The sequence below is a fragment of the Chryseobacterium sp. C2(2020) genome, from assembly GCF_014218915.1.
GTDB classification, from domain to species: Bacteria; Bacteroidota; Bacteroidia; order Flavobacteriales; family Weeksellaceae; genus Chryseobacterium; species Chryseobacterium mucoviscidosis.
This window is the reverse complement of sequence record NZ_JACLCT010000038.1, coordinates 1-42,283: the sequence shown is the minus strand read 5'-3', so window position 1 is coordinate 42,283 and position 42,283 is coordinate 1. Positions and strand designations below refer to the sequence as shown.

Annotated in this window: 21 protein-coding genes and 1 pseudogene; 12 read left to right on the top strand and 10 right to left on the bottom strand. The window is 37.5% G+C overall.

What is annotated here, in order from left to right; translation table 11 throughout:
* Positions 1-453 precede the first annotated feature (453 nt).
* Complete coding sequence (locus H6W52_RS21365) at positions 454-582, top strand: multidrug transporter (RefSeq protein ID WP_116100067.1); 129 nt, start codon at positions 454-456, stop codon at positions 580-582.
* Here H6W52_RS21365 and H6W52_RS17565 read toward each other — a convergent pair.
* Complete coding sequence (locus H6W52_RS17565) at positions 563-841, bottom strand: hypothetical protein (protein ID WP_116100068.1); 279 nt, start codon at positions 839-841, stop codon at positions 563-565. The two genes, H6W52_RS21365 and H6W52_RS17565, sit on opposite strands and share 20 nt — an antisense overlap.
* Before the next feature lie 492 nt (positions 842-1,333).
* On the opposite strand from H6W52_RS17565, the gene H6W52_RS17560 reads away from it, so the two are divergent.
* Positions 1,334-2,338 (top strand): glycosyltransferase, encoded by a 1,005-nt coding sequence (locus H6W52_RS17560; RefSeq protein WP_116099345.1) that lies wholly within the window; start codon positions 1,334-1,336, stop codon positions 2,336-2,338.
* A 377-nt stretch (positions 2,339-2,715) separates the two neighbouring features.
* Here the strand turns inward: H6W52_RS17560 and H6W52_RS17555 are convergent, their stop codons facing one another.
* Positions 2,716-3,942, bottom strand: a complete 1,227-nt coding sequence (locus H6W52_RS17555; RefSeq protein WP_116099344.1) for an aminotransferase class I/II-fold pyridoxal phosphate-dependent enzyme — start codon at positions 3,940-3,942, stop codon at positions 2,716-2,718.
* 154 nt (positions 3,943-4,096) lie between these two features.
* Between H6W52_RS17555 and H6W52_RS17550 the strand changes: the two genes are divergently transcribed.
* Positions 4,097-4,555 (top strand): Lrp/AsnC family transcriptional regulator, encoded by a 459-nt coding sequence (locus H6W52_RS17550; protein ID WP_116099343.1) that lies wholly within the window; start codon positions 4,097-4,099, stop codon positions 4,553-4,555.
* A gap of 168 nt (positions 4,556-4,723) precedes the next feature.
* Here H6W52_RS17550 and H6W52_RS17545 read toward each other — a convergent pair whose 3' ends face one another.
* The 3 genes from H6W52_RS17545 to H6W52_RS17535 all read right to left on the bottom strand — a co-directional run bounded on the left by H6W52_RS17545 (position 4,724) and on the right by H6W52_RS17535 (position 10,184).
* Complete coding sequence (locus H6W52_RS17545) at positions 4,724-5,755, bottom strand: bestrophin family protein (protein ID WP_116099342.1); 1,032 nt, start codon at positions 5,753-5,755, stop codon at positions 4,724-4,726.
* Positions 5,756-5,922: 167 nt separating this feature from the next.
* On the bottom strand, positions 5,923-7,995 hold the full coding sequence (locus H6W52_RS17540; RefSeq protein ID WP_116099341.1) for a thiamine pyrophosphate-dependent enzyme: 2,073 nt from the start codon (positions 7,993-7,995) through the stop codon (positions 5,923-5,925).
* Between the two features lie 83 nt (positions 7,996-8,078).
* Positions 8,079-10,184 (bottom strand): S8 family peptidase, encoded by a 2,106-nt coding sequence (locus H6W52_RS17535; protein ID WP_116099340.1) that lies wholly within the window; start codon positions 10,182-10,184, stop codon positions 8,079-8,081.
* 257 nt (positions 10,185-10,441) lie between these two features.
* On the opposite strand from H6W52_RS17535, the gene dnaE reads away from it, so the two are divergent.
* From dnaE to H6W52_RS17505, 6 genes and pseudogenes are all read left to right on the top strand, one after another.
* Positions 10,442-15,121 (top strand): DNA polymerase III subunit alpha, encoded by a 4,680-nt coding sequence (gene dnaE / locus H6W52_RS17530; protein ID WP_116099339.1) that lies wholly within the window; start codon positions 10,442-10,444, stop codon positions 15,119-15,121.
* 264 nt (positions 15,122-15,385) lie between these two features.
* Positions 15,386-19,042: a GEVED domain-containing protein gene (locus tag H6W52_RS17525; protein WP_116099338.1), complete on the top strand. Its 3,657-nt coding sequence runs from the start codon at positions 15,386-15,388 to the stop codon at positions 19,040-19,042.
* Positions 19,043-19,259: 217 nt separating this feature from the next.
* Positions 19,260-19,843 (top strand): annotated as a pseudogene (locus tag H6W52_RS21360) (DUF6261 family protein); the annotation flags it as partial.
* 711 nt (positions 19,844-20,554) lie between these two features.
* Positions 20,555-25,678, top strand: coding sequence for a T9SS type A sorting domain-containing protein (locus tag H6W52_RS17515; RefSeq protein WP_116099336.1), 5,124 nt, complete (start codon positions 20,555-20,557; stop codon positions 25,676-25,678).
* A 320-nt stretch (positions 25,679-25,998) separates the two neighbouring features.
* Positions 25,999-29,517 carry a fibronectin type III domain-containing protein gene (locus H6W52_RS17510; protein WP_116099335.1) on the top strand — a complete coding sequence of 1,173 codons (3,519 nt, stop codon included), beginning with the start codon at positions 25,999-26,001 and terminating at the stop codon, positions 29,515-29,517.
* Between the two features lie 139 nt (positions 29,518-29,656).
* Positions 29,657-31,627 (top strand): T9SS type A sorting domain-containing protein, encoded by a 1,971-nt coding sequence (locus H6W52_RS17505; RefSeq protein ID WP_116099334.1) that lies wholly within the window; start codon positions 29,657-29,659, stop codon positions 31,625-31,627.
* Positions 31,628-31,693: 66 nt separating this feature from the next.
* On the opposite strand, the gene H6W52_RS17500 is transcribed toward H6W52_RS17505, so the two are convergent.
* Both H6W52_RS17500 and H6W52_RS17495 read right to left on the bottom strand, forming a co-directional pair.
* Positions 31,694-31,849: a hypothetical protein gene (locus H6W52_RS17500; protein WP_157967268.1), complete on the bottom strand. Its 156-nt coding sequence runs from the start codon at positions 31,847-31,849 to the stop codon at positions 31,694-31,696.
* Between the two features lie 40 nt (positions 31,850-31,889).
* Positions 31,890-32,717, bottom strand: a complete 828-nt coding sequence (locus tag H6W52_RS17495; RefSeq protein ID WP_116099333.1) for an ion transporter — start codon at positions 32,715-32,717, stop codon at positions 31,890-31,892.
* Positions 32,718-32,780: 63 nt separating this feature from the next.
* Here H6W52_RS17495 and H6W52_RS17490 point away from each other — a divergent pair, with 63 nt between their 5' ends.
* Together H6W52_RS17490 and H6W52_RS17485 are read left to right on the top strand one after the other, a co-directional pair.
* Positions 32,781-33,878: a Nif3-like dinuclear metal center hexameric protein gene (locus H6W52_RS17490; protein ID WP_116099332.1), complete on the top strand. Its 1,098-nt coding sequence runs from the start codon at positions 32,781-32,783 to the stop codon at positions 33,876-33,878.
* 3 nt (positions 33,879-33,881) lie between these two features.
* On the top strand, positions 33,882-34,658 hold the full coding sequence (locus H6W52_RS17485; protein WP_116099331.1) for a zinc ribbon domain-containing protein: 777 nt from the start codon (positions 33,882-33,884) through the stop codon (positions 34,656-34,658).
* Between the two features lie 483 nt (positions 34,659-35,141).
* On the opposite strand, the gene H6W52_RS17480 is transcribed toward H6W52_RS17485, so the two are convergent.
* Positions 35,142-36,920, bottom strand: a complete 1,779-nt coding sequence (locus tag H6W52_RS17480) for an AMP-dependent synthetase/ligase (RefSeq protein WP_116099330.1) — start codon at positions 36,918-36,920, stop codon at positions 35,142-35,144.
* A gap of 242 nt (positions 36,921-37,162) precedes the next feature.
* On the opposite strand from H6W52_RS17480, the gene H6W52_RS17475 reads away from it, so the two are divergent.
* Positions 37,163-38,302 carry an acyl-CoA dehydrogenase family protein gene (locus tag H6W52_RS17475; RefSeq protein WP_116099329.1) on the top strand — a complete coding sequence of 380 codons (1,140 nt, stop codon included), beginning with the start codon at positions 37,163-37,165 and terminating at the stop codon, positions 38,300-38,302.
* 267 nt (positions 38,303-38,569) lie between these two features.
* On the opposite strand, the gene H6W52_RS17470 is transcribed toward H6W52_RS17475, so the two are convergent.
* Both H6W52_RS17470 and H6W52_RS17465 read right to left on the bottom strand, forming a co-directional pair.
* On the bottom strand, positions 38,570-39,520 hold the full coding sequence (locus H6W52_RS17470; protein WP_116099328.1) for a DUF4349 domain-containing protein: 951 nt from the start codon (positions 39,518-39,520) through the stop codon (positions 38,570-38,572).
* A gap of 341 nt (positions 39,521-39,861) precedes the next feature.
* Entirely contained in the window at positions 39,862-41,457 is a 1,596-nt protein-coding gene (locus H6W52_RS17465; RefSeq protein WP_076392518.1) for a peptide chain release factor 3, read from the bottom strand.
* Positions 41,458-42,283 lie beyond the last annotated feature (826 nt).

Sequence of the window (42,283 nt, the reverse complement as noted above, 5' to 3'; positions counted from 1 at the left end):
AAGAGTTTAACAATCAAAACAAAATTTATCAAAATGTAGCTTAACTTATACTGGAATTTTTATTTGCATATCCAAATAATACATCTTATATCAATATTCATCTTTCAAATGGAAGTGTAATAGAAACTATGGATGTATGGAAGAACTTTACAGATGTAACTTTACAACAATATATTAAGTATCTTTCTGAGAAGAAGTAAGTACACAATTGCATTTTGAATGGTTCTTTATTCTTTTTAAAATATATTTAACTTCTGAATAAGTTCTATTTTCAATCAATTTGAGAATTGAGGTTATTATAATTTCTTTTTCTTCAAATTGTTTATTTAATTTTTCGGAATGTATCATAATTAAAATTTTAAATTATTAATAAAAAAAGACCTACTAATTTAATAGTTGGTCTTTTTTGTTTTGTTTATAATTTGTATATTAGTGATTACTAAATTAATAGCTATGGCACCATATAGAGATGCAGGAACAGGACAGTATGTTTCCGAAGAGTATGCAAAGAAAAATCCTAAAACAACAGTTAAGGAAACAGATAAAAAATCAACTCCTACACCTAAGAAGAAAAAGAAGTAAGTTCTAATTTCTTTTTTAAACATCCTTTCGGAATTCTGTGTAGTCCCGAATATTGATCTGCTGATAAGTTAAGTTCATTCAACTGATTTGCTAATACTATAAATGAATCTGTTTCTTTTATAATAAATCCTGTTTGTTTAACAATAAAACTTTCGTCAGTTAATATTCCAGTCATTTCGTCTTCTGTATGCCATTTATCAGGCACAGAATATGAATCTTCCCATTCTATATATACGAGTGGATATTTTTTTGTTTCCATAATTTTAATAAAAAAGACCAACTACAAAAGTGACCTTTATTTTTTATGTTAGTGTAAACTAACGTATAATTACCTTATTAATAAAGAAAAGTTCAGAAAAAGCGAAGAGATATAATCCTATTGAACTCAGTATTTATTGATATGTAAATTTTATAATTAGATATTTCACAAAATCAGGTAGAAGTATGATAATAAAACCTTTCATTATTCGGAAGGTTTTTTATTTTTGTTAAAATTAAATACTATGTCTTGGAATGCTTTTGATTTTATAGAACTTATTTTAGATCTTTTACAGTGGATATTTTCTTTAGGATCGGATAGAAAAAAAGATGAATAAAGACTTATTTGAATCTGTCGGAAATTTCAGGGAATTATTTAATCAAATTAAAGAGTTTGTAATTCAAAATTATTTCATTGTGCATTCCGTTTAATTATAGCAAAACAAATTTGCTCATTCCTTCCTGAATAAGTAATTTTGAAAAATTTTCAGATTTGAAGCCTACCATTTCCATTATCGTTGCTATTTTTAACCGTAAAGACGAACTTTTTGAACTCCTGAATTCTCTTACTGCACAGACAGACAAAGAGTTTGAGATTATTATCGTGGATGATGGCTCATTAATCGATTTAAAACCAACGATTGCAAAATTCGAAAGTTTTTTAACCATTAAATATTTCCGGAAAGATAATTCAGGACCCGGTTTATCGAGAAATTACGGGGCAAGAAGAGCCGAAAACGAATGGCTTGTTTTTGTAGACAGCGATGTTATTGTAGAGAACGATTACATCAAAAACATCAAAAAAGATATTCTTGAAATTCCGTGTGATGCTTTTGGCGGAGCAGATAAGGCGCATAAAGGTTTTAATCTGATGCAGAAAGCCATTTCCTATTCCATGACTTCTGTTTTTACGACCGGAGGAATCAGAGGAAGTAAAAAAGCCGTTTCAAAATTTCAGCCCAGAAGCTTTAATATGGGGGTGAAAAAAGAGGTTTTCGAAAAAGTCGGAGGTTTTTCAGAAATGAGAATAGGAGAGGACCCGGATCTTTCCATGACGCTTTGGGAAAATGGTTTTACAACTGCTTTTTTCGATGATATCGCAGTCTATCACAAACGAAGGGTAGATTTCGGAAAATTTTCGAAACAGGTCTATCAGTTTGGCTGTGCAAGACCTATTCTTAACCAAAGACACCCGAATTATGTGAAAATTTCGTTCGCATTTCCTACCTTATTTATGTTGGGCTACATCATGGGCTTTGTAGAATATTTCATTTTGGGAAAAGGTGTTATTCTTGCATTTTATGGGTTATATACTTTTATGGTTCTTTTCCACGCTTTGTGGGTGACAAAAAATATAAGCATTGCCGGAATGGCGGTTATTTCCACCTACATTCAGATGTTTTCCTACGGTTATGGCTTCTTAAAATCGTGGATTTTGCTGAATATTTTCAGGATGAAACCCGAAGATGCCTTCCCGAAACATTTTCATAAAGTTTGATTTTACCACTAAAATTTTTAATGAATTACTTTTTAGCGTAAATTTTTTGACGCAAAGATTTTTTAGCAAAGCTTTAATTTTAGTCAGCAAACGCAAATAAATTTGCTACGCAAAGCTTGAAACATACGCTTCATCAAATCAACTTGTTGATTCTTCCTTGCTCCCTTAAATAATGGGTATTTAAAATTAAACTTTGCGTTAAAAAACTATGATTTTCGATTACAGTAAGTATTGCTTTTTAGGTGCGGAACTTATCTAAAAAAAATATATTTTGTTAGCTTTTAAAATGCTGCAAAATAGCATACAAAATATCTTCTATAACATTTGCGGTTAAAAAAACAAAAGCTGTCGAATCAACAACAGCTTTTTTACAATAATTAGGATATGGAGATGGTTTCATGGCTGAGAACGCCTGTTTTGAGCATGCATTCTCTCATCTTTTCATACGTTCGTTCGATGTCGTGATCCAGACCTATTGAGAATCTGATCAGTCCATCGGAAATTCCCATCGCAGCACGTTCTTCCTCCGGAATTTCAGAAGAAGTGGAGCTTCCTGAACATGAGAATAAAGTTTTATAAAAGCCTAAACTTACCGCAAGATAACCCAGATTTTCCTGCTGCATCAGTTCCATCAGTTCATTGGCTTTTTCTGTGGTTCCCGCGTCTAAAGTCAGCAAACCGCCGAATCCGTACTCTTCGTGCATCATCGTTTTCATCAGTTCGTGGTTTTTATGAGATTTTAATCCGGGATAAGAGACACGCAGTCCGTCTTCTTCAAATCTTTGTGCAAGGTACATTGCATTGTAACTGTGTTGTTTCATTCTGATGTGAAGCGTTCTGAGATTTTTAAGAATACTTGCAGAACGAAGACTGTCCATCGTAGGCCCCAATAACATACAAGCTCCGTTATTTACGTTTTTCGTATCGTTAATGAACTCCTGAGTTCCACAGTACACTCCGCCAACGGTATCGCTGCTTCCGTTGATAAATTTCGTTAAAGAATGGATCACGATATCTGCGCCCAAAAGCTTTGGCGAAATAGAAAGCGGAGAAAACGTATTGTCTACAATCAGTTTCAGATTATGTCTTTTACAGATTTCAGAGAGTTTTCTAAGGTCTGCAACTTCCAGAAGCGGATTGCTTACACTTTCACAGTAGATGATTTTTGTGTTCTCGGTAATTGAGTTTTCAACAGATTCAAAATTATTGATGTCTACGAAAGTCGTCTGAATATTAAATGGCGGAAGGAAATTTTTCATAAAAGCATACGTTCCGCCGTAAATTGTTCTGCTCGAAATAATATGATCTCCGCTTTTGCAGACCTGCATCAGAACCGAAGTAATCGCTCCCATTCCCGATGCGGTAACGTTTGCCGCTTCTGTATTTTCTAGTTTTGCCAAAGCCTGTGCAAGATACAGATTCATCGGAGAAGAATGTCTTGAATACAAATAGCATCCTTCTGCATTTCCTTCGAAAGTATCGAACATCGTTTTCGCAGAAAGAAAAGTATAAGTAGAACTGTCGGAAATCGATGGGTTTACTCCGCCAAATTCACCAAAATATTGCAAATCCTGTATTTCGTTGGCTGCATTAAAGTCGTTCATATCGTTTAAGTTTTTATGCTATAAATATGAATAACCTCCTGAACTATTACAACAGAAATTTAAATTATTAGAATTTAAATCTAGTAAAATGCTAATCAATAGAAAAAAAGTTTATTATATTTGATTGTAATAAACTTTTGACTAAAATTTATCTATGAATTTTGATGATACCGATAAAAAACTGCTTCTTTTTTTGCAGGAAGACGCCAAACAAACCACCAAAGAACTGTCTCACAAGTTAGGTTTGTCTGTTACTGCTGTTTACGAACGTATTCGGAAACTCGAAAATACAGGAGTGATTTCAAAATATGTTGCGATTCTGGACAGGAACAAAATCCACCGAAATTTCATTGTGCTTTGCCATATCAAACTCGCTCAGCACAAAAAAGAATACGTTCTGCAGTTCGAAAAAGAAGTGATGAATTTAGAAGAGGTCACAGAATGCTTCCATGTAAGTGGTGATTACGATTATATCTTAAAAATCGGGGTAAAAGATATGGAAGACTATCGTAATTTTATGCTTACAAAACTTACCACACTGCAGCATATTGCAAGTACACACAGCTCTTTCATGATCTCTGAGGTAAAAAATACAACGGCAATTGTTTTATAGAGAAAAAAGTCTTTTTCAGGAGCTTTTTCCCGCTTTCCGCACTCGCTATTTTCGTGATCTAAGGTTGCGGCGGCGAAGCCGCCGCAACCCCAAATCCCTGAAAATGAGCTCAGACAAAGCTGCAATCGGGGCTAAACTGCGGTCTTAATTTCAATTGAAGGCAATCAATTAAACCAAAACCCCATTCTTAGAAGCAATAGGATCAGGCAAATCCGTTTCTCCCGTCATTTGCAGAAGATCAATCTCAATCGTCCGGCAGATCGAAAGCATCGGAATATCAAACATCAGACCTTCAAAAGGATTTTCAGAATAATCTCCAACCAGCTCCATAATAATATAAATCCAGCCAATCGTAATACAGAACGGAATTGAGACCCATATTCCCCAGTCTCCCAATTTGGCAAATTCACTCACCAAACCTAACGGAAGAAGCATAATGAAAATAATATTAAAAATAAAAGCAGTACTTGCAAACTGTCTTGGCAAAGGAAACTTTTTTATTCTTTCCGCCTGTCCCTGCAATGTATAGAATTCATTAAGGCAATCCTGCAATTGCTTTTGGTTGAAATCAGAAATCGCACTCATATTTTTAAGCTCATTTACATCTTTCGACTGTTGAGCGATAAGGTAAGTCGCAAAATTTTTATACTGCGACTGCAATTCAGTTTCCTCTTCGGATAAATATTTATTCAGGAAAATTGGCGTTCTTCCGTAATCCGGAAAACCTGCTTTTATCAGTCGGTTACGCTTATGGTCTACATTTTTAAGCTGGTCTTCTTCCACTTTAATATGTTCCCATTCAGTAGGAATCAGGAGTTGTTCCCTTAACTGATACAGCCATGCAATATGACGGAAAACAATCTTTTTTCTTCGGTCTTCCAGATCAGACTTTTCCGCTTCTTCATTGGAAGTATGAAAAGCATATACCATCGATCCGAGCATTCTGCTGAAATTAACGATTCCGCCCCAAATTTTTCGGGCTTCCCACAATCTGTCGTAAGCTTGGTTGTTTTTAAAACCAACTAAAAACGCTTCCGCAGTACCAATCAATGCTACCGGAACCCAGGGAATAATCATCCAGTCCCAATGGAAAAAGTGAAAAAGCACAGCAATTAAAGTGCACCAGATTGAAATCAGAATCACATGAAATCCTGATAGATTGAGAACCTGTCTGTAATTGACATATTTTGTTGTAATCATATTTGTGCAATCTAATTTAAAGTCAGCAAAAGACTAAGCAAAACAGATACCATATTTTTGAAACAGAATTTCAAAAACCTTTTGCTAACAGTACATAAATATAAGAAATTAAGACACAAAAAAACCTCTAAAAAAATTAGAGGCTTACATTTTTATTTTAAACTGAATTAATATTTCAGCATGTCTTCAATTTTATTGGAAAGCTTTTCCGCATTCGGAAGCATTTCCTTTTCAAGCACCAAATTAATTGGAACCGCAGGAACATCCAGAGAACCCATCGTTTCTACCGGTGCATCAAGATATTTAAAGCAGTTTTTCGAAATTCTGTGAGCAAAAGCTTCCGCAAAAGAATTGTTTAATTGTTCTTCCGTTAAAACAATACATTTTCCATGCGCTTTTACTCTCTCAAAAACCAGTTCTTCATCCAGAGGAATTAGGGTTCTTAAATCGATAACCTCAACTCTTCCATTGAAGTTTTTCGCAGCTTCTTTTGCCCAGTAAACGCCCATTCCGTAAGTAACAATTAATAAAGTTCTGCCTTTTTCGGTTTCTTCCTTATCAGCTTCAATAATTACTTTTCCTTTTCCGAAAGGTAAAATATAATCTTCCGCAGGTTCAATGGTTTTTGCATCCTCCGTTCCCGGAACCTTGCTCCAGTACAACCCTTTATGTTCAAGCATCACCACAGGATTAGGATCGTAATAGGCAGCTTTTAATAAACCTTTGAAATCTGCCGCGTTGCTCGGATAAGCGATTTTAATCCCTTTGATGTTCGCTAAAATACTTTCAACACTTCCGCTGTGATAAGGACCGCCGCCGCCGTAAGCTCCGATCGGAACACGAATGATATTGCTTACAGGGAATTTCCCCTGACTTAAATAACTCGATTTTGAAATCTCTGTAATTAACTGATTGATTCCCGGATAAATATAATCAGCAAACTGAACTTCAACAATCGGTTTTAATCCTACTGCGCTCATTCCCGCTGTAGAACCAATGATATAAGCTTCCTGAATCGCGGTATTGAAAACCCTTTTGCTTCCGAATTTTTTTCCTAACGTTACTGTCTCACGGAAAACCCCTCCGATTCTTTCCCCAACATCCTGTCCGTATAACAAAGCTTCCGGATGTTTCCACATCAATTCCTGAATGGCATGAATCGCAGCATCTACCATTACAATTTTTTCTCCGCCTTCAGGTTCTCTGGTTCCAACTTCTTCCGTAATAGGAGTTGGCACGAAAACATGATTCATTACACTTTCAGGCTTCGGATCTTCTGCATTTTTAGCCTTTTCAAAAGCTTCTTCAGCTTCAAGACGGGCTTTTTTCGTAATCTGTTTTAATAATTCTTCATCAACTCCGGATTCAATCAAATGATTTCTTAGAATATTTCCCGGATCCTTCGCTCTGTGTTTGGTTAAATCTTCCTCGTCTCTGTAAAACTCTCTTCGTACTCCGGATGTGTGGTGACCGATGAGAACTGTTTTTGCGCAAACCACCAAAGGTTTTCTTTCTGTTCTTACAAAATCCACCGCTTTTTTCATTACTTCAAAGCTTTCAACGAAATCTGTTCCGTCCACTCTCATTCTGCTTAAGCCCGTAAAACCGGCTACAAAATCATAGGCATCGCACGTTCTTGCTTCCTCCTTGGTTACGGAAATTCCCCATTCATTATCCTGAACAAGGAAAATAATCGGCAACTGATGTAAAGCAGCAAACTGTAAAGCCTCACTTACTTCACCTTCCGTTACAGAATTATCTCCCAGACTGCAAACCACCACAGGATTGTTTTCAAAATCCTGCAATTCAAAATCCTGAATATATTTAATTCCCTGCGCAACTCCTGTTGTAGGAATGGTCTGCATTCCTGTAGCGGAACTCTGATGAATAATTTTCGGTTTATTTTCGTCCCTGCTTGAAGGGTGTGAGTAGTAGGATCTTCCTCCGGAAAAAGGATCATCAGCTTTTGCCAGCAATTGAAGCATCAACTGATAAGGTTCAAAACCAATTCCTAAAAGTATGCTTTCGTCACGGTAATATGGGGAAACCCAGTCTTCTTTTTTTAACTGATAAGCCGTTGCCAACTGAATGGCTTCATGCCCTCTTGATGTACTATGAACATATTTACAGACATTTCTGTTTTCTTCATAAATATCTGCCATTGCTTTGGCAAGCATCATGTGGTTATAAGCCTTGAGTAATATATCTTGAGAAACCTTTTCGTGAAGTGTATTTTCCATAGAAAGCAAAGATAAACAAAAAAACAAAACACTAACAAGCGTTAGTGTTTTGAAGATTTTTTATTATTGAAATAACATCGTGGTTATTCTTTAATTACTTTTTTAGAAACAGTATCCTTGTCTGTTTTAACCTCAATGATATATATTCCTTTGGTGTAAGAAGTCAGATCAATGCTTTCTTCCTCATTTTTAATGGTTCCACTCTTAAGTTTTTTCCCGGAAAGATCGTATACATTATATGTTGATCTCTTAGGAGACTTTATTACTTTTACATAATCTTTTGTAAGAGTCGGAGCTATTATTATTCCATTATCTTTTATAATATCGCTTGTTGATAATGAGGACTGTGTTTGTCCTGTTACCATGATGGAATAGTTCTGTGGAGCCGCAACTCCCGAATCATTAACTAATGTTCCTTTATTTGTAATCTCAATTTTGTAGCTTCTGCCAGAAATAGGATTGTCTATTACAACCTGCTCAACATTATCAACAGTATTATCTGCTTTTGTTGCAGGGGTCAAAGGACTGTTAGCATCAAGTTTCCACGGATAATACACCGTATTGGTAGTAAGATCTATAATTCTCAGATCAAGATCGTTAATTAGTTTAGATGTTCTGTTATTGAAAACATCAGATACAAATTGGTAATTAGGAGTATATTTAGGGTCGATCCAGCTGATGGTAACCTTTAAGGGTTCGCTTCCGGTTGCAGTAAGTGTTTTACTATTTTTAACTCCGCTGTTCAGCGTTTCATCTGCAAAGAAAACAGTATTGTTAGATTTGCCTACCAATAATTCCGCTCCTTTTTTAGCATTAATAAAGCCCCATCCGAACCATGGATCAGGTCCGATATTTCCGGCCTCAGATGCAGAATGAATGGTAAGTACTTTTGCTGAAGCCGCGTTTAGTAAAGCGTTATTGAATAATTGTTTATATATCTGAGTCCATAGTCCGATAATTCCCGTTACAATAGGGGCGGAAAATGATGTGCCGCTTCCTGCTGCCCATGTGTTACTACCGGTTGCGGATGTGGCTGCATATAAAACATCTGTTCCAACTGTGGAGATGTCCGGTTTTATTCCGCCGTCATCTCTTGGACCAGCACTGCTATAGTCGGAATGTACAACATCAGTTGCGCTTGTGTATCGGAAATTATTGGTACTAATTATATCTGTAGCACCTACTACAATAATATTTTTTGCCAAAGATCCTGTTCCTATGCAATCATATCCTTGAGAACAATTGTTAGGCGGGATTGTATCACTGGAACTGAATGCTAATGGACCGCTTGAGGAGGAATAATATTTTGGAATGGCTGAGGAAGCACTACCTGGTCCCATATTAAAATAGTTCCCCGAGGATTTTACAATTATAAGAGAAGGGTTATTGTTTACCAGCATATCATAATTATAATCATTGGTATTATAAGTACCCTGAAGATCATAGAATGTATTTCCTGCTTTAGAACCATTGTAAACATAAGAACTGATATTGCCATTATTATCGTAATTTTCTGTCCATCCTGAATTTACCCCATATGAGTGGTTAGAAATGTTAGGTTGAGAAACCAATATTTTTTGAAAAACATTGCTTGTTGAAGTATCACCGGGTAAAGTGGTTGTACTAAACATATAGCTATCCATTGTTGAATTTACAGCAACTCCCTTAGTATTCCCTACAGCAACACCTCCGCTGGACAAATTAACACTTTTCCCGCCGATGAAACTTCCTACGCCTGTAGAATGGTCAGAATAGCTTTGTGTGTTGGCCTCTTTATTGGTAATTCTTCCTGTTGCATTATTGAAAGCTGTATGAGATTCGTATATTCTTCCGCCGTCAAATACTGTATACTTTATATTTTCTCCGTTAAAAGCACCAGTAAGGCCAGCAACTCCTCCAGACAAATTCAACTGGTCGGAATTGGAATTCATTAATTGTCTTGTATCCTGTTCCTGCAAAAAAAAAGGAATATCAAAGTTAAATCCTCCAAGATGGGATTTTAAAGAATCAATTTTTTCCTTCGTTTTCGCGTCAGGATTTTTCCCATATACCCTTTCAGCATAGGCATCGAACTTTTTTTCGTTCTCAACTTTTTGCTGTTCAAATTCTCTTTTTAAATTGTCATTGTTTTTTTGCGCATACGTTGAAAGATAAAGCAACGTACTAATCAAGATTAGATTTCTCTTCATGCCACTTAATGATTACAAATAATTAGTTGACAAATATATGTAAAACTCATTAAGTCACATAATTAATTGATAATATTTTGTATGATTATGTATAATTTTAATGAATCTTAAAATTATATAATAAATATGTTTTTTTTCTTTTTAAATGTAAATAGCCTGAAAATACAAACTCTCTTAAAATGGCTCTAAAACACACACTCCTTCAAAAAAATAAAGTAACTTTACATTCTCTTTTTAATAAAAGCTAGAAAAATTACATGTATTTAGTTTTTGACACAGAAACCACAGGTTTACCGAAGAATTTCAACGCTCCGCTTTCAGATTCAGATAACTGGCCAAGAATGGTGCAGATTGCGTGGCAGTTGCATGATGATGACGGAACATTAATTGAAAATCAGGATTATATTATAAAACCGGAAGGGTATGATATTCCCTTCAACGCCGCGAGAATTCACGGGATTACAACAAAAATCGCCAATGAGGAAGGTCGTGATCTCGAAGAAATTTTAAATGAATTTTCTAAAGTTTTAGAAAAAGTAAGAGTGGTCTCCGGACACAATGTGGAATTCGATTACAACATTGTGGGAGCCGAATTTTACCGTAAAAATATTAAAGACAACCTTCAGGAAAAGCCAAAAGCCGATACCATGATTCTGGGAACAGATTTCTGTCAGTTGGGAGGCGGAAAAGGAGGAAGATACAAAGCTCCGAAGTTGGAAGAGCTTTACGAAAAATTATACGGTCATAAATTTGATGAAGCCCACAACGCAGCAGCCGACGTAAATGCCACGGCGCAGGTTTTCTTCGAAATGATGAGAATCGGGGTGATTCCTGCGGAAGTTTTAAAAGTTTCCGAAGACCAGCTTGCGTATTTTAAAACGCTGTATCCTGATCCGATAAAACCTTTCAACATTGTTATCAGAAGGCAGGTTGCGGATTTTCACAACAAGAAAAAACAGCAGGATATCGGAAGTATTGAAGAGATTGATCTCGGAAAATATTTCAACTTCGATAACCACAGTGTTTTCTCAACTTTAACAGCTACTACAAGCATCAACGATTTAATTAAAAAAGCGAGTGATGATAACTTTCCCGCCGTCGGAATGGTGGATCTGGGAAATATGATGGGTGCTTTTAAATTTGTTACGGCGGTAGAAGGCGCCAATGGCGACCGTGCGAAAAAGCATAAAGAATATCTGGCTAAAAAACAGGAAGCGGAAGAAAAAGGTGAAGAATTTAATGAACAGGAGCCGGTTTCACAGCCTTTGATTCCTGTGGTGGGCTGTGAATTTTATATTTCAGACCGTTACGAGCAGAAGCAGTTTACCAAAGATGATCCCGACCGAAGAACGCAGGTTGTTTTATTGGCAAAGGATTTTAACGGCTATAAAAATTTAGCCAAACTATCCAGTATCGGATTTCTTAAAGGATTTTATTTTGGAGTTCCGAGGATCAGCAGGGAATTGATTGCTGAATATAAAGAGGGAGTGATTGCCCTAACTTCGGGAATTCACGGAGATATTCCCGATGCCATTTTAAATACGGGTGAACAGAAAGGGGAGGAGCTTTTCAGATGGTGGAAAGATACTTTCGGAGACGATTTTTATGTCCAGATCCAGAACCATAAACTGCCGGAAGAAGAGCATTTAAATGATGTGTTGTTGCATTTTGCAGATAAGTATAACGTTAAAATTTTAGCGCAGAATGAAACGTTCTATACCAATAAAGACGATTCTAATATTCAGGATATTGTAAGCTGCATCAAAGACGGTGAAAAGCTTTCAACGCCTGTAGGAAAAGGTTTTGGAAAAAGAAGAGGACTTGCAACCGGAGAATATTACATGAAAACGGCGGATGAAATCAAGGAAGCATTTTTGGCTTATCCCGATGCATTCGATGCGTATGAAGAATTTTTCGCGAAGTTCAAACCTTACACACTGAAAAGAGATGTTCTCCTTCCTAAATTTGATATTCCGGAAGAGTTTATTCATCCCGAAGACGATATCGATGGCGGAAAACGCGGTGAGATGGCTTATCTTACCTATTTAACGTACGAAGGGGCAAAAAGAAGATATGTAGAAACCGGAATTACAGATGAGATAAAAGAACGTCTGGATTTCGAACTGGAAGTTATTGCCAATACAGGATATCCCGGTTACTTCCTGATTGTTCAGGATTTCTGTAACGAAGCCCGTAAAATGGGCGTTTGGGTAGGTCCCGGTCGTGGTTCTGCGGCAGGTTCTGCAGTAGCGTACTGTATCGGAATTACGAATGTTGACCCCATTAAATATGATCTCCTTTTCGAGAGATTCCTGAATCCGGAAAGGGTTTCCATGCCCGATATCGATATCGACTTTGATGATGAAGGACGTGATAAAATCATCAAATGGGTGGTTGATAAATACGGAAAAACACAGGTTGCCCAGATTATTACCTACTCGGTTCTGGGAGGGAAATCGGCAATTAAAGATGCGGGAAGAGTTTTGGATGTTCCGATTCCGGACACGAATAATATTGCTAAATTAATTCCTTCCACACCGGGAATGAATATTGCGAAAGCTTTAGCAAAATACGATAAATTAAAACCTGAAGAACAACAGCTGGTTGACGAAATGCGCTATGTTCTCGACAGTCCGAATGATGCACGTCACGGAGTTTTAGCAAGTGCGAAAAAAATGGAAGGCTGCATCAGAAATACAGGGATTCACGCTTGTGGGGTTATCATTACGCCGGAAGATGTAAGTAATCTGGTTCCGGTAACCATTGCGGCAAAAGATGCCGATATTCTGGTTTCGCAGTTTGATAACTCGGTGGCAGAAAGTGCGGGGCTTCTGAAAATGGACTTTTTAGGGCTGAGAACTTTAACCATCATCAAGGATGCTTTAAAACTTGTAAAAGCAAGGCATGGAGTGGATATCGATCCCTATCTTATTCCGCTTGATGATACAAAAACCTATCAGTTATTTAAAGAAGGGAGAACAGTCGGGATTTTCCAGTATGAAAGTCCCGGAATGCAAAAGTACATGAGAGAGCTGAAACCTACGGTTTTTGCCGATCTTATTGCCATGAACGCATTGTACCGTCCCGGTCCGATAAAATACATCCCGAACTTCATCAACAGGAAGCACGGAATTGAAGAAATCGTCTACGATTTACCGGAAACAGAGGAATATTTAAAAGAAACCTACGGAATTACGGTTTATCAGGAGCAGGTAATGCTTCTATCTCAAAAATTGGCGAATTTCACGAAAGGGGAAGCCGATACGCTGCGAAAAGCGATGGGTAAAAAGCAGATCGACGTTCTTAATAAAATGTACCCGAAATTCATCGAAGGCGGAAGAAAAAATAACCTCAACGAAGAACGCTTAGAGAAAATCTGGAACGACTGGAAAGCCTTTGCAGAATATGCCTTCAACAAATCTCACTCTACTTGTTATGCATTTATTGCGTATCAGACCGCTTATTTAAAAGCGAATTATCCGGCAGAATATATGGCGAGTGTGATGAGTAACAACATTAACAACACCGATTCCATCACCATGTTCATGGAAGACTGTAAAAGTATGGGTGTTGATGTTTTGGGACCGGATGTAAATGAATCTCAATATAAATTCTCAGTAAACGAAAAAGGGCAGATCCGTTTTGGTCTGGGAGCCATTAAAGGAATTGGAGAAGGTCCGAGTGAAGCCATTACAAGAGAAAGACAGAACGGAAGATTTAAAAATATTTATGATTTCTTCGAAAGAATTCTGCCTTCACAAATGAACAAAAGAGTGGCGGAAAGTTTGGTTTTGGCAGGAGCTTTTGATGAACTCGACAATTTCCACAGAGGTCAGTATTTTGATATTGATATGGCGGGAAGAACCAATCTGGAAAGACTGATCCGTTACGGACAAAGCTTTCAGGAAAGTAAAAATGAAATGGAACATTCTCTTTTTGCAGATTTTGCAGAGGAAGTTCAGATCGAGCAGCCCAAGCTGCCTCCGTGTCCCGAATGGCCGAATATGCATAAGCTGAATAAAGAAAAAGAAACCATCGGATTCTATCTTTCTGCGCATCCTTTAGATGAATTTAAATACCAGTTCCAGTTTATACAGGGAAGCCTTTCCAAAAAATCTGTTTTGGAAAAAGAAGATGAATCGAAAATTGTAATTGATGAGGTTCCGATCTTAGAGCAGGACGTTCCGGAAGATGTATCTGAACTTGCGGAAATTGTTTCCGATGATGTCATTGCGGGCGAAGAAGAGGAACTCATTGAAGAAGTCACCAAAAAAGCAGAGCCGAAAGGTGTTTTCCACTTCCTGAATCTTGATGAGGTAGATGCATATAAAGAACAGGCTTTTGCGAATAAGCAGGAAGAATTATTCGAAGAGAAGAAAAAAGACTGGAAAACCTTACAGAAAGAAAGAGAAAACGGCGGTGGCGGAAAAGAATATACTGTTGCCGGTCTGATTACTGAATATGTGGTAAAAGATGGTTTCCGAAGCGGAGAAAAAGTGGCTTTTGTAACGCTGGAAGACTATTCCGGTTCTTATTCTTTCCGACTGGGAGATCGTGATTATATGAAACTGAAAGAAAAACTGGAAGTTCAGCGGTTTGTAATTTTTAAGATTAAATTTGCTCAGGTAAAAGACGGAAGGGTTTTTGTGAATGTTACGGATGTTATTGAGCTTCAGGAAGCTTTTGAAAGATTTGCAAAAAGTATTTCTTTGGTGATGGATGTGATGGATTTCCGACCGGAAGATCTGAATTTTTTCAGAAAAGTTTTAGAAAGAAATCAGGGAAATCAGAAGCTGAAGTTTTATCTGAAAAATGTAGAAGAAGATTCTAAGGTAGAACACCTCGAAGTACAGTCTATGAAGCATTCTGTAAATCTAAGCGGTGAACTGATGAAAGAAATTCAGCTTTTAAATAAATATGAATTTTATCTGAATTAAGTTTAAAACTCCGTTGATATAAATTTAAAGTGGCTATGAATCTATTGATCAGATTTTTAGCCATTTTTATTTTGGTGATCTTTTAAATTTATAACATGAATCGCTTTAAAATCCCACTTTTTATTTCTCTGTTAAAATCAAATGAATGTTTAATTTTTATTAAAATATTTTAGCTTTTTAACATTAAATAATGATGAATTTCTGAATTTTAATAGGTTTAATGAATAATTTTTATATTTTTACCGCCCTTAATTTTATTGATATATGAAGAAAATTCTACTCACGTGTTTGCTTGCCTTAGGATCGGCAACGTTTGCACAGGTGGGGCCGCCTCAGGCGACCAATCCGAATACCAACAACGGCTACGGATTTACGCAGACCTCGGGAACCTACACACCACTTTCAGCAAGCAGAACGGTATGGCAGTCGGGAGCCACCTTAGCGACGGATGCTGTTTCTGCAGCAATTAGTTTACCATCAGCTTTTAAATTCAATGGTAAATCTTATAATGCTGTTTACCTTAGCAATAATGGTTTTGTAACCCTTGGAACACCTGCTTTGGCAGCCACTTACACAGGGCTTTCTACAGATACCACGACTCCTTACGAAGGTGCATTTGCCGGTTTTGCAGTCAATCTTAAAAATGCCAATACTACAACTTCTGAAATTTCCTACGAAACAGTTGGTTCTAAATTTATAGTCCAGTTTAAAGATCTTCAGGGAAGTGCAGCATCTGCTGCGCAGCTTCTTAATTTTCAGATTCAGTTGGATTTAACTTCTAATAACGTAAGCATTGTCTACGGGAATTGTGTTTCCGGTACTGCAGTATTAACGGGGCAGGTCGGAATAAGAGGATCGGAAGCTTCCGATACCAACAACAGAGTAGGAACAGACTGGGCGGCAACTTCCATAGGAACCGGCAGTACAGATTCGGTTACTTTAGGAACTACCAATTCTACAACTGTACCTGCTTCCGGTCTTACATTTACTTATTCTCCGGGAACATGGATTGCAGCTCCTGTAAATTATGCTTCTATTCCTTTTACTGAAAGTTTCAGTACGTGGGAAAACGGAAATTCAATTGGCGATCTTCCCAATGCCAACTATTGGAGAACATGGCCTTCAAGAGGAGATAATTCATGGAGAGCAAGTGACATTACAGTAAGTGGTTACGCAAGTACAACAGGATGGACAAGTTTAGGCGGAAACGTTGCTGTTGCAGCACCGGGTGTAGCTCCGGCAGCAAGATTCCATTCGTACAATACGATCAATGCTTCCGGATATATGGATTTGTATATCAATTTATCCTCAGGAACAGGATCGAGGCTTTTGTCTTACGATTATCAGAATACTTCAGGAACTGATGTTTTAAAAGTTTTGATTTCTACGGATGGCGGAAACACTTTCAATCAGGTGGGTTCTACTCAGGGGATTTCTGCTTCATGGGCTACCAAATATGCAGATTTGGGAACGAGCAGTCCGACCGCGATTGTAAGATTTATGGCTACAGGAGATAACGGAAGCAACGATATTTATATTGATAATGTAAATGTTTCTGTCATTCCTTGTATGTTCCCGGATTCTGTAACTCCTGGAACAACTACGTCTACAACAGCTCCGGTAAACTGGGCAATGGCAAATCCTGCACCGGCATTTGATATTTATTACAGCACGACGAATACAGCGCCTACCGCTGCAACAACGCCCAATGTTATGGGAGCAACAGGCTTAACGTATACAATAACCAATTTAACGCCGAGTACAACTTATTATGTTTGGGTAAGATCCCGTTGTTCTGCTTCAGAGCAGAGTTCTTGGGTTTCAGGATCTTCTTTTACGACGAAAACCTTCTGTCCTACAGTTTCTGCGCCTTCTTCGGCGGCAACAGGAGTTTCTGTAACGCCTGCATTTACATGGACGGCAAATCCGGAAGCTACAGGATACAGATTATCTGTGGGAACCACTTCAGGAGGAACTGATGTTTTAAATAATTTGAATGTAGGAAATGTATCAACATATACTTTACCGACAGAATTAACTTATAACACGAAGTATTATTATACGGTTAATGCATATAATGCTACGATTTCATCAACAGGATGTTCGGAAAGAACATTTACTACACTTTCTATCTGTCCTGCACAGTCTGCGCCTGCAGCATCTGCTATTAATGTTCCGCTTACGCCTACCTTTACATGGACGGCTTCTTCCTCGTCTGCAGTTACAGGCTACAAGCTGAGAATAGGAACAACGCCGGGCGGGAATGATGTGCTTAATAATTTTGATGTAGGAAATGTAACTACATACACATTGCCAACTTCTCTCAATTACAGTACGGTATATTATTGGTCTGTAGGAGCATATACGGCAACTCAAAGCTCTTTAAACTGTACAGAGAGAAGCTTTACAACTGTTTGCCCGGCTGTAACCTCTCTTCCGGTATTTGAAAATTTCGATACCACATCTACAGGAAGCAGCAGCAATACAAATGCGCCTACCTGCTGGAGATATTTGGAACCGTCATCTTGGGCGGGATATGGCTATGTAAATACATCGTATAATTCTTCTGCTCCAAATGGCTACTATTTATATAATGATACAGCTACTACAGCAGGAGGAATGTTGGTTTCCCCACAAATTACACCCCTTTCAAACGGAGCAAACAGGGTTCGTTTCATGGCTGCGGGAGGATCTTCAGGCTACACGCTTCAGGTGGGAACGTTAAGCAATCCTGCTGATGCTTCTACTTTTACACAGATCAGTGCGGTTACTTTAACATCAACTATGGCTCAGTATACGGTAAATATTCCGGCGGGAACAGATCAGTATCTTGCGTTCAGACACGGTGTAGGAGGAACTTACAGAGGTATTGGAATTGATGATATTAATATTCAGCCTATTCCTAGCTGCGATAATCCGACATTAATTACTGTAGCATCCACTTCAGCTAACGGAGCTGCGATTAGCTGGACGGCACCTTCTTCTACGGTTGGAGTAGGGTATGATGTCTATTACAGCACCACCAATACACCACCGACAGCGACAACTGTTTTAAATGCTTCAAATTCTGTAAGTACAAGTGGAACGGGTACAACTGCTAACCTGACAGGATTAACCAGCGATACCTTCTACTACGTATGGGCAAGAGCTAAATGTACTGCGACTGATAACAGTGCATGGGAAGGTGGAACAAGATTCTATACAAGCAATTACTGTACTCCGGTAACTTCCAATCAGAATTCATGGATCAGCTCATTTACATCCACTACTGCCAATACCAATATGGCATACAGTTCTGCAACGGCAAACAGTGCAGCAACTTTCGGATATAAAAATCTGATGAGCTCAAATAATATTTCCATTACAAAATCTGCGTCTAATACGGTTATTCCTATTTCGATAACAGCGGGAGGACCTACGGTTGGGGTTGCTGTATGGGTAGATTTAAATCAGAATAATGTTTTTGATGCTTCCGAAAAACTGTTTGCAACAACAAATTATACTACAACGACAAGCGGTGCAACACTTACCATCCCTGCAAATACATCTGTAGGAACTTACAGAATGAGGGTTCTGATCAATTACAACAACAGTGCACCAACGGATCCTTGTTTAGGTTTCTCAAGGGGAGAAATTATTGATTATTCATTCATTGTAACCGCTCCGCTTGCCACAAACGAATTATCCGGTACTAAGAACGAAATTAAAGTATATCCGAATCCTTTTACGGATATTTTGAATGTATCTGATATTTCTAATGTGAAAGCCGTTTATGTGACGGATGTTGCAGGAAGGTTAATTAAAACCATTTCTAATCCTGAATCATCGGTTAATCTAAATGAATTAAAGCAGGGAATGTATTTAATTACTTTAGATATGAAGGATGGATCTAAAAAGACTTTCAAAGCAATTAAAAAGTAAATTTTATTAACCATACTCAAAGCATGAATTATAGAGGCTGTCCCAATGGACAGCCTCTGTTTTTTGATAAATGTTTCATGAAAATTCTCTACTATGAAAACCTTATCGCAGCCCAAATTTTGAAGTTGCCTAAAATTTTTTTCGTAAAATATACCTGAACAGAAAAACGCTTTCAATTTTTTTATAAATTAGCCCTTTAAAATTTTAAAATAACACAATGATTACAACCGCCAATCTGGAAAAATACCGTAACGGAGATTTTCTGCAATTCGTAAACAATGTACTGGAACTTTTACCTCAAACTACTGCCGACCAATTAAATATTGGCAGCCAAAGAACAGTTTTGCAAACAGCGGCACAAAGTTTTAATAATGCTTATCTGCCTTATACGGGAAGCGATATTACACCGGAAATTCAGGCTCTGGATGCGCAGAGAGACAACGCTGTTATCGGGATCAAGATGATTTTGGAAGCATGGCAGTACCATTTCGATCCGGAGACCAAGAACAATGCCTTTGCACTTTTAGATATTCTCAACCGTTTTGGGGAGCGTATCTATAAGCTTCGGTATCAGTTGGAAACTGCCACTTTAACAGCATCGTAGCAGAATGGGAAGAAAAGCACAGCGATAAAATCTCCCAGCTTCAACTTACAGACTGGGTAAACGAGCTGAAAACTTCTAACCAGAATTTTAACAACAAGTATATTGCCCGTACCGTACAGCTTTCGGAAGTAGAAACAGGTGTATTAGCTACTGCCAGAACAGCATCTACGGAAGCTTACCGAACGCTGAAACAGCATATAGAAGCTCACGCCCTGCTTACCCCGAATGCAGAATACGATCAGTTAATGGCAAAGCTCAGCAGTCTGGTAAACCAATATAATCTTGCCGTTACCAAATACAGCAGTACGGAAGAAAGCGGGGGAGAAGATCAGAAACCTGAATCTCCGGAAACGCCTTCCTAGAGCCACCGCCGAAGGGAGGGAGCTGTCGGGAACAGCCGAAACCGTCCCGCCTAAAGGAGCGGACTTTCGGAACCCGCCGGATGTATTCCGCCAAAAGGAAAACATCTTCGGGGAGTTCCGAAATCGTTTCGTCCAAAGGAATGTGTTTTCGGGAGCATCCGAAGATAAAATGCCTGAGGGAATGTATTGCGGTAAAATGATGAGGGAAAATCAAGATGTACAATTGTACGACTTAATTCTATTTATATAAATAACGCTAATGTATACTATTTATATAGACTGTCTCAAAGGGGCAGTCTATATTTTTTTATGTTAAGTTTTATATTATTGTAAATCAATTATTTGGGAGTAATTTTTAACTATTTGATATACAGTTTCTTATGGGTTGTTGTTCAATTATGATAATTTTAATTATTCAAATGATTGTTTAATAATAATGTATTTTATTGAATGTTTTGTTGTTAAATATTAATTATTTATAAAATTTTAGTTAATTTAAATTAATTTATTATAATTTTATATTTCCTAATTTTAATTTAACTATTTATGAACAAAACCTATCTTTGGCTTTTGTTGATCTGCAGTCCCGCAGCAATAAAAGCACAGACCACGTATTATTCGAAGGCTTCTGCAACGGATTTTACAAATGTGGCTTCATGGGGAACCAATACTGACGGAACGGGAACGTCGCCCGGTTCCATTAGTAACGCAGATAATTTTGTAATACAAAATTCATCAGCAATGACGCTTCCCGGAAATGCATCTGTAAGGCAGCTTACCATAAACTCCGGAAGTTTAACAGTGGCTGCAAATACCCTTACAGTGAGTATTGCAAACGCAAATAATTCAAATCTTACCGTCAGTGGAGGAACCTTAACTGTTTCTGGTGGTAATGTACTGATTAACGGTTATTTAAATTACACATCTGGTAATTTTAATCAAAGTGGAGGTACAATAACCATTGATCCTAATAATGCAGGAGCTACCGCTACAAGTACTACAAGTAGCCAGTATACATTAAATATTACTTCTTCCAATGGAGTAAATTGGACAGGTGGTACTTTGGTTTTAGTAGACCCGCCTGCTTCAACCTCATCTTCGCATTACTCGATTTATTATAACACGTCTGTTTCTTCAGAGGTTTCTTTAAATCATACTTTAAAATTTGGAGATGGCGTTTCAACAGATGCGGGAGGAAATGCAATAGGATTTTACGTATACAATTATGTAGGTGCCGGAAAACTAAATTTTGGCAATGTTGAAATAAATAATCCTTCTGGTACAAACAGAATCGTAAAAGAATATTCATGGAGTAATGGTATAAAGGGGAACTTAACGATTACGGCCGGAGAATTAGACCAGAATTCAATAGCGTTAACCGTTGGTGGTAACTTAGTTAATAATGGGATCCATACAGCAAGTTCCACATTGACATTTGCAATGCCTTCAGGGACATCAAGTGTTGCTAATACAGTTGCTCAAAACATATCAGGAACGGGTGTTTTTAGAAATTCAGCAACAACTTCTACAGCTAATTTTGCAAGTATAACTGTTAATAACTCAAGTGCAGGCGGTGTTACTTTTGCAAATGCCAATTCTTTATTAAGTGGCGCAAATACAGGTACTGTTTCAGGTACATTAACTTTTACAAATGGGGTGGTAAATACGGGTTCTAATACTTTTATATTAGGTGTAAGTGGTACAACTGTTGGTTCACTTTCGTATACTGCAGGAGGATTCAGTTCCGGTTCTACATTCAGCAGATGGTATGGAACAGCAGGATCGGGAACTACTATAGCTGCATCTACAATTCCAACTTCAGGAGCAGGTACTTATCCTTTTGTAATGGGAAATCCTGTAACGGGACTTTCGGTTGATCATTTTCACAGAGCAACCGCAGCTTTAACTACGGCAGGTCAAATGGCGGTTAAGTTTAATGGTGCTGCAGGTAACTCTGCAATAACTCCGTTAACCGAAGGTTCTTTAACATACGACAGACAAACGAATGCGAACTGGGTAGTAACCACTTCCGGAGGATACGCATCTTCTGCTACGCATACTATTGCGATTCAAGGCCAGGGAACATTTACGGCTACTACTCCAAATGTTACGATATTAAATAATGGAGCTTTGGCGGGCACAGCGCAGGCAGGTACAAATCAGCCTATGGGACAGAGAGCTGCGGTTCCGGCGGCAAACATAGCAGCAACATATACATTAGCTTCTGTTACATCTGAAGCACCTATAGAGTCAGCACAATCTGGTCCTTGGGAAAGTACAACTACTTGGGTAGGAGGTGTCGTACCTTCATGTAATAATGCAGCTATTCTTTCAGGACATACGGTAACGGTATCATCTGCTACAACTGCAAATCCAAGTAACGTTATCATTAATCCAGGAGGAACATTAGGAGTAACGGGCGGTTCTATAACAGTAGGTTGTACTAATAAAAATAACTACATTAACAACAATGGCACTTTATCGGTTTCCGGAGGAACATTAGCAGTAAATGGTAATATTAACAATGCTTCCGGTTCTACTTTTGCTCAAAGTGGAGGAAATATTAATGTAGATGGAAACGATGCAGGCGCCACAGCAACAAGTGTAGCTTCGGGTACTAATATAGTAAATATAGCTACCGGAAACGTTACGCTTACCGGTGGAACGCTTACCGTAACAGATCCTCATGCGGCTAACAGTACTACTTCATACGCATTCTCTTATACGGGAGGAACCGCGATTGATAATACAGCGGGATGGACTCTGAAGTTTGGTGACGGATCTTCTGCTGACGCTGGAGGAACTGCTGCAACGGCTTCAACAGTTGGTGGATTTATCTGGAACAATGCAGGAAGTAAAATCTATTTTGATAATGTAATAATAGACGGAGCTTCGGGTACAAACAGATATGTATCAAATTCCTCCACAATCGGTATTAATACATTAACCATTAATGCAAATGGGGAATTCAGAATACCAACTACGGGAGTAAGTATTGGCGGTAACTTTACCAATAATGGAACATTTACCCATACAGCTTCAACTTTAAGTTTCCAGAATTTTAAAAATAATGGAACCGTTTCAGCTTCTACAACGCCGCAGACCGTTTCAGGGACAGGTGTATTCAGAAATAATATTGTTACGGCAAGTTCTACAGCTAATTTTACTTCTGTAACTATTAATAATAGTTCTTCAACAGGGGTTACTTTTGCCAATGCAAACTCTTTATTGAGTGGGGCAAATACAGGAACTGTTTCCGGTACGTTGACATTGACAACAGGTTTCGTGAATACCGGTGCCAATACTTTCGTTTTAGGAATCTCAGCTACATCTAACGGAACTTTATCTTATAGTGCAGGTGGATTCAGTACAGGAAGTACTTTTGCGAGATGGTGGCCTACTACAACAGGTGGAGCAACTATTACAGCGAGCACAACATCTTCAGCAACGACAACAGGTGTTTATCCTTTCGCTGGAGGAACATCAACTGCTTTTGTAGCAAGAAATCTTTATCTGAACCAGACAGCGGCTGCTACTACCGGTGGTAAAATCGCTGTACAATATAATGATGTTGCGGGAACAAATACTGTAAGCATCGTAGACGGAACCTATACTGTAGATACGCAGGCAAAATCCAACTGGGTTGTTTCTCAGACAGGGATTACAGGAACGCCTACTTATTCTATGGCAATAAACGGACAAAATATTTATACTGCTGCTAACGGCAACAGCAGAATTACTTTAGCATCTGCTCCGGCTTTCGGAACACATCAAACAGGGACAAGCTATGTAAATGCGCAAAGAACCGTTCTTCCATTGGCTAATTTAGCGGATACTTACTATTTAGGTATTGCAGCTTCAGACATTCCTTTTATATCTGTAGCAAATGGTAACTGGAATGCTTCCTCAACTTGGAATAAAGGAGCTGTTCCTGCTTGTACAGATGTGGTACAAATTGCTGCAGGTACTACGGTAACGGTAAATTCTGCAGGAAATGTTTCTAAAAATGTTACCATTAATACAGGAGGAACACTGGTAAATGCATCCGGTGATCTTACGGTAGGTTGTACTCTTAAAAATAATTCATTAGTAAATAATGGAACATTAACAATTTCAGGTGGGATATTAAATGTAAATGGTAACGTAAATAATGTAAATGGATCAACATTTAATCAATCAGGTGGAGATATTATTGTTGATGGTAATGACGCAGGTGTAGCGGCTAATTCTGTTGCTTCCGGTACTAATATCTTTGGTTTTGGTACTTCAGGAACAGGTGCTACATTAAATTTAACAGGCGGTAGAATTGTTATTGTAGATCCGCATGTTGCAACTTCATCAGCAGGAGGTACTTCAAATGGACACGCTTTCGCTTATTGGGGTAATGGTTACCGTGCAGGAGTAAATCATACAGTTCAATTAGGAGACGGAGTGTCTACTGATGCAGGTGGAAACACGAGTGGTCTTCAGTATAATACTTGGCCAGGAACGGGATATTTTATTGCAGGTAATTTAGTTATTAATTTATCTGCAGGTACAAACAGATTTGTTGTGCCTCCATATACAGTAGGTGTTGAAAAAGATTTAACAGTTACTTCAGGTGAGTTAAGATTATCTGGTTCAAAAATTAACGGAAATATTGTCAATAATGGTACGCTTACTTCTACTGGTACTTTAGAATTGGCACAATGGGGATCGGATTTAGCATCTTCTACTTCTAGCGTGGCATCTACAAATACACAGACTATATCTGGTACAGGTGTATTCAGAAATTTAGCAACATCTCCTACAGCTAACTTAACTAGTTTAACTGTAAATAATGCAAGTACCGGAGGTGTTACATTAAATGCACCATTATCAGTAAGTGGAACTTTAACACTTACAGCAGGTAAAGTTAATACAACTTCAACTAATTTATTGACGTTAGGAACTGCAACAGCGGCAGGAACTTTATCAGGAGGATCAGCTACGGCTTATATTACAGGTCCATTTGCCAGAACAATTGCTTCTGCGAATGCAAATACAAACTATATACTATACCCTGTAGGTAAATCTGCTTATGCTCCAGTTTCATTGGCTCCTGCAACTACAGCAGTAACTATCATGAAAGCGGAAGCATTTGATTCCAACTCTGGAACAGCAGGCTCTGGTACTCAAAACTTATCTTCTGCAAGAAGATGGGAAGCTCCGTTGGTATCTGGTACATTCTCTACAATCAATGTAAGATTAGGAGATGCTGCAATTACAAGTAGCAGTTTTCCGGTAATAGCGACAACAGCCAATGGAGTATATGATAGTTTATTTGGTACTACAGCTACTTATGCCGCAGGTACACCAAATACTACGCAATCTAACACCGCATTAGCAAGCACCAGTTATACAGGTTTCCTTTCCTATGCGGAAATGGCTCCTACATTGGGTACAGGCGAAATCTTGTATAAAGATAAAGGAATTAAAGTTTATCCTAATCCGTTTACAGATGTGCTGAATATTTCAGATATATCTAATGTGAAATCTGTGTTCATCGTAGATGTTGCAGGAAGATTGGTAAAAACTATTGCAAACCCCGCTTCGCAATTACAGTTGGGAGAGCTTAAAGAAGGATTGTACTTGGTTACTCTTGAAATGAAAGATGGTTCAAGACAAACTGTAAAAGCAATTAAAAGATAATTTATTATCAAATAATACTTAATAATAGCGGCTAATTTATTAGTCGCTTTTTTTTACCTAAAACCAATAGATTTTTTAAAATAATTTATTTTATTACTTGTTGTAAATCAATGATTTGTGATTAATTATTAACTTTCTGAAAAACAGTAATTTGCAACTAAGTATTAAATTAGGTTTTATTTAAATATTTAAATGATTGTTTAATAAATAGTTTGATAATTGTTAATTGTATTATTAAATATTAATTATTTGTCAAATTTTGGTTAATTAAATTAAAATTTATTTTTACTTTTACATCACCTAATTTTATTTTTTTACGCATGAAAAAACTTTTACTGATGTGTTTGATGTTCCTCTATGCAGGCATCATGGCGCAAACCACAGTAACAATAGGTTCGGGAGCCAGTACAGCTTCGGCTGGTACAAATGGCGATCCTATCTATCGTTCCAGTGGTACGAGTTCATTTCATCATTCAAAATCTATACAGTTGCTTACGGCAGCGGATTTGAGTGGTGCATCTGTTGTTCCTGGAGCAACCATTAACAGTATTGCCTATAATAAGAGTACGGCGTTTAATGTGTCGGGCAGTAATGCATGGACACTCAATGTCTATCTTAAAAATAGTACTGCTACTGCTTTAGCAAGTGGTACTGCCTGGAGTACTATGATTGGAGGGGCAACTTTATTTTATAGTGCTACGATAAATAGTACTAACAATTTTCCTGCTGCTGCAGGCTGGGTAACCTTTAACAATAATACATCAAACACTTTCAGCTATACAGGAGGTGCTATTGAAGTATATATTGAATGGGTTCCTTCCGGTACCTTGGCAACTCCATTTACAGGAGGTGCATTCCAATGGTTATATGATACTACAACTACTGCTCAGGCGATGGGAACCAGTGCTTCATCTGCAATTGCAGCTACAACTACTAGTTATACCACTCAAACGAGAAGGTATCAGACACAATTAACCTACACTGCAACAGCTTGCTCTGGTACTCCTAACCCTGGGAATACATTAGCAACGGCAACAAGTACACCGTGTTCTTCCCCGTATTCTACGACGCTGAGTCTGCAGAATTCTACGGTTGGATCAGGGGTTAGTTATCAATGGTACGATAATGCAGGTGCAATTGCGGGTGCTACAACATCTACTTACACAACAACTGTAAGTGCTGCTAATTCATTCTACTGTGCTGTTACATGTTCAGGTTCGGGAGTGACTACCAATTCAACTCCTGTTTCGGTTTCTGCTCCGGCTGCGGCAATATCAACTTTCCCATGGACTGAAAATTTTGATAGCATGACAACAGTTGGAAACGGAATCACTCCAAGTTGTTGGGCTACAAGTGGAGGTTTAAGCTCTTCTTATCTGTTTACAAGTCAGACTGCATCTGGAAATACCTACAATGATCCTAGGTCTGCTCCTAACTATATGACTATTTATTATCCTACTACGGCTGCATATTTATGGACTCCTTCATTTAATCTTACAGCAGGTCAGTCATATGATTTTTCATTCTATTGGGTTGGAGATGGATTAACGGGATGGCAGAATGAAGTATTGGTAAATAATGCTCAATCTTCTACAGGAGCAACAAGCCTTAGTACATTCCTTACTTCAACGCAAACAGCAACGGGAGGTTCAAATAGTACCAATTATACCAAAGTTACGGTAACATATGTACCAACAACTTCAGGGGTTTATACATTTGGTGTAAAAGCTTACGTAACATCTACTGCACCATACTATATGGGGTTTGATGATTTTAAATTAGAATTAACGCCAGCTTGTACTGAGCCAACAGTACTTACTTCGTCTGCAATTACAGCTTCAGGTGCTACCGTTTCTTGGACGGCTGCTACACCAGCTCCTGCAAATGGATATAATATTTATTACAGTACAACCAACACAGCGCCTACTGCTACTACAACGCCTACCGCTAGTGTTGCAGCAGGAGTTACAACTTATGGCTTAACAGGTCTTACGGCTAACACAACTTATTACGTATGGGTTCGTTCTAATTGTGGTTCAGGTTCTGCAAGTTCTTGGGCAGGTCCTTTGAGCTTCACAACTGCATGTACATCTACAACTGTTCCTTATGTTCAGGATTTTGAAAGTGTAACAACACCTGCATTACCTTCTTGTACTTCTTCAGAAAATGCAGGAACAGGAAATAACTGGACAACAAGTTCTCCGGCTGGTTATGGATTTACTACTAAAGCGCTTACTTATCTGTACAATTTTAGTAATGATGCAAATGCTTGGTTCTATACTCAGGGAATCAACTTAACAGCAGGAGTTTCTTACAGAATTAAGTATACATATGGAAATAACAGTACATCGTATGTTGAAAAACTAAAGGTTGCTTATGGTACTTCAGCGAATAATGCCAGTATGACAAATGCTTTAGCAGATCACCCAAGTATTAATACTGCAACTGCAGCAACTAACTTTGTAGACTTTACACCTACTGCATCTGGAGTTTATTATTTTGGATTTAATGCATACTCAGTAAGTAATCAATATAATTTATACGTAGATGATATTAACATTAATATTACTCCTACATGTTCAGAGCCTTCAGCGGTTACAGTACCTGCTGCAACTTTAACGTATAATTCTGCTGTTGTAAACTGGACTGCACCAAATCCTGTAACTGCGAATGGTTATGATGTGTATTATAGTACAACAAATACAGCTCCGACTGCTACTACAACGCCTACAATTTCTGGCTTAACTGCTACAACAACTACATTGCCTAACTTAGCATCTGCTACAGCTTATTATTTCTGGGTGAGATCTAGTTGTAGTGCTTCAGATCAGTCAATCTGGGTTCCTGTAACGTTCACGACAAAATCTTTCTGTCCTACTGTTACTGCACCTTCTGCTGCTGCAACAAACGTTTCTGTAACACCTACATTTACCTGGACTGCTGTAACCGGAGTTTCCGGCTATAAACTTTCTATTGGTACTTCAGCTGGTGCTTCCAATATTATGAATGCTCAGGATTTAGGAAATGTAACATCGTATACACTTCCAACTGCATTAAGTTATAATACAACTTATTATTATACCTTAAATGCGTATGATGCTATGTCTACATCTCAGGGATGCTCCGAAAGAAGCTTTACAACAGCACCTCCACCGCCTGCAAACGATGAATGTTCTGGTGCTATTGCTTTAACGCCTGGTGGTACTTTTGCACAAAATGCTGTAACTGCTACAAACTCTGGTGCTACGGCTACATCTGATGCTACGGCTACACATTCTTGCCAGACAACTGGTTACAGAGATGTATGGTATTCTGTAGTAGTTCCTGCAAGTGGAAATATTACAATTGAAACTCAATCTGTTTCTGGTTCCAATGTTACAGATACTGTTTTAGGTGTTTACAGTGGAAGCTGTGGAGCACTTACACAAATAGGCTGTGATGATGATAGCTCTTCAGACGGTAACTTCTCTTTAGTAGCTCTTACAGGATTAACGCCGGGATCTACGTTGATGGTGGGTGTTTGGAATTATTCTTCAACTACAACAGGTCAGTTTAAAGTATCTGCTTATGACGCATCATTGGTTTTAGCAACAAACGAAGTAAAAGATGCTAAAAATAACATCAAAGTTTATCCTAATCCATTCTCAGATATATTGAATATTTCCGATGTAGCGAATGTGAAAAACGTATTGGTTACAGATATCGCGGGAAGATTGGTGAAAACTATTGCAAATCCTACTTCAGAACTTCATTTAGGAGAATTGAAACAAGGAATGTATTTAGTTACTCTTGAGATGAAAGATGGTTCTAAACAAACGATAAAAACTATTAAAAAATAATTTTTAATACGTTTTATAAATAATAATAGCGACTAATTTTTTTTAGTCGCTATTTTTTTATCAATAAAATTTAAAATTAATGTTAAAATTTAAATATTATTGTTAAATTAGTACTCAATCAACAAAATATAGATAGTTTATGACAAAATTTTTACTCTCATGCTTATTATTTTTAAGTATGACTTTTTCAGCCCAGATTACTTTGGGTTCAGGAAGTACAGATGTTGGGGTAGCTCCAATAAGTACGTATTACGGTTATTCTTATGTACAGCAGATTTTCACAAAGCAGGAAATTAACGCCAATGCAGCAGGGAATATTACAGGACTCAAGTTCTATATAGACCCTTCAATGTCAATTTCAAACTCTTCACAATGGGTAGTTTATCTAGGACTCACCAACAAAACATCCTTCAGCTCCGATTCAGACTGGATTCCCGGAGCTCAGTTAACGCAGGTTTTTTCCGGAACTGTAAGCAATAACAACGGAGTTATCGAAGTAGTTTTTCCAACGCCTTTCGCTTACAATAATACTTCTAATCTTGTTATTGCGGCAGAGGAAAACTCTGCAGGTTATGATAATAATGATTATGATGAGGCAATGTATGTTTACAATGGAGCGCAAAATTCTACGATTTATTATAAAGATGATTATACAAATCCTGATCCGGCTTCACCACCTGCTACAGGAAATCTTGTAAATTACAAATCCGTTGTTACCTTTGAAGGACTGGCTTCCAACCCTGTTCCTGCTTGCCCGATAGTTACTTATCCGGCAAATAATGCTACATTTATTCCTTTAACTCCTACCATCACATGGAACAATACAGCAGGAGCAACGAGCTATAAAGTTTCTATCGGAACTTCTCCAGGAGGAACGAGCATAGCGAATCAGGTTTCTGTAACAACCAATAGTTATACACCTTCAGCAGCATTGGCTCCGAATACAACCCATTACGTTAAAATCGTAGCAGTAGGTTCGGGAGGAGAATCTTCAGGATGTACAGAGCAGATGTTTACTACTGCACCGCCGCCACCGGCTAATGATGAATGTGTAACAGCAATTACATTGCCTGTAAACCCAGATCTGAACTGCGGAACAGTAACTGCAGGGTATACAATTGGCGCAACAGATTCAGGAACTGCTCCAAGTCCGTGTTATGGACAAGCAGATGATGATGTTTGGTTTAAATTTGTAGCCACTGCTACAACTCATAAAATATCTCTTCTTAATATTACCTCTGTAGGAAGTACAGCGGGAGATACAGATACTTATTTTCAGGTATTCAGCGGAGGTTGTGGAGCACTATCAAGCATTTTGTGTTCAGATCCGCCTTCGGGAGTTGTATCGGGTCTTACGGTAGGAGAAACATATCTGGTGAGAGTGTACAGTTATTATGGTGCAGGAAGTAACCAGAGCTTTAATATCTGCGTAGGAACTTTCCCTCCGCCACCGGCAAATGATGCTTGTTCCGGAGCATTATCTGCTACTGCTTTCCCTTACACTTACGCGCAAAACGATGGAGCGGGAGCTACCAATAACTCGGGAATTGTAAGCGTATGTTCTAATGAAATGAATGACGGAACCTGGTTTACTTTTACAGGAGACGGAAGTACATTTAATATTAATGTAACGATGCCTGCAGGAAGTGATTTTGATCCTCAGATCGGGGTGTATAGCGGAAATTGTTCTGCATTAAACTGCGAAAGTACAGTAGATGATGGTGGACAGGGAGGTGCTGAAACAGTTTCTGTTCCTACACTTGCAGGAAATACCTATTATGTAAATGTTGGTCATTACAGTGGTTGGTCAGATGAGCCGGAAGGAGCATTTACCATTAACATTACGAAAAATAATTTAGCAACTTCCGAAGTGGCAGCCAATAAAAATACCATTAAAGTATTTCCAAATCCTTTCAGGGATGTTGTTAATATTTCTGATATAGCAAAAGTAAAATCAGTTTCTGTAACAGATGTTTCAGGAAGACTGATAAGAGTTATCGAAAATCCTACTTCTGAGATTCATTTGGGAGAATTGAAACAAGGGGTATATTTTCTGATGTTGGATATGAAAGACGGTTCTAAGCAGGTCGTAAAAACAATTAAAAAATAAAGAAAATTTAACCATAATAAAAGGCGGTCTGTAAGGATCGCCTTTGTTATTTTAAATAAAAAAACTTTATTTATTGGGAACAGGCTGAATTTCACCCGTCGTCATGCTATCAAAAATAGCAGGGAAAAACATAACAAGGATAAAATAAACCAAGATCACAAGTGCGATCAATGAAATAAGGATAATTACTAAGCTGTTCGGTTTGTTTTTATTAGGTTCCATGATTTTTGTGGTGTTTCGTTAATAGATCATTATATTTTTACTAAGCCAATTTCTTGCCACACTGTTTGCAATACCTTGCATCATCATCAATATCTTCATTTCCGCATCGGTCGCACACTTTTTCCAGATTCTGTCTTTTGTTTCTCATCTCGGCAGTTACAATTCCTGTAGGAACGGCAATAATAGAATAACCGGCAAGCATTAAAACAACAGCAAAAAATTTCCCCATCGGAGTAATCGGGGAAACGTCGCCATAACCAACCGTTGTAACAGTAACAACCGCCCAGTAAATTGCCTGTGGAATGGTTTCAAAGCCCTGTCTTCCGCCTTCCACCATAAACATCAGTGAACCGACAATCACGGAGAAAATAATTAAAAATAAAAGGAAAATATAAATTTTTCTTGAACTGTTCTTTAATGCTCTCACAATCACGGAGCCGTCATTCATAAAATCTAATAAGTTGAAAACCCGGAAAACTCTAAGCATTCTCAGCATTCTGAAAATCAGGAAATATTTGGTAACCGGAAAAATAAAGCTCAGATAAAAAGGAATTAAAGCAAGAAAATCAATAATTCCGAAAAAACTGAAAATATAGTTCCGTTTGTTTTTCACTACGGCAATTCTCGAAAAATATTCCGCCGAAAAAAATATGGAAATAATCCATTCCATAATAATGAATGTATAATGAAACCTTTTATCAAGCTTCGGTACACTTTCCATCATTATAATAGCGGTACTGATGAGGATCAGCAACAATAAAATAATATCAAAAAGCTTTCCGAGTTTTGTATCGGAGCGGTATATGATGCGATAAAGGTGTCTTTTCCAGAGAGCATCTTCGGGAATAAGATTGTGCTCTTTTTCCATTTTTCGATGTTTTTTTAAAATTAACAAATAATCCCTATTTTCGTACCAAACATAGATCATAAAATGACAATAAGTAAGGTAATTGCCAAAATAGAAGAAAGAATTCCTTTGCAACAGGCAGAAGATTTTGATAATGTAGGTTTATTATGCGGTGTTCCCGACAGAAATGTCTCCGGAATTCTGGTATGCCATGATGCATTGGAAAACGTTGTAGAGGAAGCCATTGAAAAGAACTGTAACTTAATTGTATGTTTTCATCCGATCATTTTTTCGGGACTGAAATCTTTAACAGGGAAAAACTATGTAGAGAGAGCTGTTTTAAAAGCTATTGAAAATAAAATTGCCATCTATGCCATTCATACCGCTTTCGATAATGATTTTTTTGGGGTTAACCGTGGAATCTGTGATCAGTTGGAATTAAAAAATTTAAAAATTCTTCAGCCTAAAAAAAATAATCTGAAACAGCTTACGGTTTTCGTTCCGAAAGATTATTCTGAAAAAGTAAAGGAAGCATTATTTTCGGCAGGTGCAGGAAATATCGGGTTTTATGACGAATGCAGTTTCAAAATCAACGGAAATGGAACGTTCCGACCGATTGAAGGTTCAAATCCGTTTTCGGGACAGCAGAACATCCGCGAAAATGCAGACGAAGACATGATTTCTGTGATTTTTGAGGATTATAAGCAGGGACAGATCGTTAATGCAATGAAAACGGCACATCCGTATGAGGAAGTTGCCCACCAGATTTACAGCCTTGAAAATACCAACCATTATTCAGGATTGGGAATGTATGGCGACCTTGATGAGCCGATGGATGAAAAAGATTTTCTGAAATTTGTAAAAGAAAAATTCAGTCTGGAGATGATCCGTCATTCAGGATTCAATAATAAAAAAATTAGAAGAGTAGGAGTTCTTGGCGGTTCCGGAGCAAGCGGCATCCGGTCTGCAATTTCCAAAAAATGTGATGCTTATCTTACGGGAGACGTAAAATATCACGATTTTTTCCTTGCCGATTCGAAAATGATGATTTGTGATATCGGGCATTTTGAATCAGAACAATTTGTAACTCAACAATTATTTGAAATATTGTCACAAAAATTTAGTACATTTGCAATCTCAAAATCTATTGAGAAAACAAACCCGGTAAATTATTTCATTTAAAATATGGCAAAAACCAACGATATTTCAGTTGAAGAGAAGTTAAGAGCTTTATACGATTTGCAGATCATTGATTCTAGATTGGACGAAATCCGAAATACAAGAGGAGAATTGCCAATCGAAGTAGAGGATCTTGAGATTGAAATCGAAGGTCTTGAAAAAAGAGCTGAAAAATTTCATGCAGAAATCAAAGATCAGGACGACCAGATCAAAACAAAGCATGAAGTAATAAACCATGCAAAAACTTTAATTGAAAAATACAAATCTCAGCAGGATAATGTAAGAAACAATAAAGAGTTTGAAGCATTAGGTAAGGAGATTGAATATCAGGAGCTTGAAATCCAGCTTGCAGAGAAAAGAATTAAAGAATTCGGTGCTAAAATAGGTCACAAAAACGAAACGTTAAGCGAATTGAACTTAAAAATTGATGAGCTTAAAAATCACCTGAAATTCAAAAAAGAAGAATTGGAAGGTCTTATCTCTGAAACTCAGAAAGAAGAAGAATATCTTATCGAGAAATCAAAAGAATTTTCTGAAAAAATTGATGAGAGATTATTGGCTTCATACAACAGAATCAGAACAAACTCTCCAAACGGTCTTGCTGTTGTAGGATTGGAAAGAGGCGCTCCAAAAGGATCATTCTTCACCATTCCGCCGCAAAAGCAGATGGAAATTGCTCAGAGAAAGAAAATTATCATCGATGAGCATTCAGGAAAAATCCTTGTTGACGACGAGTTGGTAATGGAAGAAAACGAAAGAATGAAATCTGTAATTAAATTTTAATTACTTACGATTTTAAAGATATAAAGCTGTTTCGATTTTGAGACAGCTTTTTTTGGCTTTAAACACTAATTGCGCAAATGTTTCGCAAATAGCACAATTTAATATTGAAGTTTTTTAAGGTAAAGTAGCTTTGCTCCTTTAGGAGCGGAATCTGTGTAGAAATAAGAGCAAGTCTATCAATCAATCCGTAGGATTGATATCTATAATAGCATCAATATTCTAAAGATAGCGTTCCTACGGAACGCCGAACGTCCTTCTAATATCATGTCTACACAGATAAAACTCTATAGAGTTTTTAAAAAATAAATATAAACTAAATACATGATATTAGTGATTATAAAGAAAAAGAATATTTAAAAACTTTTATTCAATGGAAAACTGTAATAGTTTTATTTTGAAATAATTAGATAGAGCCATTTATGAAGATATTCGAGCCATTCGTGTTAAAAATAAAAACCGCCTCAACAGAAGCGGTTTCTATTATTATTCCTTACGTTCATACATCTTATTGTAAAGATCGATGAATTTCTCTTTAATCGCTTTTCTTTTCAGCTTTAAAGTCGGCGTTAAAAGACCGGCATCAATGCTCCAGATTTCCGGGGTAAGCTCAATTTTTTTGATCTGTTCCCAGTTTCCTAAATGTTGGTTGATATCGTCAATCTCTTTTTTAATTCTTTCTTTTAATTCTGCACTTTTGGCAATTTCCTGTGGAGTGGAACCTACATTCAGATTGTTTCTTGATGCCCAGCTTTTTGCGAATTCAAAATCTGGCTGAACCAATGCGCAAGGCATTTTTTCGCCGTCTCCGACAACCATGATCTGCTCGATAAACTTTGAAGCTTTTGCTAAATTTTCTATGGTCTGCGGTGCAATATATTTTCCTCCCGAAGTCTTGAACATCTCCTTTTTACGGTCGGTGATCTGTAAAAATCCGTCACTATCGATATGTCCGATGTCTCCTGTTCTGAAATAACCGTCTTCTGTGAAAACTTCTTTCGTCATTTCTTCATTTTTAAAATAGCCTTTAAAAATAGAAGGACCTTTTACCGTAATTTCTCCGTCTGCCTGGATTTTAACACTCAGATTGTCAAGAGGTAAGCCTACGGTTCCGATTTTCATTTTGCTGAAAGAATTTACCGAAATTACAGGCGAAGTTTCCGTTAATCCGTATCCTTCCAGAATAGGAATTCCTGCATTTTGGAACATCAAATTCAGTCTTGTAGACAAAGCTGCAGAACCGGAAACCAGCGTAATGATTTCACCGCCTAAACCTTCTCTCCACTTTTTAAACACCAGTTTGTCGGCAATAATTTCCTTTAATCCGGATGGTTTTGAAACACTTTTCTTTTTGGAAATCAGATCCAGTGCCCAGAAAAAGATTTTCTGTTTCAGACCTCCCGCGGAAGAACCTGTGGCGTAGATTTTATCATACACTTTTTCTACGAGTCTCGGTACCACGCTCATGTAGTGAGGTTTTACTTCTTTTACATTTTCTCCCATCTTTTCGATGCTTTCCGCGAAATAAATCGAAAAACCGTTGTATTGGAAAAGATAGAAAAGCATTCTTTCGAAAATATGGCAGATCGGAAGGAAACTCAGAACCCTTGTATCTTTATAATCCAGACTTTTCTTTTTAGGAATTCTCGGGATAGAACCCAACACGTTGGAAACGATATTATGGTGAGTCAGCATTACTCCTTTCGGTTTTCCTGTTGTTCCCGAAGTATAAATAATTGTCGCCAGATCTTCCGAATTAATGGCATTTGAAAGATCTTCCACTTCAATCTGCGTAGAATCATCCTCACCAAGATCCAGAATTTCTTTCCAGTTGGCAGCGCCTGTAATATTGTCAAAAGTAAAAACGCCCTGTAATGAAGGAATGTTATGTTTTACTTTTACTACCTTGTTCAAAAGATCCTTATCAGACACAAAACAGTACTTAATTTCTGCATTGGTAAAGATAAATTCATAATCTTCGGGAGAAATACTCGGATAAACGGGAACAGAAACCACCCCGATCTGCGAAAGTCCGAGATCCATAATTGCCCATTCTGTTCGGGAATTAGTGGTGATTAATGCGATTTTGTCACCGGGTTTTATGCCCAGTTTTAAAAGTCCTCTTGATATCTTATTGGCTTCATTGATAAACTCTTGCGTGGAAGTTTTCTTCCATTCACCATGATATTTGGTTACAAACATATCCGACTTCGGATACGTTTTCAGTGCGTATTGAGGAATATCAAATAATCTTTTGATTGTCATGATTTTTTAAGTAATTGTTAAAGGATTTTAAATATAAGCATTTTTTTTAATTGTGGAAATTGGAAGTGATTGTTTAGAAATTAATAAAATGTATGCCATAATATATTTAATAATTCAAACTTAATATATATATGATGAATATTTAAAAATCAACTTCTTTCGTTGTTTTTATCTAATTTATGATTCTATTTTCAGATTTGCCCAAAAAGTGTAAATTAGCGACCATCTAATTATTCAATGTTATGGACTTTAATTTATCAGAAGAACAGCTGATGATTCAGCAGGCAGCAAGAGATTTTGCGCAAAGCGAACTTTTACCGGAAGTAATCGAAAGAGACCGCGACCAGAAGTTTCCTGCAGAACAGGTAAAGAAAATGGGGGAAATGGGACTTATGGGGATGATGGTGGATCCTAAATACGGCGGTGCCGGAATGGACAGCGTTTCTTACGTTCTTGCCATGGAAGAAATTGCAAAAGTAGATGCTTCTGCGGCTGTGGTAATGTCTGTAAACAACTCATTGGTTTGTGCAGGTCTTGAAAAATTTGCTTCTGAAGAGCAGAAAGTAAAATATCTTACCCCTTTGGCAAGCGGACAGGTAATCGGAGCTTTTGCTTTGTCTGAGCCTGAAGCAGGTTCTGATGCAACTTCCCAGAAAACAACTGCGGAAGATAAAGGAGATTATTACCTTTTAAACGGGATCAAAAACTGGATCACAAACGGTGGAACAGCATCTTACTATATTGTAATTGCACAGACAGATCCTGAGAAAAAACATAAAGGAATCAACGCTTTCATCGTAGAAAGAGGTTGGGAAGGTTTCGAGATCGGTCCGAAAGAAGATAAACTGGGAATCAGAGGAAGCGATACGCATTCTTTGATCTTCAATAACGTAAAAGTACCGAAGGAAAACAGAATCGGGGAAGACGGTTTCGGATTCAATTTCGCGATGGCTGTTCTGAACGGTGGTAGAATCGGGATTGCTTCTCAGGCTTTAGGAATTGCTTCCGGAGCGTACGAACTGGCTTTAAAATATGCTAAAACAAGAAAAGCGTTTAAAACAGAAATCATCAATCATCAGGCGATTGCATTTAAATTAGCAGATATGGCAACTCAGATTACAGCAGCAAGAATGCTTTGCTTCAAGGCGGCTGTAGAAAAAGACGCAGGAAAAGATATCTCTGAAAGCGGAGCAATGGCAAAATTATACGCTTCTCAGGTGGCAATGGATACTACGATTGAAGCTGTACAGATCCACGGTGGATACGGATATGTGAAAGAATATCACGTAGAAAGAATGATGAGAGATGCCAAAATCACTCAGATCTACGAAGGAACTTCTGAAATCCAGAAGATCGTTATTTCAAGAAGCATTGCAAAGTAATTGCTTAATTATACATGAAATAGTAAAAGGCTTCCGCATTTGGAAGCCTTTTTACATTCACACGAACCACAAAATATAATATATAAAATTTTTTGTCTGCTTTTATTTATCTTTTTGATGGAAATTTGAGGCTAAAGTTAAATTTTACAAGCTTTATTCCTTTCTTAAGGACTTATCAAAAATATCAATAACATCGGTTAAAAATCAATTTATCCCATTAAAATAATATTAAAATAAAAATCCATCACAAAGGATGGACTTTCGAAATTAATGGGCATCATGATTGGTTGTGTTTTTACCCCTCTTTTTATAAAAATAATATCCTATTCCGGCAATTAAAAACAATGGCCAAAGCGGCAGAATAAACAGGAATATGGAAGTAATGACACTCCATCCTGAAGAAACGGCGGCTAAAGACTTTTCACCAAAAGTTTCCGGAGCTTTATGAGCGTTATCCAAAAGAGAGATCCTGATCTCACAAAGCGTATTGTTATAATAGTCATTTCCTTTTACTTCTATGTTTTTGCTTTCAATATTGCCGATATTGCTGCTTAAATCATCCATCAGTTGGTCAAAATTCTGCAGAGGAACTTTAATCTGAAGATAATATGCTTTTTGATCCGCCATTTCTGAAGATCTGTCATCGGAAGGTTCTGCTGCAACATAAGTGAGCTCTTCTTTTGTCACTGCGCCGTTGTTTCTAACCGTTTCCTTTCGTATAATTTCCCTTACGATTTCCGCATTGTCTGCATTCATGGTTAAATAACCCGATTTTACCATTTTATTTTTCAGAACATTCAGTTCGTAATTTTCATTCTTCGGTTTGTCTTTATAAACGATTTTGGTTTCTTTAATCACTTTCGGAGCCGGAACATTCACCACAATTTTTTCTTCTTTTTTAGCCGAATCTTTTTTCTCGGTTTTCGATTCCAGTCTTACGGAAGAAATTTTCTCAGATAAAGAATCTACCATTTTGGAAGTATTTTCAATTTTATCTTTTACTTCATTTTTAGTGTTTTCAAAATCTTTAATTTTTACATTGGCAGAATCCAGTGCAGCATTGGCTTTTTCGCTTACGTCATTAATTTTTTCAGAGGTCGCAGAAATCGTACTGTCTGCTGATTGTACTGCGTCTTCAATTTTAGATGTTGCCGCTTCTCCTTTTTTACACATGATAAACGTGCTTGATACAGCAACGAGTAAGATGAACTTTTTCATAACATTAATTTTTTCGATGAGGTAAAATTAGGAGGGAAGTTTTTGTAAAGATTGTAAAGGAATTGTTTTGCTTATGTAAATTGATAAAGAGTTGAATTTTAGTATTTTGTAAAATAAAAAAATGCTGTTTTACAAAGTTTTTTTAAATTTTTATTTTTTCTCTTAACCAAATCCTGTCTGAATTTAATTTTCGGAGCTGTTATTTTGAGCGAAACAAAGCGGAGTCGAAAAATCTCAGAAACACTCAAGATTCTTCATGGTATAAAAGTTTCATTTAATTTCATAAAAAAATCCGCAGAAAAACTTCCGCGGATTGTCTATTTAAAGCTGATTTATTTCAATTAAGCATTCTTAAACTCACTGATGAAATGCAGTTTCACATTCGGGAACTTCTCCTGCGTCATGTGAATCGTGAAAGAAGAATCGGCAAGGAAAACCAACTGGTTGTATTTATCCCTCGCCAAAAATCTCTGCTTCAGTCTTGCAAATTCCTTGAATTCGTCTGACTTTTCATCCGCTTCCACCCAACACGCTTTATGCATAGAAAGAGGTTCGTATGTACATTTTGCCCCATATTCATGCTCCAGACGATACTGGATTACCTCATACTGAAGCGCACCCACTGTTCCGATGATCTTTCTGCCGTTCATTTCAAGGGTAAATAACTGTGCAACCCCTTCATCCATCAACTGATCGATCCCTTTTGCCAGTTGTTTTGCTTTCAACGGATCGTTGTTGTTAATATATCTAAAATGTTCAGGAGAGAAGCTCGGAATTCCTTTGAAATTCAGTTTTTCGCCGCCTGTTAACGTATCTCCGATTCTGAAACTTCCCGTATCATGAAGACCTACAATATCTCCCGGGAAACTTTCATCAACCACCTCTTTTTTATCCGCGAAAAAAGCATTTGGTGAAGAGAACTTCATTTTTTTGCCCTCTCTTACCAAAAGATAATTTTCATTTCTCTTGAAAGTTCCCGAAACAATTTTTACGAAAGCCAGTCTGTCCCTGTGCTTCGGATCCATATTCGCGTGGATCTTGAAAACGAATCCTGTAAAACCATTTTCTTCCGGCTTTACAATACGTGTATCACTTTCCTTCGGTTGTGGCATTGGTGCAATATCAATAAAAGCATCCAGCAACTCACGAACTCCGAAATTATTCAAAGCCGAACCAAAGAAAACAGGCTGCAAATCCCCCTTCATATAATCTTCACGGTTGAATTCAGGATAAACCGACTGAACCAGATCCAGTTCCTCTCTTAAAGTAGCGGCAGCTTTTTCGCCAATCACTTCATCAATTGAAGGATCATTAATATTGTCAAACTTTATCGCTTCACCCACCTTCTGTTTCTTCTCTTCCAAAAACAACTGGATATTGTTTTCCCAGATATTGTAAATTCCCTGAAAGTCAGCTCCCATACCAATTGGCAAAGAAAGCGGACAAACCGTTAATCCCAGTTTCTGTTCCACCTCATCCAGCAAATCGAAAGCATCCTTACCTTCACGGTCAAGCTTATTAATGAAAACCAGCATCGGAATATTTCTCATTCTACAAACCTGAACAAGCTTTTCCGTCTGTTCCTCAACCCCTTTTGCAACGTCAATCACAACGATTACAGAATCAACAGCCGTTAAAGTTCTGTACGTATCTTCTGCAAAATCCTTGTGACCGGGAGTATCCAGAATGTTGATTTTGTGGTTTCTGTATTCAAAAGCCAATACCGAAGTTGCCACGGAAATCCCTCTCTGTCTTTCAATTTCCATGAAATCGGAGGTCGCTCCCTTTTTTATTTTGTTGGATTTTACCGCACCCGCTTCCTGAATTGCACCCCCGAAAAGCAAAAGCTTTTCCGTAAGAGTGGTTTTTCCGGCATCCGGGTGAGAGATAATTCCGAAGGTTTTTCTTTTTTCTATTTCTTTGATTAAGTCTGACATATCGTATTTTGAAGTTGCAAAAATCGGGAATTTTGTCGAATCCTGAAAATTTTGTTTGAACACAAATTTTTACACGAAAAGCATGAATTTTATTTAACCGAAAACTCACAAAAGATTATAACACATTCGCAACTTAAGGTTAAATTCTTTGTACGTAAAAGAACCCATTAGTTTAAAATCTTTGATTTTTTATTTTGAAGTTGTTTGAAGTAAGAGAGTTTGCTTCTTTAGGAGCAGAATCTGTGTAGAAATAAGAATAAATCCGCAAATCAATCCGTAGGATTGATATCTATAAATATGATAAATTTTTTAAAGATAGCGTTCCTACGGAACGCCGAACGTACGGTTAATATGATTTCTACACAGATAAAACTCCACAGAGTTTTCTACCGTTTTACTTTAAATAACTTTTTTTGTTTGCTTTTGCTAAACTAAAAATAGGCTAAAAAATCAAATTCGTGGAATTTGTGAAAACCATTTGTGTTATTCGTGTTTAAAAGATCAACGATGAGTTTAAATTTTATTGGAAAAACGCTAAGGCGCAAGATTTAAATAAGAATTTTCCAGTTTTAAGGCGCAAGGATAAAATCAAAGATTTTATTTTATAATTCTGATGATCAATTTTATCAAAGATAAAATCCTTGCGCCTTAAAGATTTGAGACTAATAAAAATCCTGCGTCTTTGCGAAAACCAACCTGAGTCCTGTTAATTCCTGTAAAAATTAGTGCTATTTGTGTTTAAGCTTAAGTAACGTGAATTCGGAGAAAAACATGAGGTGCTTAATGTCTAAAATTAATATTTTAGAATTGAACAAATACTAAAACA

Bases quoted from the DNA above. Each gene is read 5' to 3' on its own strand.
- H6W52_RS21365 (WP_116100067.1), top strand. From the start codon at position 454: ATGGCACCATATAGAGATGCAGGAACAGGACAGTATGTTTCCGAAGAG.
- H6W52_RS17565 (WP_116100068.1), bottom strand. From the start codon at position 841: ATGGAAACAAAAAAATATCCACTCGTATATATAGAATGGGAAGATTCA.
- H6W52_RS17555 (WP_116099344.1), bottom strand. From the start codon at position 3,942: ATGAACGACTTTAATGCAGCCAACGAAATACAGGATTTGCAATATTTT.
- H6W52_RS17550 (WP_116099343.1), top strand. From the start codon at position 4,097: ATGAATTTTGATGATACCGATAAAAAACTGCTTCTTTTTTTGCAGGAA.
- H6W52_RS17545 (WP_116099342.1), bottom strand. From the start codon at position 5,755: ATGATTACAACAAAATATGTCAATTACAGACAGGTTCTCAATCTATCA.
- H6W52_RS17540 (WP_116099341.1), bottom strand. From the start codon at position 7,995: ATGGAAAATACACTTCACGAAAAGGTTTCTCAAGATATATTACTCAAG.
- H6W52_RS17535 (WP_116099340.1), bottom strand. From the start codon at position 10,184: ATGAAGAGAAATCTAATCTTGATTAGTACGTTGCTTTATCTTTCAACG.
- dnaE (WP_116099339.1), top strand. From the start codon at position 10,442: ATGTATTTAGTTTTTGACACAGAAACCACAGGTTTACCGAAGAATTTC.
- H6W52_RS17525 (WP_116099338.1), top strand. From the start codon at position 15,386: ATGAAGAAAATTCTACTCACGTGTTTGCTTGCCTTAGGATCGGCAACG.
- H6W52_RS17515 (WP_116099336.1), top strand. From the start codon at position 20,555: ATGAACAAAACCTATCTTTGGCTTTTGTTGATCTGCAGTCCCGCAGCA.
- H6W52_RS17510 (WP_116099335.1), top strand. From the start codon at position 25,999: ATGAAAAAACTTTTACTGATGTGTTTGATGTTCCTCTATGCAGGCATC.
- H6W52_RS17505 (WP_116099334.1), top strand. From the start codon at position 29,657: ATGACAAAATTTTTACTCTCATGCTTATTATTTTTAAGTATGACTTTT.
- H6W52_RS17500 (WP_157967268.1), bottom strand. From the start codon at position 31,849: ATGGAACCTAATAAAAACAAACCGAACAGCTTAGTAATTATCCTTATT.
- H6W52_RS17495 (WP_116099333.1), bottom strand. From the start codon at position 32,717: ATGGAAAAAGAGCACAATCTTATTCCCGAAGATGCTCTCTGGAAAAGA.
- H6W52_RS17490 (WP_116099332.1), top strand. From the start codon at position 32,781: ATGACAATAAGTAAGGTAATTGCCAAAATAGAAGAAAGAATTCCTTTG.
- H6W52_RS17485 (WP_116099331.1), top strand. From the start codon at position 33,882: ATGGCAAAAACCAACGATATTTCAGTTGAAGAGAAGTTAAGAGCTTTA.
- H6W52_RS17480 (WP_116099330.1), bottom strand. From the start codon at position 36,920: ATGACAATCAAAAGATTATTTGATATTCCTCAATACGCACTGAAAACG.
- H6W52_RS17475 (WP_116099329.1), top strand. From the start codon at position 37,163: ATGGACTTTAATTTATCAGAAGAACAGCTGATGATTCAGCAGGCAGCA.
- H6W52_RS17470 (WP_116099328.1), bottom strand. From the start codon at position 39,520: ATGAAAAAGTTCATCTTACTCGTTGCTGTATCAAGCACGTTTATCATG.
- H6W52_RS17465 (WP_076392518.1), bottom strand. From the start codon at position 41,457: ATGTCAGACTTAATCAAAGAAATAGAAAAAAGAAAAACCTTCGGAATT.